At 69.0% G+C, this 55479-nt stretch carries 57 protein-coding genes, 1 tRNA gene, 2 pseudogenes and 1 riboswitch (1 of these 61 only partly in view); of the genes and pseudogenes, 19 read left to right on the forward strand and 41 right to left on the reverse strand.

The window, feature by feature from the left end; genetic code table 11:
* Nucleotides 1-179 precede the first annotated feature (179 nt).
* Nucleotides 180-689 (forward strand): hypothetical protein, encoded by a 510-nt coding sequence (locus ADL03_RS03305; RefSeq protein ID WP_053731871.1) that lies wholly within the window; start codon nucleotides 180-182, stop codon nucleotides 687-689.
* On the opposite strand, the gene ADL03_RS03310 is transcribed toward ADL03_RS03305, so the two are convergent.
* Nucleotides 686-2062, reverse strand: coding sequence for an FAD-binding oxidoreductase (locus ADL03_RS03310; protein ID WP_053731872.1), 1377 nt, complete (start codon nucleotides 2060-2062; stop codon nucleotides 686-688). The two genes, ADL03_RS03305 and ADL03_RS03310, sit on opposite strands and share 4 nt — an antisense overlap.
* Before the next feature lie 154 nt (nucleotides 2063-2216).
* Between ADL03_RS03310 and ADL03_RS03315 the strand changes: the two genes are divergently transcribed.
* Nucleotides 2217-2879 carry a DedA family protein gene (locus tag ADL03_RS03315; protein WP_053731873.1) on the forward strand — a complete coding sequence of 221 codons (663 nt, stop codon included), beginning with the start codon at nucleotides 2217-2219 and terminating at the stop codon, nucleotides 2877-2879.
* A gap of 4 nt (nucleotides 2880-2883) precedes the next feature.
* Here ADL03_RS03315 and ADL03_RS03320 read toward each other — a convergent pair whose 3' ends face one another.
* The 4 genes from ADL03_RS03320 to ADL03_RS03335 all read right to left on the reverse strand — a co-directional run bounded on the left by ADL03_RS03320 (nucleotide 2884) and on the right by ADL03_RS03335 (nucleotide 5613).
* Nucleotides 2884-3300 carry a peptidase inhibitor family I36 protein gene (locus ADL03_RS03320; RefSeq protein ID WP_063798448.1) on the reverse strand — a complete coding sequence of 139 codons (417 nt, stop codon included), beginning with the start codon at nucleotides 3298-3300 and terminating at the stop codon, nucleotides 2884-2886.
* 70 nt (nucleotides 3301-3370) lie between these two features.
* A complete protein-coding gene (locus tag ADL03_RS03325; RefSeq protein ID WP_082372848.1) occupies nucleotides 3371-4078 on the reverse strand; it encodes a MerR family transcriptional regulator in 708 nt (235 codons plus the stop codon).
* A 90-nt stretch (nucleotides 4079-4168) separates the two neighbouring features.
* The gene (locus tag ADL03_RS03330; RefSeq protein WP_082372849.1) at nucleotides 4169-4804 is read right to left on the reverse strand and encodes a nucleoside/nucleotide kinase family protein; all 636 of its coding nucleotides are present in this window, start codon (nucleotides 4802-4804) and stop codon (nucleotides 4169-4171) included.
* Nucleotides 4768-5613 (reverse strand): PfkB family carbohydrate kinase, encoded by an 846-nt coding sequence (locus tag ADL03_RS03335; RefSeq protein WP_053731875.1) that lies wholly within the window; start codon nucleotides 5611-5613, stop codon nucleotides 4768-4770. Before ADL03_RS03335 ends, ADL03_RS03330 begins: the two co-directional genes overlap by 37 nt.
* A gap of 33 nt (nucleotides 5614-5646) precedes the next feature.
* Between ADL03_RS03335 and ADL03_RS03340 the strand changes: the two genes are divergently transcribed.
* Together ADL03_RS03340 and ADL03_RS03345 are read left to right on the forward strand one after the other, a co-directional pair.
* Entirely contained in the window at nucleotides 5647-6621 is a 975-nt protein-coding gene (locus ADL03_RS03340) for a LacI family DNA-binding transcriptional regulator (RefSeq protein ID WP_053731876.1), read from the forward strand.
* A complete protein-coding gene (locus tag ADL03_RS03345) occupies nucleotides 6615-7349 on the forward strand; it encodes a sugar phosphate isomerase/epimerase (RefSeq protein WP_053731877.1) in 735 nt (244 codons plus the stop codon). Before ADL03_RS03340 ends, ADL03_RS03345 begins: the two co-directional genes overlap by 7 nt.
* Here the strand turns inward: ADL03_RS03345 and ADL03_RS03350 are convergent.
* From ADL03_RS03350 to pyrE, 4 genes are read right to left on the reverse strand one after another with little or no spacing between them, the layout of a single operon-like run.
* On the reverse strand, nucleotides 7331-8413 hold the full coding sequence (locus ADL03_RS03350) for a glycoside hydrolase family 76 protein (protein WP_157527904.1): 1083 nt from the start codon (nucleotides 8411-8413) through the stop codon (nucleotides 7331-7333). The genes ADL03_RS03345 and ADL03_RS03350 overlap by 19 nt on opposite strands.
* A 25-nt stretch (nucleotides 8414-8438) precedes the next feature.
* Nucleotides 8439-9107, reverse strand: coding sequence for an RNA methyltransferase (locus ADL03_RS03355; RefSeq protein ID WP_053731878.1), 669 nt, complete (start codon nucleotides 9105-9107; stop codon nucleotides 8439-8441).
* Between the two features lie 10 nt (nucleotides 9108-9117).
* Complete coding sequence (locus ADL03_RS03360) at nucleotides 9118-9486, reverse strand: DUF2784 domain-containing protein (RefSeq protein WP_053731879.1); 369 nt, start codon at nucleotides 9484-9486, stop codon at nucleotides 9118-9120.
* A 58-nt stretch (nucleotides 9487-9544) separates the two neighbouring features.
* Nucleotides 9545-10111: an orotate phosphoribosyltransferase gene (gene pyrE / locus ADL03_RS03365; protein WP_231641423.1), complete on the reverse strand. Its 567-nt coding sequence runs from the start codon at nucleotides 10109-10111 to the stop codon at nucleotides 9545-9547.
* Nucleotides 10112-10164: 53 nt separating this feature from the next.
* Between pyrE and ADL03_RS03370 the strand changes: the two genes are divergently transcribed.
* Nucleotides 10165-10740: a hypothetical protein gene (locus ADL03_RS03370; RefSeq protein WP_053731881.1), complete on the forward strand. Its 576-nt coding sequence runs from the start codon at nucleotides 10165-10167 to the stop codon at nucleotides 10738-10740.
* A 4-nt stretch (nucleotides 10741-10744) separates the two neighbouring features.
* Here ADL03_RS03370 and ADL03_RS03375 read toward each other — a convergent pair whose 3' ends face one another.
* The 6 genes from ADL03_RS03375 to ADL03_RS03400 all read right to left on the reverse strand — a co-directional run bounded on the left by ADL03_RS03375 (nucleotide 10745) and on the right by ADL03_RS03400 (nucleotide 15302).
* Nucleotides 10745-11194 carry a hypothetical protein gene (locus ADL03_RS03375; RefSeq protein ID WP_053731882.1) on the reverse strand — a complete coding sequence of 150 codons (450 nt, stop codon included), beginning with the start codon at nucleotides 11192-11194 and terminating at the stop codon, nucleotides 10745-10747.
* On the reverse strand, nucleotides 11191-12111 hold the full coding sequence (locus tag ADL03_RS03380; RefSeq protein ID WP_053731883.1) for a WXG100 family type VII secretion target: 921 nt from the start codon (nucleotides 12109-12111) through the stop codon (nucleotides 11191-11193). Before ADL03_RS03380 ends, ADL03_RS03375 begins: the two co-directional genes overlap by 4 nt.
* Nucleotides 12111-12461: a hypothetical protein gene (locus ADL03_RS03385; protein WP_053731884.1), complete on the reverse strand. Its 351-nt coding sequence runs from the start codon at nucleotides 12459-12461 to the stop codon at nucleotides 12111-12113. Before ADL03_RS03385 ends, ADL03_RS03380 begins: the two co-directional genes overlap by 1 nt.
* A 37-nt stretch (nucleotides 12462-12498) precedes the next feature.
* Complete coding sequence (locus ADL03_RS03390) at nucleotides 12499-13272, reverse strand: SDR family oxidoreductase (protein WP_053731885.1); 774 nt, start codon at nucleotides 13270-13272, stop codon at nucleotides 12499-12501.
* A 337-nt stretch (nucleotides 13273-13609) separates the two neighbouring features.
* Nucleotides 13610-14335, reverse strand: a complete 726-nt coding sequence (locus ADL03_RS03395) for a hypothetical protein (protein ID WP_197288047.1) — start codon at nucleotides 14333-14335, stop codon at nucleotides 13610-13612.
* A 133-nt stretch (nucleotides 14336-14468) separates the two neighbouring features.
* A complete protein-coding gene (locus ADL03_RS03400; RefSeq protein WP_053731886.1) occupies nucleotides 14469-15302 on the reverse strand; it encodes a helix-turn-helix transcriptional regulator in 834 nt (277 codons plus the stop codon).
* 113 nt (nucleotides 15303-15415) lie between these two features.
* On the opposite strand from ADL03_RS03400, the gene ADL03_RS03405 reads away from it, so the two are divergent.
* Nucleotides 15416-16468 (forward strand): aldo/keto reductase, encoded by a 1053-nt coding sequence (locus ADL03_RS03405; RefSeq protein WP_053731887.1) that lies wholly within the window; start codon nucleotides 15416-15418, stop codon nucleotides 16466-16468.
* A gap of 51 nt (nucleotides 16469-16519) precedes the next feature.
* Here the strand turns inward: ADL03_RS03405 and clpB are convergent, their stop codons facing one another.
* Complete coding sequence (clpB, locus tag ADL03_RS03410; protein ID WP_053731888.1) at nucleotides 16520-19105, reverse strand: ATP-dependent chaperone ClpB; 2586 nt, start codon at nucleotides 19103-19105, stop codon at nucleotides 16520-16522.
* A gap of 174 nt (nucleotides 19106-19279) precedes the next feature.
* On the opposite strand from clpB, the gene ADL03_RS03415 reads away from it, so the two are divergent.
* Entirely contained in the window at nucleotides 19280-19663 is a 384-nt protein-coding gene (locus ADL03_RS03415) for a VOC family protein (RefSeq protein ID WP_053731889.1), read from the forward strand.
* Here ADL03_RS03415 and ADL03_RS03420 read toward each other — a convergent pair.
* From ADL03_RS03420 to ADL03_RS03430, 3 genes are all read right to left on the reverse strand, one after another.
* Nucleotides 19561-21231 (reverse strand): MDR family MFS transporter, encoded by a 1671-nt coding sequence (locus ADL03_RS03420; RefSeq protein ID WP_053731890.1) that lies wholly within the window; start codon nucleotides 21229-21231, stop codon nucleotides 19561-19563. The two genes, ADL03_RS03415 and ADL03_RS03420, sit on opposite strands and share 103 nt — an antisense overlap.
* 187 nt (nucleotides 21232-21418) lie before the next feature.
* Nucleotides 21419-22636, reverse strand: coding sequence for a serine hydroxymethyltransferase (gene glyA, locus ADL03_RS03425; RefSeq protein WP_053731891.1), 1218 nt, complete (start codon nucleotides 22634-22636; stop codon nucleotides 21419-21421).
* A gap of 13 nt (nucleotides 22637-22649) precedes the next feature.
* Nucleotides 22650-22734: riboswitch (ZMP/ZTP riboswitch) on the reverse strand.
* A 6-nt stretch (nucleotides 22735-22740) separates the two neighbouring features.
* Complete coding sequence (locus tag ADL03_RS03430) at nucleotides 22741-23844, reverse strand: FAD-binding oxidoreductase (protein ID WP_053731892.1); 1104 nt, start codon at nucleotides 23842-23844, stop codon at nucleotides 22741-22743.
* A 390-nt stretch (nucleotides 23845-24234) separates the two neighbouring features.
* Between ADL03_RS03430 and ADL03_RS03435 the strand changes: the two genes are divergently transcribed.
* Nucleotides 24235-24771, forward strand: a complete 537-nt coding sequence (locus tag ADL03_RS03435) for a pyridoxamine 5'-phosphate oxidase family protein (protein ID WP_231641425.1) — start codon at nucleotides 24235-24237, stop codon at nucleotides 24769-24771.
* Between the two features lie 4 nt (nucleotides 24772-24775).
* Here the strand turns inward: ADL03_RS03435 and ADL03_RS03440 are convergent, their stop codons facing one another.
* A complete protein-coding gene (locus ADL03_RS03440; protein WP_053731894.1) occupies nucleotides 24776-25342 on the reverse strand; it encodes a TetR/AcrR family transcriptional regulator in 567 nt (188 codons plus the stop codon).
* Nucleotides 25343-25427: 85 nt separating this feature from the next.
* Between ADL03_RS03440 and ADL03_RS03445 the strand changes: the two genes are divergently transcribed.
* On the forward strand, nucleotides 25428-26324 hold the full coding sequence (locus tag ADL03_RS03445; RefSeq protein ID WP_053731895.1) for an SDR family oxidoreductase: 897 nt from the start codon (nucleotides 25428-25430) through the stop codon (nucleotides 26322-26324).
* 1 nt (nucleotide 26325) lies between these two features.
* On the opposite strand, the gene ADL03_RS03450 is transcribed toward ADL03_RS03445, so the two are convergent.
* From ADL03_RS03450 to ADL03_RS03485, 8 genes are all read right to left on the reverse strand, one after another.
* Nucleotides 26326-26754 carry a heat shock protein transcriptional repressor HspR gene (locus ADL03_RS03450; RefSeq protein ID WP_053731896.1) on the reverse strand — a complete coding sequence of 143 codons (429 nt, stop codon included), beginning with the start codon at nucleotides 26752-26754 and terminating at the stop codon, nucleotides 26326-26328.
* Between the two features lie 6 nt (nucleotides 26755-26760).
* Nucleotides 26761-27921: a molecular chaperone DnaJ gene (gene dnaJ / locus ADL03_RS03455; RefSeq protein WP_053731897.1), complete on the reverse strand. Its 1161-nt coding sequence runs from the start codon at nucleotides 27919-27921 to the stop codon at nucleotides 26761-26763.
* Between the two features lie 17 nt (nucleotides 27922-27938).
* Complete coding sequence (grpE, locus tag ADL03_RS03460) at nucleotides 27939-28574, reverse strand: nucleotide exchange factor GrpE (protein ID WP_053731898.1); 636 nt, start codon at nucleotides 28572-28574, stop codon at nucleotides 27939-27941.
* Nucleotides 28571-30448, reverse strand: coding sequence for a molecular chaperone DnaK (dnaK, locus tag ADL03_RS03465; RefSeq protein WP_053731899.1), 1878 nt, complete (start codon nucleotides 30446-30448; stop codon nucleotides 28571-28573). The genes grpE and dnaK overlap by 4 nt, the downstream gene beginning before the upstream one ends.
* A 187-nt stretch (nucleotides 30449-30635) precedes the next feature.
* Nucleotides 30636-31478: a DUF4097 family beta strand repeat-containing protein gene (locus ADL03_RS03470; RefSeq protein ID WP_157527907.1), complete on the reverse strand. Its 843-nt coding sequence runs from the start codon at nucleotides 31476-31478 to the stop codon at nucleotides 30636-30638.
* Nucleotides 31479-31561: 83 nt separating this feature from the next.
* On the reverse strand, nucleotides 31562-32116 hold the full coding sequence (locus ADL03_RS03475) for a hypothetical protein (RefSeq protein WP_053731901.1): 555 nt from the start codon (nucleotides 32114-32116) through the stop codon (nucleotides 31562-31564).
* A gap of 4 nt (nucleotides 32117-32120) precedes the next feature.
* Nucleotides 32121-32594 (reverse strand): TetR family transcriptional regulator, encoded by a 474-nt coding sequence (locus ADL03_RS03480; protein WP_231641428.1) that lies wholly within the window; start codon nucleotides 32592-32594, stop codon nucleotides 32121-32123.
* A 101-nt stretch (nucleotides 32595-32695) separates the two neighbouring features.
* Nucleotides 32696-33019 (reverse strand): multidrug efflux SMR transporter, encoded by a 324-nt coding sequence (locus ADL03_RS03485; RefSeq protein ID WP_053731902.1) that lies wholly within the window; start codon nucleotides 33017-33019, stop codon nucleotides 32696-32698.
* 144 nt (nucleotides 33020-33163) lie between these two features.
* On the opposite strand from ADL03_RS03485, the pseudogene ADL03_RS03490 reads away from it, so the two are divergent.
* Both ADL03_RS03490 and ADL03_RS03495 read left to right on the forward strand, forming a co-directional pair.
* Nucleotides 33164-35422 (forward strand): annotated as a pseudogene (locus ADL03_RS03490) ((Fe-S)-binding protein); the annotation flags it as partial.
* A gap of 46 nt (nucleotides 35423-35468) precedes the next feature.
* Entirely contained in the window at nucleotides 35469-36089 is a 621-nt protein-coding gene (locus tag ADL03_RS03495; RefSeq protein WP_197288048.1) for a Uma2 family endonuclease, read from the forward strand.
* Nucleotides 36090-36138: 49 nt separating this feature from the next.
* Here the strand turns inward: ADL03_RS03495 and ADL03_RS03500 are convergent, their stop codons facing one another.
* Entirely contained in the window at nucleotides 36139-36519 is a 381-nt protein-coding gene (locus tag ADL03_RS03500) for a phage holin family protein (protein WP_053731904.1), read from the reverse strand.
* Between the two features lie 215 nt (nucleotides 36520-36734).
* Nucleotides 36735-37286: a MarR family winged helix-turn-helix transcriptional regulator gene (locus ADL03_RS03505; protein WP_053731905.1), complete on the reverse strand. Its 552-nt coding sequence runs from the start codon at nucleotides 37284-37286 to the stop codon at nucleotides 36735-36737.
* Between the two features lie 277 nt (nucleotides 37287-37563).
* Between ADL03_RS03505 and ADL03_RS03510 the strand changes: the two genes are divergently transcribed.
* Nucleotides 37564-38553, forward strand: a complete 990-nt coding sequence (locus ADL03_RS03510; protein WP_053731906.1) for a cation diffusion facilitator family transporter — start codon at nucleotides 37564-37566, stop codon at nucleotides 38551-38553.
* On the opposite strand, the gene dcd is transcribed toward ADL03_RS03510, so the two are convergent.
* A complete protein-coding gene (gene dcd, locus ADL03_RS03515; protein WP_053731907.1) occupies nucleotides 38550-39131 on the reverse strand; it encodes a dCTP deaminase in 582 nt (193 codons plus the stop codon). The genes ADL03_RS03510 and dcd overlap by 4 nt on opposite strands.
* An 83-nt stretch (nucleotides 39132-39214) precedes the next feature.
* Between dcd and ADL03_RS03520 the strand changes: the two genes are divergently transcribed.
* Nucleotides 39215-39288 (forward strand) — tRNA-Gly (locus tag ADL03_RS03520).
* 72 nt (nucleotides 39289-39360) lie between these two features.
* Here ADL03_RS03520 and ADL03_RS03525 read toward each other — a convergent pair.
* A complete protein-coding gene (locus tag ADL03_RS03525; RefSeq protein WP_053731908.1) occupies nucleotides 39361-40014 on the reverse strand; it encodes an Eco29kI family restriction endonuclease in 654 nt (217 codons plus the stop codon).
* 34 nt (nucleotides 40015-40048) lie between these two features.
* The gene (locus ADL03_RS03530) at nucleotides 40049-40903 is read right to left on the reverse strand and encodes a GIY-YIG nuclease family protein (RefSeq protein WP_053731909.1); all 855 of its coding nucleotides are present in this window, start codon (nucleotides 40901-40903) and stop codon (nucleotides 40049-40051) included.
* A 115-nt stretch (nucleotides 40904-41018) separates the two neighbouring features.
* On the opposite strand from ADL03_RS03530, the gene ADL03_RS03535 reads away from it, so the two are divergent.
* Together ADL03_RS03535 and ADL03_RS49340 are read left to right on the forward strand one after the other, a co-directional pair.
* The gene (locus ADL03_RS03535) at nucleotides 41019-42371 is read left to right on the forward strand and encodes a DNA cytosine methyltransferase (protein ID WP_053731910.1); all 1353 of its coding nucleotides are present in this window, start codon (nucleotides 41019-41021) and stop codon (nucleotides 42369-42371) included.
* Nucleotides 42372-42802: 431 nt separating this feature from the next.
* The gene (locus tag ADL03_RS49340) at nucleotides 42803-43141 is read left to right on the forward strand and encodes a very short patch repair endonuclease (protein ID WP_369808924.1); all 339 of its coding nucleotides are present in this window, start codon (nucleotides 42803-42805) and stop codon (nucleotides 43139-43141) included.
* Between the two features lie 34 nt (nucleotides 43142-43175).
* On the opposite strand, the gene ADL03_RS03540 is transcribed toward ADL03_RS49340, so the two are convergent.
* Both ADL03_RS03540 and ADL03_RS03545 read right to left on the reverse strand, forming a co-directional pair.
* Complete coding sequence (locus ADL03_RS03540) at nucleotides 43176-43592, reverse strand: hypothetical protein (RefSeq protein WP_053731911.1); 417 nt, start codon at nucleotides 43590-43592, stop codon at nucleotides 43176-43178.
* A 132-nt stretch (nucleotides 43593-43724) separates the two neighbouring features.
* Entirely contained in the window at nucleotides 43725-45233 is a 1509-nt protein-coding gene (locus ADL03_RS03545; RefSeq protein WP_053731912.1) for a sodium:solute symporter family protein, read from the reverse strand.
* A gap of 243 nt (nucleotides 45234-45476) precedes the next feature.
* Between ADL03_RS03545 and ADL03_RS03550 the strand changes: the two genes are divergently transcribed.
* On the forward strand, nucleotides 45477-46118 hold the full coding sequence (locus ADL03_RS03550) for a response regulator transcription factor (RefSeq protein WP_053731997.1): 642 nt from the start codon (nucleotides 45477-45479) through the stop codon (nucleotides 46116-46118).
* Here ADL03_RS03550 and ADL03_RS03555 read toward each other — a convergent pair.
* A complete protein-coding gene (locus ADL03_RS03555; protein WP_053731913.1) occupies nucleotides 46077-46658 on the reverse strand; it encodes a TetR/AcrR family transcriptional regulator in 582 nt (193 codons plus the stop codon). The two genes, ADL03_RS03550 and ADL03_RS03555, sit on opposite strands and share 42 nt — an antisense overlap.
* An 83-nt stretch (nucleotides 46659-46741) precedes the next feature.
* Here ADL03_RS03555 and ADL03_RS03560 point away from each other — a divergent pair, with 83 nt between their 5' ends.
* The 3 genes from ADL03_RS03560 (at nucleotide 46742) to ADL03_RS03565 (ending at nucleotide 49765) form a co-directional block, all read left to right on the forward strand.
* The gene (locus ADL03_RS03560; RefSeq protein ID WP_231641432.1) at nucleotides 46742-47584 is read left to right on the forward strand and encodes an NAD(P)/FAD-dependent oxidoreductase; all 843 of its coding nucleotides are present in this window, start codon (nucleotides 46742-46744) and stop codon (nucleotides 47582-47584) included.
* Entirely contained in the window at nucleotides 47584-47778 is a 195-nt protein-coding gene (locus tag ADL03_RS49345) for a hypothetical protein (protein WP_231641434.1), read from the forward strand. Before ADL03_RS03560 ends, ADL03_RS49345 begins: the two co-directional genes overlap by 1 nt.
* 151 nt (nucleotides 47779-47929) lie before the next feature.
* Complete coding sequence (locus ADL03_RS03565) at nucleotides 47930-49765, forward strand: acyl-CoA dehydrogenase (protein WP_053731914.1); 1836 nt, start codon at nucleotides 47930-47932, stop codon at nucleotides 49763-49765.
* Between the two features lie 90 nt (nucleotides 49766-49855).
* Here ADL03_RS03565 and ADL03_RS03570 read toward each other — a convergent pair.
* The 5 genes and pseudogenes from ADL03_RS03570 to ADL03_RS03590 all read right to left on the reverse strand — a co-directional run.
* Nucleotides 49856-50881: pseudogene (locus ADL03_RS03570) on the reverse strand (Cmx/CmrA family chloramphenicol efflux MFS transporter); the annotation flags it as partial.
* A gap of 126 nt (nucleotides 50882-51007) precedes the next feature.
* The gene (locus tag ADL03_RS03575) at nucleotides 51008-51736 is read right to left on the reverse strand and encodes a DUF1206 domain-containing protein (RefSeq protein WP_053731915.1); all 729 of its coding nucleotides are present in this window, start codon (nucleotides 51734-51736) and stop codon (nucleotides 51008-51010) included.
* 113 nt (nucleotides 51737-51849) lie between these two features.
* Nucleotides 51850-53847 carry a VanW family protein gene (locus ADL03_RS03580; protein ID WP_197288050.1) on the reverse strand — a complete coding sequence of 666 codons (1998 nt, stop codon included), beginning with the start codon at nucleotides 53845-53847 and terminating at the stop codon, nucleotides 51850-51852.
* A gap of 80 nt (nucleotides 53848-53927) precedes the next feature.
* Nucleotides 53928-54248 carry a co-chaperone GroES gene (locus ADL03_RS03585; protein WP_231641436.1) on the reverse strand — a complete coding sequence of 107 codons (321 nt, stop codon included), beginning with the start codon at nucleotides 54246-54248 and terminating at the stop codon, nucleotides 53928-53930.
* 9 nt (nucleotides 54249-54257) lie between these two features.
* A protein-coding gene (locus tag ADL03_RS03590; RefSeq protein ID WP_231641443.1) for an NHL domain-containing thioredoxin family protein crosses the window boundary here: on the reverse strand, nucleotides 54258-55479 show its 3' portion. 599 nt of this gene lie beyond the right edge of the window; the window shows 1222 of its 1821 coding nt (coding positions 600-1821); its start codon lies beyond the right edge, outside the window — the gene reads right to left on this strand; its stop codon occupies nucleotides 54258-54260.

Below are 55479 nucleotides of genomic sequence, written 5' to 3' on the forward strand. Positions count from 1 at the left end.
TGCAACGCCTGCCACTGCTCATCAGTCAGCTCATGCCTGCGCACCACGGCACAAGATCAAAGCACGTCAGACGAACCAGCTTTGAGGACGGGCCCTAGCGCGGGTCTGCGCGAGCGACCGACGCCGGCGGCGACACCGACGTCGTCGAGTTCGCCTACGAGGGCGAGGCCACCGGCACGGTGCGGGCCGACCGGCCCGGCGGCACGGCGACGGTCGGCGTGATCGTGCCGGAGTCGTTCGAGGACAGGACACTCCGCGTGCGGTCGGTCGACCGGGCCGGGCAGGCCTCCGACGCCACGACGTTCCGGTTCCAGGTCCGGCCGACCGGCGTCCGCGTCTTCGCGCCGCCGGTGGACCGGGCCGACCTCGGGGAGACCTACCCGTTCTGGTTCACCTCGGACGGCTACCTCACCGAGGCGGGCACCAGCTACACGCCGACCCGCTCGTCGTGGCCGCTGGTCACCGGTGACCGCACCGAGATCCGCATCTCGCCGTCGTACGTGCGCGGTGTCGTCGAGTACCGCTACCGGGTCAACGGCTCGCCGGAGGTGCGGACGGTCGCCGCCGACGCCGGGGGCGGGGCGGTGCTGCGGATCGACTTCGGCGCCCACCCGCACCCGTCCGTGGAGGTGTGGGGCCGCACCGCGGACGGCATCGACACCGAGTCCACCACCCGCACCGTCGACTAGAGGCTGAACATCGAACCGGGGTTGAACAGGTTCTCCGGGTCCAGCGCGCGTTTGATCTCGCGGTGCACCCGGAGGCCGACCGGTCCGATCTCCTTCTCCAGCCACTCACGCTTGATCTTGCCGATGCCGTGCTCGCCGGTGACCGTGCCGCCGAGTGAGAGGCCGAGGGCGAGGATGTCGTCGAACGCCTTGCGCGCGCGGGCGAACTGCTCGGCGGAGGTGGGGTCGTAGACGATCGTGGGGTGCATGTTGCCGTCGCCGGCGTGGCCGACGACGGCGATTTTGAGGTCGGCGTCCAGGGAGATGGCCTCGCAGCCCTGGATGAGCTCGGCGATGCGGGTGCGGGGCACGCACACGTCGTCGGTGAGCCAGGAGCCGTAGAGCTCCAGGGCGGTCAGCACGGCGCGGCGCGCGGTGAGCAGGTCGCGGCCCTCGTTGACGTCGTGGGTCGAGTAGACGAGGTCGGCCTCCGCGCAGATCGTCTCGATCTGCTGGAGCTCCAGCCTGGCCTGGTCGCCGCCGGCGTCGGACTGGCAGATCAGCAGCGCCGCGCAGCCGGGGCCGGCGCCGAGCTCGGTGCGCAGGTACTGCTCGACGGCCTCGATCGAGGTGCGGTCCATGATCTCCATCAGCGACGGAACCAGGCCCTCGCGCACGATGCGGCTGACCGCGACACCGGCCGCGGCGGTGGTGCTGAACGCGGCGACCAGCGTGGCCGGGGTCTGTGGGAGCGGTTTCAACGCCAGCGTGGCCCGGGTGATCACGCCCAGGGTGCCCTCGGAGCCGATGAAGAGCTTGGTGAGGTCGTAGCCGGCGACGCCCTTCACCGTGCGGCGGCCGGTCCGCAGCACCTCGCCGTCGGCCAGCACCACCTCCAGGCCCAGCACGGAGTCGGTGGTCACGCCGTACTTCACGCAGCACAGGCCGCCGGCGTTGGTGGAGAGGTTGCCGCCGATCGTGCACCAGTCGTAGCTGCTCGGGTCCGGCGGGTAGAACAGGCCGTTCTTCTCCACGGCGCCGCGCAGGTCGAGGTTCACGACGCCGGGTTCGACCACGGCCAGGCGGTTGTCCGCGTCGATCTCGACGATCGCGTCCATCTTCGTGGTCACCAGGACGACGCAACCCTCGACGGCGTTCGCCGCACCGGACAGGCCGCTGCCGGCGCCGCGGGGCACAACGGGGACGCGGTGCTTCGCGCAGGCCCTGACCACGGCCTGGACCTGCTCGGTGGTCGACGGGAACACCACCGCCAGCGGGGTGCCGTACGGGGCGAGCGGCATCATGTCGCGCTGGTACCCGGCGGTGACATCGGCGTCCGTCAGCACGCCCGTGTCACCGAGTGCGGTGCGGAGTTCGGCGAGCAAGGTCTCCATACCCGCCACGCTAGCCGGGTTCGGCTGGTCCACCAGGGTGATCGGCAACGGGGGGAGTTCACGCGGTGACCGGGTGTGCTCAACCCAGATTTAGCCGACCTGTTCCACCGATGTCGCCCTTCCACCGGCACACCACGACGTAGGCTGGTTCACCGTGGCGCACGCTTTCGCCTCGTTGGAGACCGCAGGTCCGGTGGCCGTGTGGCTGATCGTGCTGACGTTCATCTTCTTCGAGTGCGCATTCATCTTCGGGTTGTTCCTGCCCGGTGACTCGCTGCTCTTCGCCGCCGGGGTCGTCCTCGCGCAGCACGGCAGCGAGTGGTCGGCATGGGCCCTGTCCGTCGTCGCGCTCGTCGTGGCGGTGGTCGGCAACCAGGTCGGGTACCACATCGGCAAGCACACCGGCACCCGCGTGCTGGCGCGCAAAGACGGCAAGGTGCTGAACCGGCAGAACCTGGAGAAGGCCCGCAGGTTCCTCGACGAACGCGGCTTCTGGGCCGTCGTGCTCGCGCGCTGGCTGCCGTGGGTCCGCACGCTGGCGCCGATGATCGCCGGCGCGGCCCGCATGGACGTGCGGCGGTTCACGCTGGCCACGACCATCGGCGCCATCGCGTGGGTGCCGACGCTGGTGCTCGCCGGCTACTACGGCGCCGGTGTCCTGGAAGCGTTCCCGTGGCTGGAAACGGCGGCGCTGGTGGTCAGCGTCGCGTTCTTCCTCGGTGGCACCGGGTGGGGCATCTGGCGCTACCGGCAGGAGATGCGCAAGCCGATCGACGAGTCGGCCGACGAGCTGGAGCCCTCCGCCTCGCAGCGCTGAGCGGTCAGATGAACTTGTGCGACGCGTTCTCGTAGTAGGTGTTGACGAGGTTGCGGCACGTGTTGGCCGGAACCGTGTCGTACGAGCCGCCGTAACCGCTGTTGAAGTAGACGCGGATGTCGCGGTCGAACGTGTTGCACGCCGACGCCGCGTTGTTCTTCACGCACTGGAGGTAACCGGCCGCGTTGGGCTTCTTGAACTCGTAGCAGGTCGGCTGCGAGTCGCCGTAGTTCGAGACGTTCCCGGTGAAGTCGGAGATCGACCCGGCGAAGGCGCTGAAGTGGTAAAGGCAGAACTCGTTGTCGTTGCACACGCCGTCGCGTCCGGCGGCGGAGGCGGCCGGGGTGGCGACGGCGATGGACACCGCGGCGAGCGCTCCCGCGACCACGCCTCGGGTGAGTTTCTTCGTGAAGTTCGTCATGGCACCGATGCTCGCGCCGTAGCAAGGCTCCAACCAGCGACAACCTGTACAGTTCACCTGCACAGTTGCGTCAAGCACCTCGCTGACCGTCCCGCAGTGCGAGCTCTTCGGCCAGTTCCACACAGCGCAGGCGGGCCGGCGAGAAGTCGTAGGGCATCTTGCCGATGGCTTCGAACACGCTCATGGAACCGGCCTCGTCCCCGCCCGTAGCGGGCTGCGCAGTGTCCCAGGCGTCGAAGAGGGCGTCGTCGTCCTCGTCCAGGCCGGACTCCTCGATGGCGGCCTGCAGGGCGCTTTCGAAGGCGTGCCGCTCGGCGGCCACGCGAGCCACCCGCGGGTCGTCGACGGCGACGCCGTCGTCGAGCGCCTCCTCGGCGGCGTCGACGCGGTCGGACTCCGCGCGCAGAGCGGGATGCGTGGCCAGGACGACGAAGCGGGCGGCCTGCACGGCCGCGCCGAGCGGGCCGAAGATCCGCTCGGTGACCAGCAGGCTGTCCAGGTCCGCCTGGCGCAGGGAGCCTTCCGGCAGGCCCCTGAGGCGTTCGGTGACGAGGTCGGAGAGCAGGCCCATCCGGCTGCCCTCGGTGCGCATCCGCTGCACGGCGGTCCGTTGCCGCCGCAGTTCCGCCTCCTGCTCGGCGAGGGTGTCCGCCACCCGCTCCAGGACGTCCGCGACGTCGTCCCCGCCGTCCGCACCGGCGGTGAAGGCGTCACGGATGTCGTCCGCCGCCGCGTCACCGATCTTGACCTGGCGGGGTGGCAGGAAGGACGAGCGCACCAGCGGGGACCTCTCCTCACGCGATCGGGACGTGGGTCCACTGGACCACATGCCGCCGCGGAAGGTGCAACCCCGCGCACGGGACCGGCGTCAGAGCACCTCCGTGATCAGCAGGTCGGCCGACCCCTTCGACGAGTTCACCATCAGCGCGTTGACGTGGTCGGTGCCGTGCAGCACCCGTTCGCGGGCCTCGGACAGCGTGCGCCCGTACCGCAGGTGGCGGTCGATCAGCCGCTGCACCCGCACGTCCTCGTCGATGAACAGGAACCACGCCTCGTCCAGGATGATCCGGACGCGCTTCCACTTGTCGTAGTTGAGGAGCAGGTAGTTGCCCTCGGTCACGACCAGCGGGACGTCCGGGTGCACCGGCACCGCGCACGCCACCGGTTCCTCGATCTCGCGGCGGAACTCCGGCGCGTAGATCATGTCCGGCCCGCACGCCTTGATCCGGCCGAGCAGGTCGACGTAGCCGGGGATGTCGAACGTGTCCGGCGCGCCCTTGCGCTCGACCAGCCGCAGCCGTTCCAGCTCGCTCTGCGCGAGGTGGAAGCCGTCCATCTCGACGAGCACGGCCTGCCCGTCGAGCGCCTCGACGAGCCTGCGCGCGAGTGTCGACTTGCCGGAGCCCGGCGCTCCTCCGATGCCGAGGATCTTGCGCTCACCCATGTCGGTGAGCGCTCGGGCCCGTTCTAGCAGCTCCTCGAACCTGACCTGCTGTCCTGCCACCGTGCCAGCCTCTCAACCCAGTCCCCGACCGCACCGACCCGGACGGCGGCGGCCTGCGACGCGAAGCCGATGGCCGCGACCGGGTCGGTTCCCGACGCCAGCGCGTAGGCGTACGCGCCGTGCCACACGTCACCGGCACCGTTCGTGTCCTTCACCCGCACCGCCGGCACGGCCACCTCGCCGGTCGAGCCGTTCCGCGACCAGGTCACCGGCGCGGGCCCGTTGGTGCGAATCACCAGCGGGACCCCGTACGAGTGCACCTCGGCAGCGGACCGCTCGAACCCCGAAGCGCAGGCGGCCACGTCGACCAGCGGCAACAGGTGATCGAGGACAGGTTTCCAGCTCCCGGCGTCGAGCACCACAGGCAATCCCAGAGCTTTCGCCGCACGTGCGACGGGGATCACCAGCCCGTCGTGGTGCCCGTCCAAGAGCACCACGTCCGCGGCGGCCAGAAGATCGGACAAATCAGGCGCCGTGACGGGCACGGAAGCGTTGCGTGAAACGACCGTGCGCTCCCCATCAGCGTCTCTGACGACGACCATGCTCACCGGTGTCGTTCCCTCGACCGCGACGACTTGGACCGGCTCCAAACTCGCTCGCACGAATTCACCCAGAGCGTCGGCGCCCAGGGCGGTGAGGAGTGACGAAGATCCACCCAATGCGGCGACGGCCCGTGCCGCGTTGGCCGCCGGACCGCCGGGCGCGAGGTGCGACCCGATCGACCTGACCTTCTCGCCGGGCGCCGGGAAGGCGTGCACCCGCTGGGTGACGTCGAGAGTTGTGAGGCCGACACACAGCACGGCTGCCATCAGGCCTTCCTCCAAACGGGTAAGGTCCCGGCCATGGTCACCATGCGGGATGTCGCGGCTCTCGCGGGGGTCTCCATCACCACGGTGTCACACGTGATCAACGAGACCAGACCGGTCGCCGGTGACACGCGTGAGCGCGTGCAGAAGGCGATCGACGAAACCGGGTACACGGGTGACGCCATCGCGCGGTCGCTGGTCATGGGCGGCACGAAGTCGCTGGGCCTCGCCGTGTCACTGGTCTCCCACCCCTACTTCGCCGAGCTGATCGCCGCCATCGAGTCGGAGGCGACGCGCAACGGCTACTCGCTCGTGCTGATCGACACCAGGGACACCCCGGAGTCGGAGCAGGCCGCGGTCAAGAAGCTCCGCTCACGGCGGGTCGACGGCCTGCTGCTCACGCCCTCGGCCGGCGCGGGCAGCCTGGTGCTGCCGGAACTCAAGAAGCTCGGCATCCCGACCGTGCTGGTGGACCGCCTCACCGTGGCCAACGACATCGACCAGGTCGGGCCGGAGAACGTGCAGGCCACCTCGGGCCTGGTCACGCACCTGGCCGAGCTGGGCCACCGGCGGATCGGCATCGTGTGCGGCAAGGCGGGCGTGGCGACGACCGAGGAGCGCATCCTCGGCTACCGCCTCGGCCTCGGCCGCGCGGGCCTGAAGTGGGACGAGGCGCTGGTCTCGCAGAGCGGCTGGCTCGCGCCGCTGCTCGACCAGGACGACCCGGCCACCGCCGTCGTCGCGGCCGACCACCTGGTCACGGTCGGCATGCTGCACGAGGCCCGCGCCCGCGGCCTCAAGCTCGGCACCGACCTCGCCGTCGTCGCCTACGACGAGGTGGAGTGGGCGACGTTGATCGAACCGCCGCTGACGACGCTGGCCCAGCCGGTCGAGGAGATCGGCCGGACCGCCGTGAAGCTGCTGCTGTCGCGCATCGCCGATCCCGTGCGGGCGGCGGAGACGATCCGGCTGGCACCGTCGCTGATGCACCGGCAGTCCTGCGGATGCTGATCCCCGGCGTCGTCTCGGTGACGTTCCGGCAGCTGCCGGTCGAGGAGATCGGCGCGCTGGCGTTGGACTGCGGCCTGCAGGCCGTGGAGTGGGGCGCCGACGTGCACGTGCCGCCCGGCGACTTCGCCGCGGCCAGGCGGGCGCTGGACACCGGTCTCAAGGTGGCGGCCTACGGGTCGTACTACCGCGCCGGCGTGACGGACCGCGCGGAGCTGGCGGCGGTGCTGGAGACGGCTGCCGAGCTGGACGCGCCGTACGTGCGGGTGTGGGCCGGAACCTCCGGTTCCGCCGAGTGCGCCGACCGGGGCGCGGTCGTCGAGGCGTTGCAGCACGCCGTCGAGCACGCCGACGCGATGGGCACGCGCATCGCGTTGGAGTACCACCGCAACACGCTCACCGACACGCTCGACTCGACCGTGCGGCTGCTGGACGAGGTCGACGGCGTGGTGCCGTACTGGCAGCCGAGTGGCGGGCAGGACGTGTTCTCGGCGGTGCACGAGGTCCGCACGCTGGAACCGGTGACAGCGCACGTCTTCTCGTGGGGCCCCGGCGGTTTCACCGACCGGCTGCCGCTGTCCGCGCGGCGCGACCTGTGGAAGCCGGTGCTCGGCGAGCTCGCGCGCGACGGCATCGAGCGCAACGCCCTGCTGGAGTTCGTGCGCGACGACTCGGTCGAGCAGTTCCGCGAGGACGCCAAGACGCTGGTGGGCTACGTCAGCGCGTTGTGACGTTCGAGCAGGGCCGCCGCCTCCAGGCACATCCAGCCGCCCAGCTGCACCGACAGGTCCCTGCCCTCCTCCTCGGTGGCCGTGACCGTCCACTCCGGACCGAACAACGGCCCGCTGACCGCCACCGTCCGGTTGACCCACACGGCCTCCGCGGACTCGACCACGAGCTGCCTGGCCAGCTCGGCGCTGTCGCGGTGCGCCGGGTCCAGCCTCGGGATCTCCAGCGCGGCCTGGGCGAGGTAGCGCACGAGGATCCCCGCGAACAGCCCGCCGTCACCACCACCCTGCCCCTTGACGACGCCGTCGGTGGAGAGGTCGTCGTACACGGCCGTGATGGTGCGTGCCGCCTTCTCGATCCACTTGGCCGGCTGGCCGTGCTTGGCCAGCTCCACGCACGCGCCGATGAGAACTCCTTGGCAGTACGTGTAGTGGTTCTTCTCGACGTCCCTGATCTCACCGTTGGCGTCCACGTGCAACCCGTCCCACGCGAGCCCGTCGGGACCGACCAGGTGGTCCTCCATCCAGTCCACTGTGGACCGCGCCTTGGCCAGGTCGGTGCCCTCGTTCTGGCGCGCGAGGAAGATCGCGGCGGGTCCGTTGGCCGGCACGTTCTTGAAGTCGTCGCCGCGCTTCCACCAGATCCCGCCACCGGCGTGGTCGGTCCACCCGTCCCGCAGCTGGTTCGCGATCTCCTCGATCGCCTTCGGCCGGCTGACGCCGATGTGGTGGGCGCGTTGCAACGCCAGCCCGAGCCACGCGACGTCGTCGTAGTAGTCGTTGGTCCAGCCACCGGCGTTGCGCACCCGGATGCCCCGCACCACGCGCACGATCGCCTGCTTGCGCGCCTCCAGCGGGTTGCGCTCGTACCCGTCGACCATGCAGTCGAGCAGGTGCGCCTGCCACCAGTAGTTGAACGGCGCGAAGAGCTTGTCCCTGAGCTTCGGCGGCCACCCGCAGGCACCCAGGCTGGTCCCCGGCACACCCCAGACCCTGCGCAGGTGCCTGGAATGCACCGCACGTTCCGCAACACCCGCCCGCGCGGCCAGCAGTTTCGCGATCACCACCTGGACATCGTGCGTGCTTGACCGATCAAGAAGCGCGGTGAACCACCCAGTGGTACAGCCCCATCGCCACCGACGTCGTCAGGTTGTAGCTGCTCACCCGGTCGCGCATGGGCAGCCGGACGATCCTGGTCGCCTTGGACCTGACCTCGTCGGACAGGCCGTGGCGCTCGGAACCGAAGGCCAGGACGGCGTCGTCGGGCACGGGTCCGGCCAGCGGGTCGCCGTCGGCGTCGAAGGCGATGAGTGGTCCGGCGAAGTCGAGCGTGGTGGCCCTGGCGACGGGGAGGGCGAAGTGCAGACCGGCCGAGCCCCGCAGCACGTTCGGGTGCCACGGGTCGACGTCGCCGGTGGACAGGACGCCGCCGGCGTCGAGACCGGCCGCGACCCGGATCGTGGCGCCGAAGTTGCCGAGGTTGCGCGGGTTGTCGAGCAGGACGAGCGGGGCGGCGCGGTCGAACGGCAGGTCGGGGCGTTGCGCGAACCCGGCGACACCGGTCGGGTGGGTGCGGCCGACGCGGTCGCGGAACTCGGCCTGGCTCACCTCGGTGGCGGCGGCGAAGGCCGCGAGGAGGTCCGGTGCGTGCGACTCGGCGAGCTCGACCGCGCCGGACCGGCTGGTGGTCAGCAGCGACGTGACGGTCCCGCCGAAGCGCAGGGCGTGTTTGACGGCGTGGAACCCTTCGAGCAGCAGCACGGGCCAGACGCTACTGAACGCTCACCCGCCGCGACGTCCTGGCACCCGCCACGAGCCCGATCCACGACACCACCACGACAGCCCCGAGCACCAGCTGCACCGCCACCGACGCGCTCTCCGGGTACCAGACCCCGTCGATGTAGTGGTCGATGAACCCGGTCTCCAGCACCGGCATCCCGGCGGCGGCCCGGAAGTGGTTCTCCCACGCCGTCAACGGGCACACGGTCGGCACGGCGAGGCTCAGCACCGCCCACGCGGCGAGCGCCAGGTGCGGGTAGAGCACCCAGCGCCAGCGCCACGCGAGGAAGCCGCCGGCCAGCAGGAACGCCAGCACGGCGAAGTGCAGCACCACCACGGCTTCCGCGAGGAACCTGGCCATTCGCACCACCCCGTCCTCCAGACTAGGACGGGGTAGCTCGAACGGCGCTCGACGAAACTCAGGCGAGACCGAGGTCATGCAGGTCGAGCAGGTACCGGTACCGCAGACCCTCCGCCTCGATGGCCTCGCGGGCGCCGGTGCCGCGGTCGACCACGGTGGCGACGCCCACGACCTCGGCACCGGCCTCGCGCAGCGCGCTGACCGCGGTCAGGACGGAGCCGCCGGTCGTGGACGTGTCCTCGACGGCGAGAACGCGCTGGCCGCGGACCTCGATGCCCTCGATCTGGCGCTGCATGCCGTGGGCCTTGGCGGCCTTGCGGACCACGAAGACGTCGAGCACGTCCCCGGCGACCGCGGCGGAGTGCATCATCGCGTAGGCGACGGGGTCGGCGCCGAGGGTGAGACCGCCGACGGCGACGAAGTCCCAGTCACTGGTCAGCTGCCGCAGCAGCTTGCCGATCAGAGGCGCTGCCGCGTGGTGCAGCGTGGCGCGGCGCAGGTCGACGTAGTAGTCGGCTTCCTTGCCGCTCGAAAGGGTCACCTTGCCGTGCACGACGGCCAATTCGCTCACCAGACGGGCGAGTTCCGACTTCGCGTTCGCGTCCAAGACCTGTTCAGTTCGCACAGGTCGCAAGCTTCGCACACGCGCCGGCGCGGCGCCGCATACCCTGCATCACCGTGAACCTGTTGAGCGCGGACTCGTTCGTCGTGGACCAGCCGTGGACACCGGTGCGGCTGATGCTGGGCTCGAAGTACTCCGTGGAGGCCTACGACGGGCACGACGTGCTGCTCGGGTCGGTCGGCGAGACGCGGCGGGGCTTCGTCACCGCGCGCCTGCGCAACATCAGCCTGTCCAGGTGGACGCCGTTCCGCCTGCACGCGGTCGGCCCGGACGGCCGGCCGCTGCTCGTGATCACGAAGTCGGCCGGCATCGGCACCCGGCCGACGAAGGTGGCGTGGCCCGACGGCCGGCCGGTCGGCTCGATCGTGCCGCAGCCGGGCCGCTACGCGCTGCTCGACGCGAACGGCACGCACCTCTGCCTGCTCGGCGACGTGCTGCACCTGCAGCTCGGGCGCATCGAGAGGCGCAACGGCAGGCGGGTGCGCCGGGACGTCGTCCGGATTCGTCCCGGCACCGCCGAACCCGTGCGGTCGCTCGCGGTCGCGGCCGCGGTGGCGTTCGACGTCGTGCGCGGGGTCGGCACGAACCACCTGAGCAGCGGCGACGTCATCCCGGACTTCCTGTCGAGCTAGCGGCTCACCAGGCGTCTCGCCGGAACACCGACGGGCCGTCCTCGTCGTCGTCACCGCGTGCGGGGCGGACCGGCGGGGCCGGCCGCGACGGGTTGCCCGCCTCGATGATGTCGTCGAGGTCCTGGCCCTCCTGGATGGCCGTGTAGGCGCGCCGGAGGTCGGGCACGCCGGTGGCGAGCGCCTTCTGCACGCCCTCGTCCATCACGCGGCCGGCGGCGACGTCCTGCCAGCTGAACTCACCGGAGTCGATGCGCTGCTGGAGCTCCTTGAACTCCTTGGGCGCCTTGCCGCTGCGGGCGTACCTCTCGATGGCGGCGAGGTCCTGCTCGGTCACCCCGCGCGACCGCGGCTGGAACTGGGCGGCCTCCCGCCCGGTCTTCTCCGCCGCGGCGGCCGTGGCGTCGAACTCGTCGACCAGCGCCTGCAACCGGGCCTGGTCGTAGGGGAACGTCACTGCTGTCCTCCGCCCTGCCCGCTCGCCGAGCCGCTGCCCGCCGCGTTCGACCCGCTCGCCGCCGGTGCGGGCGCGCTGCCGGTGTCGTACCGCCCGGTGGCCTTGCCGACGTCCTTGTTCAGCTTGTAGCCGTTGAGCGCGATGCTGAACGCACCGGACTTCGCGGCGGCCTTGCCGTCGTCGAACTTCTCCTTGCCGTCCTGGTAGTCGTCGACGACGTCGAGCAGGTCGCCGACGTCGCGGACGTCCTTGAGCTTCATCAGTGCGGTGCCCATGGCCTTGATGCCGTCGATCATGCCCTGGACGCCCTCGATCAGCGTCTGCACCGCGATGATGATCTTGCGGATGCGGTCGACGATCTGGATGCAGTCGTAGACGACCCACACGGCCTTGCCCCAGCCGACCACCGGGATCGGCGCGAGGATCACCGCCTCCATCAGCTTGCCGCACAGGTAGTCCAGCAGCGACAGCGCGAGGCCGGTCAGCTTGCGGCACGTGTTCGCCATCGACTTGAACCGGTCGCCGATGATCCGGGCGACCTGGGAGTCCGCCTCGATCGCGACGACCCACATGGTGTCCATGCGGCGCTCGAAGGCCTGGGCGGCGGAGCCGTTCCAGTGCGGGTTCAGCTGGTCCACACCCGCGTCGACGTTGTGCCGCACCGAGTCGAGCGCCTTCGCCACGTTGTCCCACGCCGTGGCGTTGGCGTCGATCTTCTCGAAGTCGCCGAGCAACGGGTTGATCAGCGACTCGACCAGGTTCTCGCCGGTGACCTTCTCGTAGATCCAGTTGACGCCCTGGATCTTCCAGCCGGCCTTCTCGACCAGCTCCTTCGTGGACTGCCTGCCGGGCCGGTCGTCGGCCGCCTTGTTCAGCGCGGCCGAGGGGTCCTCGACGTCCGCGTACGCCGTCGCCATCAGTTGCCCCCGACCTGCGGCGCCTGCTGGGCACCGGACAGCTTGTTCTGGACGCCCTCGAACAACTTCAGGCCGATGTTGTCGACCTTCTCGTAGTGCTCGGCGGTCTTCTTGAGCGCTTCGGAGTCCTTGAGCATCATCTTGGCGGCGAAGTCCAGCGTCTCCCCGTACAGGCTCGCGACACCGGTCACGACGGGGTGCAGCAACGTCAGCAGGCCGGTGAAGCCGCTGGTGTCACCGCCCTTGGAGATGGCGTGGTCCTTGATGGTCAGGAAGTGCTGGGCGTTGCGGTCCAGCAGCTCGCTGTACCCGCGCAGCTCCTCCGGCACGACGTGGAACTGTTCACTCACGACTGCTCCGACGCAGCGTTGCTCCGAACGGTTCCGGTCAGGTTCGCCCGCGCCCGCCGGCGAACCGGGAGGCCATCTTGCGGACGACCGCGCGGGGCAGCAGCTTGGTGAGACCGACGATCGCCTTGTACTGGGCGCCGGGGATCGACAGCAGCCTGCCGCGGCGCAGGTCGCGCAGCGCCTCGTGCACCAGGCGGTCGGCGTCGACGTAGAGCCAGCCCGGCGTCTTGGACATGTCGATGGCGGCGCGCCGGTGGAACTCGGTCCGCACGAAACCGGGGCACAGCGCCATGACCCGCACACCCGAGTGGCCGACGGCGAGCGACATGCCCTCGGAGAACGACGTCACCCACGCCTTGTCGGCGCTGTAGCTGGTGCCGCGGCCGGGCAGGAAGCTGGCCACACTGGACACGTTGATCACGTCACCCTTGCCGCGCGCCATCATGGCGGGGATCGCGGCCCTGCTCAGCCGCAGCACGGTGGCGACGTTGACGTCGAGCTGGGATTGGAGCTTCTCCACGTCGGCCGTGAAGAACTCGCCGGAGGTCGCGAAGCCCGCGTTGTTGACGAGCAGGTCCACAGCGGACTCGGCGAGGCGCGCCTCGACCTTGGCGCGGTCCGCGTCGTCGCTCAGGTCGGCGGGCAGGGTGTCGACGTGCACGCCGTGGCGGTCGTGCAGCTGCTTCGCGAGGTCTTCGAGCGCGGACGCGGTGCGCGCGACGAGCACGAGGTCATAGCCCTCGGCCGCGAGCCTGCGCGAGAAGGCGGCCCCGATCCCGACGGTAGCTCCGGTCACCAGTGCGGTTGGCATGGCACCGCACGCTAGTCGGAAAACCGCCGGGGTCGAAGCACGCGGGAGCTACGCTCCGTTCTTCGTCGGACGACGAAGAACCAGTAGGCGCAGCGCGAGGCCGGACACGACCAGGGCGACTCCGCCGAACACCATCCAACCGACCGAAGCGCCCGTGCTGGCCAGCGTCACCACGGACGCCGTACCGGCCACAGCCGCAGGTGGGACTACTTTCGCTCCGTACATCGTGGTTCCCTCCGAGGGGGTTCGGAACACGACGTCCTACGCACGGGGTATCTGGATAGGCCGCGAATGTTTTACACAGAGTGAAGTGTGACGTAGCTCACACCCATTCTGACTAAGTCTGCTTGCGCCCGAACGACGGACGGAAGACCTCGCCGCCCTCGTCTTCCTCATCGGCGGCCGGCTCGTCCTGTGCAGGGTCCGCGTCGAACGGGTCGATCACGTCCGCGAGCTCGCCGACGTCGCGCAGCAGCCGCTCCAGGCGTGCGGGCGAGGAGTTCGGCGGCGCGGAGGCCAGCACCCAGTCGTTCTCCAGCCAGACGACCGTGACGTCGCCACCGATCTCCTCGGCGGCGTCGATCAGGTCCGGCGTGATGAGCTTGCGGGCGGCGGGCACGTCCGTCACGAACGCGTACCGCGACCCGACGGGTCCGAGCAGGTCAGGCATCTTGTCGCGCTGGAACGGCACGGTCGAGAGCCACAGCTCGATCACCACCGACAACGCGCGCCGGCAGCGCACGCCGACCAGCACCGAGTTGACCTTGCCCCCGGTCTCGTGGTCGAGCACGTAGACCTGGCGCCGCCCGTCGGCGGTGAAGGTGGAACCCGCGACCACGTCCCGGGCGAGCCCGGTGCCGTAGTAGGCGATCGCACCCGCCTCCCACCTGGTCGGGAGCACGTGGTCCGTCTCCTCGAACTGCCAGCCGCGCAGGGCAGCCCAACGGCGCCGTTCACGATTACGCGCGGTTCGTTGCGCCCGGTCGGTCGCGAGCAGGGCGAAGCCCGCCACGCCCGCCACCGCGGCGACGGTGAACCAGACCCACGCCGGTATGCCACCCACAGCTGAAGCGTAGTGGGTCAACTGCCCGAAACGAAGATCACTTTCGCGCGTCGTGCGCCGGGCCCGCCGACCAGGCGTGGCCGAACGCCGTCCGACCGGCGGCTATACGCGTGATCGGCACCACCGGACGGCGTCATCGCGTGCACAACCGGTCCAGCGCCACCTGGCTCTCGTCGTCCGCGGCCCGGTGGACCACCAGCAGCTGACCGGGGTCCTGCACCGGCCGGAGCGTCTCGAACTCGACCGCGATCACTCCGGCTTCGGGGTGCCGAAGCAGCTTGTGCCCGCGGGCGTTGACCTTGACCTCGCGCGTGGCCCACAGCCGTGCGAACTCCTCGTCACCGGCGACGCACTCGGCGATGAGGCCGGACAGCACCCGGTCCCGGGGGTGTGCGGCCCAGGCGGCGCGCAGATGGGCGACCCCCTCCCGCACGACGCGCTCGCGGTCGACATAGCGCTCGCGCATCACCGGGTGCGTGAGGCACACCAGCATCGCGTTGCGCCGGGACGGCGGCAGGGCGCCGAAGTCCAGGAAGAGCCGCGTCATCTCGGTGTTCCACGCCAGGACGTCGTAGCGGTGGTTCATCAGCACGGCCGGGCGTGGGGAGAGGTCCGCGACCAGGCTGACCAGCGCGGGAGCCGCGGTGGCGACGGCCTCGTCGTCGGCCCCGGAGCGGTGGCGGGCCAGGCCGAGGAGGTAAGCGCGTTCGTCGGGGGCCAGGCGCAGCGCCCGTGCCAGCGCCTCCACCACGTCCGCCGAGGGCCGCAGCCCGCGGGCCTGCTCCAGCCGCACCACGTAGTCGACGCTGACCCCGGCCAGCTCGGCGACCTCCTCGCGGCGCAGGCCGGGGGTCCGCCGGGAGCGCCGTCGAGGCGGGAGGTCGAAGTCGCGCGGGTCGAGGCGTTCGCGCCGAGTCCGCAGGAACACGGCCAGCTCTTCTGTCACGTCCACGGCGCCGGTGACCACGGCTGGTCCAACCCCGTGGGTGGGACCGGTGTTCCCAGGAAGCCGCTTCCCTTATCCCCGGCTCCCCGCGCTCGCAGGCTGTGCCCGACGACCACGAGCACAGGAGGACCCGAATGCCGCTCACCCTCGACACCTACCGGCTGCTGGGCCGCTCGGGCCTGCGGGTCTCCCCGCTGGCCCTGGGCACCGCGACCTTCGGCAGCGAGCTGGGCTGGGGAGCCGGGCAGGACGACGCGCGCAGGCTGTTCGACCACTACGTCGGCAACGGCGGCAACTTCATCGACACCGCCGGCGCGTACGGCGGCTCCGAACGCCTGCTGGGCGAGTTCACCCGCGGCCACCGCGACAGCTTGGTGCTGGCGACGAAGTACGCGACGCAACGCCGGCCGGGCGACCCGAACTCCGGCGGCGCGCACCGCAAGAACCTGTTCGCGTCGGTGGAGCACAGCCTTCGGCAGCTGAACACCGACTACCTCGACCTGCTGTTCCTGCACGTGTGGGACTTCCGGACACCGGCGGAGGAGGTCCTGCGCGGCCTGGACGACCTGGTCCGCCACGGCAAGGTGCTGTACGTGGCGATCTCCAACGCACCGGCGTGGGAGGTCTCCCGCATGCAGGCGGTCGCCGACCTGCGCGGCTGGGCACCGCTCGTCGCGCTCCAGGCCGAACACAGCCTCATCAACCGCGGCGCCGAACGCGACCTGATCCCGATGGCAAGGGCGATGGGGCTGGGCGTCACGCCGTACTCACCGCTCGGCGGCGGGGTGCTGTCCGGCAAGTACACCCGCGCCGACCTGACCGGCGCCGGTCCCGCCGAGAGCACCCGCAGGAGCTTCAACGCCGCGCTCGGCATGGTCACCGAACGCACCCTCGCCATCGCCGACGTCGTCCGCGAGGTCGCCGCGGAGGTGGACCGCACGCCGGCGCAGGTCGCGCTGGCCTGGTCCCTGCACCAGCCCGGCGTGACGGCGCCCGTGATCGGCGCTCGCACGCCCGAGCAGCTGGCGGGCAACCTCGGCGCGCTGGAGGTCGAGCTGACCGCGGGTCAGCTGGCCCGGCTGGACGAGGTCAGCGCCATCGACCCGGGCCACCCGCACGACCTGCTGGCCGGCGACCACATCCGCGCGGTGACCTCCGGCGACCTGAAGATCCAGACCCGGCACTGAAACACGCGTGAGGGGGGGACCCGGACGGATCCCCCCTCACACAGCGGAAAATCAGACGCCGCGGCCCACGATCAGGCCGGACTGGTCGTCCAGCACGTCGACGCGCACCGCGTCACCGTCGCGCACCTCACCGGCCAGCAGCTCCTTGGCGAGCTGGTCGCCGATCGCCGACTGCACCAGCCGCCGCAGCGGCCTGGCCCCGTACACCGGGTCGAAACCGTTGAGCGCCAGCCAGTCGCGGGCGGCGGGCGTGACGTCCAGCGTCAGCCGCCGTGCCGCGAGCCGGTCGGCCAGCCGGGCGACCTGGATGTCCACGATGGACGTCAGCTCCTCGGTGGCCAGCGCGTGGAACACCACGATGTCGTCGAGGCGGTTCAGGAACTCCGGCTTGAAGTGCCGCTGCACCACCGACAGCACGGCGTCCTTGCGTTCGACCTCGGACAGCGACGGGTTCACGATGGTCTGCGAACCCAGGTTCGAGGTGAGCACCAGGATCGTGTTGCGGAAGTCCACGGTCCGGCCCTGGCCGTCGGTCAGCCGGCCGTCGTCGAGGACCTGCAGCAGCACGTCGAACACGTCCGGGTGCGCCTTCTCGACCTCGTCCAGCAGCACGACCGAGTACGGCCGGCGGCGGACGGACTCGGTGAGCTGGCCGCCCTGGTCGTAGCCGACGTAACCGGGAGGCGCACCGACCAGGCGGGCCACCGAGTGCTTCTCGGAGTACTCGCTCATGTCGATGCGGATCATCGCCCGCTCGTCGTCGAACAGGAACGACGCCAGCGCCTTCGCCAGCTCGGTCTTGCCGACACCGGTGGGGCCGAGGAACAGGAACGAGCCGGTCGGGCGGTCCGGGTCGGCGACGCCGGCGCGGGTGCGCCTGACCGCGTCCGACACGACGCGCACGGCCTCGGCCTGACCGACGACGCGGCGGCCGAGCTCGTCCTCCATCCGCAGCAGCTTCGCGGTCTCGCCTTCGAGCAGGCGGCCCGCGGGGATGCCGGTCCACGCGGAGACGACGTCGGCGACGTCGTCGGGGCCGACCTCCTCCTTGAGCATCGCGGAGTCCTGTGTGGACGCCGCCGCCGCGACCTCGAGCTCCTTCTCCAGCGCGGGGATCCGGCCGTAGCGCAGCTCGGCGGCCCGGCCGAGGTCGCCGTCGCGCTCGGCCCGTTCCGACTCGCCGCGCAACGACTCCAGCTGCTCCTTGAGGTCGCGGACCTTGTCGATGGAGCCCTTCTCGTTCTGCCACCTGGCGGTCAGCGCGGAGAGCTCCTCGCGCTTCTCGGCCAGCTCGGCGCGCAGCGCGGAGAGCCGTTCGAGCGAGGCCGCGTCGGACTCCTTGGCCAGCGCCATCTCCTCGATCTCGAGACGGCGGACGGCGCGTTCGACCGTGTCGATCTCGACCGGCCGGGAGTCGATCTCCATGCGCAGCCGGGACGCGGCCTCGTCGACGAGGTCGATGGCCTTGTCCGGCAGGAAGCGCGCGGTGATGTAGCGGTCGGACAGCGTGGCGGCGGCGACGAGGGCGGCGTCGGTGATGCGCACGCCGTGGTGCACCTCGTAGCGCTCCTTGAGCCCGCGCAGGATGCCGACGGTGTCCTCGACCGAGGGCTCGCCGACGAGCACCTGCTGGAAGCGGCGCTCCAGCGCGGCGTCCTTCTCGATGTGCTCGCGGTACTCGTCCAGCGTCGTGGCGCCGACCATGCGCAGCTCGCCGCGGGCCAGCATCGGCTTGATCATGTTCCCGGCGTCCATGGCGGACTCGCCGGTCGCGCCCGCGCCGACGATCGTGTGCAGCTCGTCGATGAACGTGATGACCTGGCCGGCCGAGTCGGTGATCTCCTTGAGGACGGCCTTGAGCCGCTCCTCGAACTCACCGCGGTACTTGGCGCCCGCGACCATCGAGCCGAGGTCCAGGGACACGACCCGCTTGCCGCGCAACGACTCCGGCACGTCACCGGCCACCACGCGCTGGGCCAGGCCCTCCACGATGGCGGTCTTGCCGACGCCGGGCTCGCCGATCAGCACCGGGTTGTTCTTGGTGCGCCGCGACAGCACCTGCACGACCCGGCGGATCTCGGCGTCACGGCCGATCACCGGGTCGAGCTCGCCCTTGCGCGCACGTTCGGTCAGGTCGACGCCGTACTTCTCCAGCGCCTTGTAGGTGCCCTCCGGATCGGGCGAGGTGACCCGCGCCGAGCCGCGCACCTTCGTGAACGCCTCGGACAGCGCCTCCGGCGTCGCGCCGTGCCGCCGCAGCAGGTCGGCCACCTGGCCGCCGTGCTGCGCGAGCCCGACGAGCAGGTGCTCGGTGGACACGTACTCGTCGCCCATCTCGGTGGCGAGCTCCTGGGCCCTGCCGAGCACCCGCACGGCGTCGCGCGAGAGCTGCGGGGCGGAGACCGTCGAGCCGGACGCGCTGGGCAGGGAACGGGAGAGCTGCTCCAGCTCCTTGCGCACCAGGGTCGGGTCGGCGCCCACCGCGGAGAGCAACGGGGCGGTCAACCCGTCCGTCTGCGCCAGCAGGGCGCCGAGCAGGTGCACCGACCCCGTGTCGGGGTTGCCGTTCAGAGTGGCTGCCTGCACAGCTGCGGAAACAGCCTGCTGGGTCTTCGTCGTCGGGTTGAAAGCGTCCATTCCTCCACCTCGTGGTCAGCCTCCAGCATGGACCATCATCCCGTACAACGGCAGAAAAGTTGAGTCTGTTCCACTCAACTAGGGGGTGAGTCCCGCGCCACACCGCCGCGCGGACAGCACCCCCGTGCCGAAAACAGGAACGCGGGAGGCTCGCGATGCACCAGGATCGGCGCCATGACCTCGATCATCCACACCATCACCGTCGACGCGCGCGACAGCTACGCGATCGCCTCGTGGTGGGGGCAGGTGCTCAACCTGCCCCTGCACCCCGACGACAACCCCGGTGACCCGGAGTCGCTGATCCAGCTGCCGAACGGCATGCGGTACCTGTTCATCACCGTGCCGGAGAACAAGGAGGTCAAGAACCGCCTGCACCTCGACCTGCAGCCGGCCGACTGCACCCGTGACGAGGAGGTCGAACGGCTGCTCGGGATCGGCGCGACGGTCTTCGACGATCAGCGCAGGCCGGACGGCACCGGCTGGGTCACGATGCGCGACCCCGAGGGCAACGAGTTCTGCGTGGAACGCAGCGCAGCGGAACGGGCCGCGACGTCCTGAGCACCGTCACTCGAAAGCACCAACAGCTTGTCCACACCGGGGCGTGGGTTGTCCACAATCCGCTGGTCAGTATCCACAGGTGAGGCAAGCTCAGTCGCGACCGTCTGTCCGCCAGAACCCGTTGGGGTGACATCCGCGGTGACGTCCACGGAGTCGCGCAGCGGCTGTTCCTTGATCAGCAGCACGGCGATGACCGTGAAGACCGCGAGCCCGGCGGCGATCAGGAACAGCTCGCCCATCGCGTCGCCGTAGGAGTCGCGCACGACCGGGGACAGGGAGCCGCGGTCGAGCTTCGTCGTGCTCACCTGGGCGGCCAGGACCGCTCCGAGCACCGACACGCCGGCCGTTCCTCCCAGTGACCGCAGGAACGTGGCCGTGGAGCTCGCCGCGCCCAGGTCGGCCATGCTCACGCCGTTCTGCACGGCGAGCACCAGGTTCTGCATGGTGAGCCCCACGCCCACGCCGACCAGCAGCAGGTAGGCGCCCATCAGCGTCAGGTTCGTGGTGTGGTCGATCGTGCCGAGCAACGCCAGCCCGATGACCAGCGAGAACGCTCCCCAGACCAGGTAGCTCTTCCAGCGGCCGCTCTTCGCGATCAGCTGCCCGCTGACCGTGGACGAGATGCTCAGGCCGAGCACCAGCGGGACGGTGAGCAGGCCTGCCTTCGTGGGCGAGAACCCGCGGGCGATCTGGAAGTACTGCCCCATGAACACCGACGCGCCGAACATCGCCGTGCCGACCGCGATGCCACCGAGCATCGCCAGCACGACCGTGCGGTTGCGGAACAGGTGCAGCGGGATGACCGGGGCCGACGCCCTGCGCTCCACGAAGTACGCACCGACCAGCGCGACCACCACGCCACCCACGAACAGGGCGCTCTCACCGGAGACCCAGGCGAAGTCCTTGCCGGCGAACGAGACCCACATGAGCAGCAGGCTCACGCCACCGGTGATCAGCGTGGCACCGAAGTAGTCGATCTTCACGTGCTGCCTCTTGGTCGGCAGGTGCAGCGTCTTGTGCAGCACGGCGAGGGCGACCAGGGCCAGCGGCACGCAGACGAAGAAGCACCAGCGCCAGCCGGGCCAGTCGACCAGGAACCCGCCGACCAGCGGACCGCCGACGGTGCCCGCCGAGATCACCATGCCGGTGTAGCCGCTGTAGCGGCCGCGTTCCCGCGGGCTGAGCAGCGCGCCGACCACGACCTGGCCGAGCGCCTGCACCCCGCCCATGCCCAGGCCCTGGACCACGCGGAACGCGATGAGCTGCTCCATGTTCTGGCTCAGGCCGGACAGCACGCTGCCGATCACGAACAGCACGATGCCGCCCTGCAGCAGCCGCTTCTTGTCGAACAGGTCGGAGAGCTTGCCCCACAGCGGCGTGCTGGCCGTGGAGGCGAGCAGCATCGCCGTGATGACCCACGTGTACTGGGTCTGCGTGCCCTTGAGCTCGGCCAGGATCGTCGGGAGAGCGTTCGAGACGATGGTGGAGCTGAGGATCGCGACGAGCAGCGCCACCCAGATGCCGGACAGCGCTTCGAGGATCTCCCGATGCGACGAGGGCCGGTTCAAGCACACCTCCAGAAAAATTAGTTGATGTCATACAACTATATCCGGAGATAGTTAGCTAGAACAACTTTCCCGAGCGTCTCGTGGATCACTCTCCCTTCGCTCCCCAGCCTCCTCGCAACGCCACGCGGGGAGCTTCCGCACGACCGAAGCGGACGCGGGGGTTCCCGCGTCCGCTCCCAGCCGGGCGTCAGAGGGAGGTGAGGAGGTCGGAGACCTCGGCGGCGATGCGGTCGAGGGCGGGGGCGTTGCCGGCAGCGGCGATCGCGCGGTCGATCCACTCTGCGACCAGCGGCATCTGGTCGGGGCGCAGGCCGCGCGTGGTGATGGCGGGCGTGCCGAGCCGGATGCCGGACGGGTCGAACGGCTTGCGCGGGTCGAACGGCACGGCGTTGTAGTTGAGCTCGATCCCGGCCTGGTCCAGCGCCCGCGCGGCCGGCTTGCCGCCGATGGCCTTGGACGTCAGGTCGATCAGGACCAGGTGGTTGTCGGTGCCGCCGGAGACCAGGTCGAACCCGCGTTCCAGCAGTGCGACCGCCAGCGCCTTGGCGTTGGCCACGACGGTGTGCGCGTACTCGCGGAACTCGGGCTGGGCGGCCTCGTGCAGCGCCACGGCGATCGCGGCGGTCGTGTGGTTGTGCGGCCCGCCCTGCAGGCCGGGGAACACCGCGCGGTCGACGGCCTTGGCGTGCTCGGCGTCGGTGAGGATCATGGCGCCACGTGGTCCGCGCAGCGTCTTGTGCGTGGTCGTGGTGATCACCGGCGCGTGGCCGACCGGCGACGGGTGCGCGCCACCCGCGACGAGACCCGCGATGTGCGCGATGTCGGCGACCAGGACGGCGCCGACCTCGGCGGCGATCGAGGCGAACCCCGGGAAGTCGATCGTGCGCGGGATCGCCGTGCCGCCGCAGAAGATCACCTTCGGGCGTTCGGCCAGCGCAAGGGAACGGACCTCGTCCAGGTCGACGACGCCGGTGTCCTTGCGCACGTCGTACTGCACCGCGTGGAACCACCTGCCGGTCGCGGACACGCTCCAGCCGTGGGTCAGGTGGCCGCCCATCGGCAGCGACATGCCCATCACCGTGTCGCCGGGCGACAGGAACGCCAGGTACACCGCGAGGTTCGCCGGTGCGCCGGACAGCGGCTGGACGTTCGCGTGGTCCACGCCGAACAGGGCGCGGGCCCGGTCGACGGCGAGCTGTTCGACCTGGTCGATGACCTGCTGGCCCTCGTAGTACCGCTTGCCGGGGTAGCCCTCGGAGTACTTGTTCGTGAGCACCGAGCCCGTTGCTTCGAGCACGGCCGCCGACACGTCGTTCTCCGACGCGATCATGCGCAGCTTGCTGGACTGGCGGGCGGACTCGGCCTGGATCAGTGCGGCGATCTCGGGATCGACGTCAGAGAGCATGGCGCTACTCCACGCCGGGCACCCAGGCGTTCGGTGCGCTCGGCCGTCGCTTCCCGGTGGTCGGTTCCACCCTCGGCACGCCAGTCGCTTCAGACGTGCCGAGCTTAGTCCAGCGTGAACGGGTCGTACTTGATCCGGTCCAGCGGCGTTCCGGCGACCAGCATGCGGGACACCGTCGACCTGATCATGGCCGGGCTGCCGCACACCAGGACGTCGCGGTCCTCCCACGCCCCGTAGCGGGTAACCACGTCGGCCAGGGTGCCCTGCTCGACACCGCGGACGCCGGGGTCCGACTCCAGCACCGGCACGACCGTGAGCCACGGGTTCGTGGTCGCGATGCGCTGCAGGTTGTCCAGGTCGTAGAGGTCCTCGCGGGTGCGGCCGCCGTAGAACACGTGCACGCGCGGGTTGTCGCCCCACTGCGCCATCTCGTCGATGATCGCGTGCATCGGCGCGATGCCCGTGCCGCCGGCCACCATCAGGATGTCCGACCCGGACGTGCGGTCGACCGAGAGACGTCCCATCGGCGGTCCGATCCGCCAGGTGTCACCGGCCTGCGTGTGGCCGACCACCGAGCGTGACACCCAGCCGCCGTCGACGGACCGGATGTGGAACTCGATGACGCCGTCCTCGCGCGGCGCGTTCGCCGGCGAGTAGTAGCGCCAGAGCCGCTTGCGCTGCGGCGTCTCGACGGACACGTACTGCCCGGCGCGGTAGTTGACCGGGTGGTCGGGCTGCAACCGCACGACCGCCAGGTCCCACGACACGCGCTGGTGCTCCAGCACCGTCGCGTGCCAGTACGCGGGGCCGTTGTCGGCGTCGGCCGCCTCCTGCATCGCACGGGCCATCAGCGTGTACGCCTCGGCCCAGGCCATCTCGACCTTCGGCGTCCAGGCGGCACCGGCGAACTTCTTCACCGCGGACAGCAGTGCGGTCCCGACCGCCTCGTAGTGGACGTTGATCACACCGAACTTGCGGTGGTCACGGCCCAGCTGGCGGAGGAACGGGATGAGGTCATCCGGGCGGTCGACCATCTGCACCACGTGCACGAGGGCCCGCAGCAGACGGCTGCGTTGCACCTCCATGTTCGCGGGGAACATCTCGCGTGTGGCGGGCGAGAGCGAGAAGAGCATCCCGTAGAAGAACTTCGCCACTTCTTCGGAATGCGGTTCCACCACCGCGAAGCTCTCCCGGATCATCCGCACCATCGCGGTGACGCCAGGCGGGGGCTCTCGGTGTGGCGGGGTAGGGATGGGGCTCAGCACAGCGTTCGCAGTCATGGTCCGCGCGCAGTCTCCACGTTCTGATCGGCGCCGGCAAGGCGCGGTAGTCCTCGTCAAGCATCCGTCCCCCGACAGGGTGGACAGTAACCCCTGATCGGGCTGTCTGACTCCTTGATGCCACCTTCGAGCGAAGCACGGTTACGGTACGCAACTACTTGTTACCGCAACAGTGTGAAACTGAGGGGCCTTCTGTACCGAGTTGCGCGCTTGCGTGCAACGGTGTGGCACGTGTCCCTGCCTGACTTGACTGCGACCTCCTCCCCCAACCGGGTCGGTGTACCCGGCTCACGTGGCGAACACTTCCTCCAATGTGCCTTGGAGACCGCGGATCGCGCCACACGCTTCTACTCGGACCAGGTGCTGGACCACCTCAACCCCGCGATGGCCGAGTTCGTCGGCCGGATGGAGATGGCGTTCATCTCGACCTCTGATGCCGACGGGGAGTGCGACTCGACCCTGCGGGCCGGGCCCGCGGGGTTCATCCAGGTGATCGACTCCCGGACCGTCGTGTACCCCGAGTACCGCGGCAACGGCGTGATGGCCTCGCTCGGCAACATCATGGAGAACCCGCACGTCGGAATGCTGATGGTGGACTTCACCGAGGACCTGATCGGCCTGCACGTCAACGGCCGGGCCCGCATCGCGCCCCGCGACGAGTTCCCCACCGAGGACCGCAAGGTGGAGCGCTGGGTCGTCGTGCAGGTGCAGGAGGCCTACATCCACTGCCGCAAGCACATCCCCCGCATGGTGCCGGTGGACCGCATCCGCGACTGGGGCACCGACGACGTGAAGCGCAAGGGCGGCGACTACTTCGGCGCGAAGGCCGCCAAGGAGGCCTCGCAGGAGTCGTGAGCGGCTAGCCGAGGGTCGCGGCCGCCGTCCGCACCTCGTCCACGGACCGCCGGGCGATGGGCGCCCAGTCCCCGGCGGTCTCCAGCCACGTGACGTACGCGCGCTCGAACGCCAGCACGCCGAGCTCGGCGGCGACCGCTGCCGCCAGCTCGGGCACGCCACGCCGTTCGAGCGCGTCCTTCATCGCCACGGCGAACCCGGCCATCTTCAGCGCCGACCGCTCGCGCAGTTCCAGGTTGCCCTCGACCACCGCCTGCCGCTGCGGGCCGTGCGCCCGCTGCTCGTCGGTGAACCAGGTGCCGACCGCGACCAGCGCCGCCTCGACCGCCGTCAGCGGCCCCGCGTCCCCGGATGCGCCGGCGATCCCGCCCACCAGCACGTCGGCCAGCTCGTCCTGACCACCGAACAGCACCTCGCGCTTGTCGCGGAAGTGCCGGAAGAACGTGCTCTTCGTGAGCCCGGCGCGCTCGGCGATCTGCGCGACGGCGGTGTTGTCGTACCCCTGCTCGCTGAACAGGTCGAGTGCGGCGCGCACCAACCGATCCCGCGCGTCCGGCTCCCATCGACCCATGCCGCCATCCTAAGTGATGCGACTTGGTCTCATCACTCTGCTACGGTTGATGAGACCAAGTCCCATCACTTGTTGGAGAACTGCGATGAAGATTTTCGTCACGGGCGCCAGCGGTCACGTCGGCTCGGCGCTGGTCCCCGAACTGCTGCGGGCCGGGCACGAGGTCGTCGGCCTGGCCCGGTCCGACGCGTCAGCGGCCAAGCTCGAAGCACAGGGCGCCGGGGTCCGGCGTGGTGACCTGGACGACCTGGACGGGCTGCGCAAGGGCGCGGCCGAGGCGGACGCGGTGATCCACCTGGCGTTCAAGCACGAGGAGATGTTCGCCGGCGACTACGCGGGTGCCGCCGGAGCCGACCTGGCGGTGGTCGAGGCGTTCCTCGACGAGCTCTCCGGCACCGGCAAGGCCCTGATCGGCACCGGCGGCACGCTGTCGTACGCCGGCCTGGGCCGCACGGCGACGGAGGAGGAGCGGGTCGCCGACAGCGACACCCGCGGTGCCGCGCGGAACGCGATCATCGACGCGACCGGCGTGCGGGGTTCGGTGGTCGTGCTGCCGCCCACGGTGCACAGCGCGCTCGACACGGCCGGTTTCATCCCGATCCTGGTCAGGACCGCGCGGGAGAAGGGCGTGTCCGGCTACCCCGGTGACGGCACGAACCGCTGGTCCGCGGCGCACACCCTGGACGCGGCACGGCTGTACCGGCTGGCAGCGGAGAAGGCACCCGCGGGCTCCGTGCTGCACGCGGTGGCCGAGGAGGCCGTGCCGATGCGCGCCATCGCCGAGGCGATCGGGCGCAAGATGGGCCTGCCGGTCGAGAGCATTCCCGCGGAACGTGCGCAGGAGCACTTCGGGCCGTTGGCGTTCATGGTGTCGCGGGACGCACCGACGTCCAGCGCGCGCACGAGGGCGCTGCTGGGGTGGGAACCGCGGGAACCCGGCCTCCTGGCGGACCTGGAGGCCGGGTTCTACTTCGAGCGGTGAGCTACTTGCGCGGCTTGGGCTTCCACACCACGAGCGCCGTCTCCTGCCGCACGGGCACGAGGTCCCTGCGGTAGGAGGCGTGCACGGCGGCGGCCGCCGAGTCGGCGGCCGCCAGGGCCTGGGCCAGCTCCTGGGTGAGCTCGTTGACACGTGAGCGCAGCGCGTCGACCTGGTGCTCCAGGTCGATGATCCGCTTGATGCCGGCGAGGTTCACGCCCTCCTCCTGGGAGAGGCGCTGGACCTCGCGCAGCAGCACGATGTCGCGCATCGAGTAGCGGCGGCCGCCGCCGGAGGTGCGGCCCGGCGACACGAGGCCCATCCGGTCGTAGGACCGCAGGGTCTGCGCGTGCAGGCCGGAGAGCTGTGCCGCCACCGAGATGACGAAGAACGGCGTGTCCTCGTCGGTCCCTGGTGGGAACGGGAAACTCACCGGAACTCACCGCCCTTCCAGCAGCGCGTTGAGATCACCTCGCGGGTCGTGGTCCTTGGTCACGTCCGCGTAGCCCTCCAGGGCCGTGCGAGCCTCGGAGGACAGGTTGTTCGGCACGGCGACCTCCAGGGTGATCAGCAGATCGCCCTGGGTGCCGTCCTTGCGGGTGATGCCCTTGCCGCGGGCCCGCAGCACGCGCCCGGAGGCGGTGCCGGCCGGCACCTTCAAGGTCACCTTGCCGTCCAGCGTCGGGACGGTCAACGTCGTGCCCAGTGCCAGTTCGGGGAACGTCATCGGCGCGGTCAGCGTCAGGTCGTTGCCCTGGCGGCCGAACACGCTGTGCGGGTTGACGTGCACGCGGACGAACAGGTCGCCCGACGGCCCGCCGTTGCGGCCCGGTTCACCCTGGCCGGCGAGGCGTATCCGCTGGCCGTCGTCGACCCCTGCCGGGATCCGGACGGTCAGCGTGCGGGTGCGGGTGCTGACGCCGTCGCCGCCGCACTCGGGGCACGGGTCGTCGATGATCCGGCCGGTGCCGCGGCAGTCGCGGCACGGCTCGCTGAACGCGAACGCGCCCTGCGACCGCGTGACCAGGCCGGAACCCGAACAGGTCGCGCAGGTGTGCGGCGTCGTGCCCGGCTTGGCGCCCGAGCCGCCGCAGGTCGTGCACGCGGCGGGCGAGGACAGCCGCAGCGGCACCTGCGCGCCCCTGACCGCCTCGGTGAAGTCGAGCCGGACGTCGGTCTCGACGTCCTCACCGCGACGGGGACGCGTGGCCGAGGCCGCACCTCCGCCGCCGCGCCGGTTGAACAGGCCGCCGAGCAGGTCGCCCAGGCCACCGCCACCGGTGCCCTGCGCGGCACGGCCGAACAGGTCGTTGACGTCGAAGCCGCCGGCACCGCCGAAGCCGCCGGGGAAGCCCCCTCCGCCCGCGAACAGGCGACGAGCCTCGTCGTACTGCTTGCGCTTCGCCGCGTCGGACAGCACGCCGTACGCCTCGGAGACCGACTTGAAGCGGGCCTCCGCCTGGGCGTCGCCAGGGTTCGCGTCGGGGTGCAGCTCGCGGGCGAGCTTGCGGTACGACTTCTTGATCTCGTCCGCCGAGGCGTCGGAGGAGACGCCCAGTTCGCGGTAGAAGTCCTTCTCGATCCAGTCCCTAGCACTCACCGGACGTCTCCCTCCCTTCAGCTCTCTTCAGCGGGTGGTGCGGCACTGGCCGGCTCGTGGTCGGTCACCGCGACGAGCGCGGGCCGCACGAGCTTCTCGCCGAACCGGTAGCCGCGGCGCAGCACCGCGGTGACGGTCGGACCCTCGACGTCCGGGGACGTGCTGTGCTGCACGGCCTCGTGCACCGACGGGTCGAACGCCTCGCCCTCGTGCGCGAACGGCTCCAGGCCGGTCTTCTGCAACGTGGACACGAGCTTGTCCGCCACCGCCTTGAACGCGCCGGTCAGGTCGCCGTGAGCGGCGGCCCGTTCGACGTCGTCCAGCAGCGGGAGGAGCTCGGCGGCCACGGACGCCTTCGCGTTGTTGATCACCGCTTCCCGGTCGCGTTCCACCCGCTTGCGGTAGTTCGCGTACTCGGCGGTGAGCCGCTGCAGGTCCGCGGTGCGCTCGTCGAGCTGGGCCTTCAGCTCGGCGGCGGCGTCGTCCACGACCTCCGCGACGACCACTTCCTCGTCCTGCGCCGGAGCAGCGTCCTCCTCCGCCGGAGCGGCCGGCGCGCGGACCTCACCCGTTTCCGGGTCGATCCGGCGCCGGTCGTTCACGACGACGTGAGGCTGCTCCTCCTCAGGAGCCGCGTGCCTCGGTTCGGTCACTTCTTCTCGTCCTCGTCCACGATCTCGGCGTCGACGACGTCGTCCTGGCCGGCCTTGGCCTGCCCGGCACCGGCGGCACCGGCAGCGCCCGCGGCACCCGCACCGGGGGCCTCGGCACCCGCGGCGCCCGGCGCGTTGGCGTAGATCGCCTGGCCGATGGCCTGCGACTCGGTCGCGAGCTTCTCCACCGCGGCCTTGATGGCGTTGATGTCGGTGCCCTTGAGCGCCTCGTTCGCCTCGGCGACGGCGGCGTTGACCTTGTCCTTGATCTCGGCGGGGAGCTTGTCGTCGTTCTCCTTGACGACCTTCTCCGTCTGGTAGACGAGCGTCTCGGCCTGGTTGCGGACCTCGACCTCCTCGCGGCGGCGCTTGTCCTCCTCCGCGTGGGCCTCGGCGTCCTTGACCATGCGGTCGATGTCGTCCTTCGGCAGCGCGGAGCCACCGGTGATCGTCATCGACTGCTCCTTGCCGGTGCCGAGGTCCTTCGCCGACACGTGGACGATGCCGTTCGCGTCGATGTCGAAGGTGACCTCGATCTGCGGCACGCCGCGCGGGGCCGGGGGCAGGCCGGTCAGCTCGAACATGCCGAGCTTCTTGTTCTGCGACGCGATCTCGCGCTCGCCCTGGAAGACCTGGATCTGCACGGACGGCTGGTTGTCGTCCGCCGTCGTGAAGGTCTCGGACCGCTTCGTCGGGATCGTGGTGTTGCGCTCGATCAGCTTGGTCATGATGCCGCCCTTGGTCTCGATGCCGAGGGACAGCGGGGTGACGTCGAGCAGCAGGACGTCCTTTACCTCACCCTTGAGGACACCGGCCTGCAGGGCGGCGCCGACGGCGACGACCTCGTCCGGGTTCACGCCCTTGTTGGGCTCGCGGCCGCCGGTCAGCTCCTTGACGAGCTCCGCGACGGCGGGCATGCGGGTCGAGCCACCGACGAGCACGACGTGGTCGATGTCGCCGACGGAGACGCCGGCGTCCTTGATCACGTTGTTGAACGGCGCGCGGGTGCGCTCGAGCAGGTCGGACGTGATGCGCTGGAACTCGGCGCGCGACAGCGTCTCGTCCAGGAACAGCGGGTTCTTGTCCGCGTCCACCGTGATGTACGGCAGGTTGATCGACGCCTGCGACGAGCTGGACAGCTCGATCTTGGCCTTCTCCGCAGCCTCACGGATGCGCTGGAGGGCCATCTTGTCCTTGGTCAGGTCGATGCCGTTGGCCTGCTTGAACCGGTCCACCAGCCAGTCGACGACGCGCTGGTCCCAGTCGTCGCCACCCAGGTGGTTGTCACCGGAGGTCGCACGGACCTCGACCACGCCGTCGCCCAGCTCCAGCAGCGAGACGTCGAACGTGCCGCCACCGAGGTCGAAGACCAGGATGGTCTGTTCCTTCTCGCCCTTGTCGAGGCCGTAGGCCAGAGCGGCCGAGGTCGGCTCGTTGACGATGCGGAGCACGTTGAGGCCCGCGATCTGGCCGGCCTCCTTGGTGGCCTGCCGCTGGGCGTCCTCGAAGTAGGCCGGGACGGTGATGACGGCGTCGGTGATCTCCTCGCCCAGGTACGCCTCGGCGTCGCGCTTGAGCTTCATCAGCACGCGCGCGCTGATCTCCTGCGAGGTGTACTTCTTGCCGTCGATCTCGTCGGTCTGCCAGGTCGTGCCGATGTGGCGCTTGACCGAGCGGATGGTGCGGTCCACGTTCGTGACGGCCTGGTTCTTCGCGGGCTGACCCACGAGGACCTCGCCGTTCTTGGCGAACGCGACGATGGACGGGGTCGTCCTCGAGCCCTCCGAGTTGGCGATGACCGTCGGCTCACCGCCCTCGAGAACGGCGACGACGGAGTTGGTCGTCCCCAAGTCGATGCCGACTGCACGCGCCATTGGAGTTCCTTCCGCTAGTACTTGTTGAGCGTTGCTGGCTCAAGTTTGCCACTTGCTCAACCTTGAGCCTACCCGACTCAAGCTTTCTGACTGGCACAACGGCTGGGAAGCTCCGGTTGTTCCCTCACAACGCACCGAGGGCCACCCCTTGTGGAGTGGCCCTCGACACAGTCCCCCTCGCGCGGACTCAGGCGCCGATCACGGTGAGGTCCCCCGACCCCGTGGTCAGCTTGAGCTCCAGCGCCGCGTTCGGGTCGGTCGGCACGTTGATCACGCGCTCCCCGCTGCCCGACGTCCCGCTGACCTTGTACGGGCCTCCCGGCAGCCGCACCTTCACGTCGCCGGAACCGGAGTCCACCCGCACCGACCGCGCCGCGACCAGCGCCAGCTCGACCCGGCCGGAGTCGGCGATCGCGGTCACGTCGTCGCCCAGCGAGGTGCCGTCGATGTCCCCGGAACCGGTGTCGACCAGGACCTTGCCCTTGACCGCGTCCAGCTGGATGCGGCCGGAGCCCAGGTCGGCCGTGACACCGCCGCCGACCCTGGTGGCCTCGAAGTCGCCGGACCCGGCCTTCACCTTGACGTCCCCCGCGATGTCGCGGGTGACGACCCGGCCGGACCCGGTCTTGAACTCGACGGACGCCAGGCCCTCGAAGATCGAGTCACCCGATCCGATGTCACCGACCACGGAGATGCCGGCGGACGGGACCAGGACCTCGTAGTTGATCGAGCACTCCCTGCCGCACCCGTCCAGCACGAGCGTGCTGCCCTCGACGCGGTGCGCGACGCCCGACGGCTTGTTGTCCTTCTCGTGCTCGACCCTGCGGTGGATCTTCGTCTCGGTCAGCCCCTGCTGGTACCGGACCGTCACGTCACCGGCGTCGTTGTCGCTGCGCACGCGCACCGACGTGAACTTCTCCGCGACCACGTGGTCGTCGGAGAACTCGTACTTCATGATGCGAATGCCACAGCCCGTCAGCGCCGTGAGCACCGCCCCCGCAAGCAGCGCCGCCAGCGCCGTCCTCATCATGGGCACAAAACTAGAGGTCGCGGGGGACCGGCTACACGGCAGTCAGCCCCCGGAGACGGGGTGGGGTTCTCCCTACCCGTCCCTCAGACGAGGTCTTCGAGGACCGCGCGCAACGCCGGCGCGGTGCGGGCGGGGTCGCCCAGGAACCGCGACGAGGCCAGGACGTGCGCGGGCGCGATCCGTTCCCACAGCAGGCCCTCGACCGGCACCTCGGCGATGTGCAGCTCCACGCTCTGCGCCCACCGGCCGATCCGCGACTCGACGCCGCGCAGCACGTCGCCGATCGGCAGGGCGGCCGGGCTCTGCGCCCGGTGCAGCCGCTCGATGCCGGGCTTGAGCGCCAGCACCGCCGCCCGGCAGGCCGGCCGGGTCAGCAACGCCTCGGCGTCCTCGGGAACGGTCGGCTCGACGCCGCGCGTGCACGCGTCCAGCGCGTCGGCCCACCAGCCCGGCCACTCGGCGGTCACGGCGGCGCGGTCGACGCCGGCGGGCACCCGCACCGGCAACGGTGGCTCCAGCCCCGGCACGTGCGGTTCGACGTCCACCGACAACGCCAGGCCGTCGCGCACGTAGAGCGTGGTCAGCAGCCCGAGGCTGACCCCGTGGCTGATGCCGGACACCTCTCGCGCGAACCTCATGCCGTCATTCTCCCCGCGCGGCGGGCGTGGAACCGTCGCGGCCGCGGATCAAGAAGGACACGATCGGCTCCAGCTCGTCCTCGTCCGGGGCGGCGTCGGCGATCAGGCCCTGGATCAGCAGGCCGTCGACGGCGGCGAGGAACGCCCGGAACGCCACCGGGTCCCGCGGCCGCACCGCGTCCACGGCGAGGTCGAGCCACCTGCGCGCGGCGGGCCGCAGCTCGGGGCGGCGGCCGGCCAGCAGGTACAGCTCGTACTCGGCGAGCGTGCGGCCGCGGTTCTCGCCCACCGCCCGTGCGAGGCCGGCCGCGACCTCCCGCGCGGTGCCGCCGCCGGCGACGATGGCAAGCATGTCGCCGCACAGCTCTTCGGCCACCCACATCAGCGTGGCGATCAACAGGTCGTCGAGCGTCGCGAAGTAGTACGTCGGCGCCGTCGCCGGCACACCGGCCTCACGCGCCACGCTGCGATGGGTCACTCCGCCGACGCCCTCGCGTTCGATGACCCGCAGCGTGGCCTCGACGATGGCGCGCCGCTTCTTCTCGCCGCGCGCCTTGCGCCCGTCGACCGCTGCCGAGGTCAGTGCGCCCTCCCGAGCTCCAGGGTCACCACTCCGCCGATGATCATGGCCAGCCCGACGACCATCGTGGGGTTGAGCGTCTCGCCGAGGAACTTCCAGCCGATGACCGCCACGGCCGCCACGCCGATGGCCGACCACACGGCGTACGCGACGCCCACGGGCATACCCGACTTCAACGCGCGCGAGAGCGCCGTGAAGGCGATCGCGTAACCGACGACAACGACCACTGACGGCCACGGCCGGGTGAACCCCTCGGACAGCTTCAGGGAGACGGTGGCGGCGATCTCCGCGACGATCGCCGCGGCGAGGTACAGGTACAGCACGGCGGCCTCCGGACGCTTCGCAGAACTACCTGAACGAGTGTTCCACAAGTTTTTGATCAATTTCCGGATACTTGACCGGTACGTGACGAGACACCGGCCACGTCCAAGTGGTTACTCAGGAGTAACCTGGCCTAGACTCCCGCCATGACCCTCCAGCTGGTTCTCGGACTCGTCGCCGTAGCGGTGAGCGTCGTCGCCTGGGGCGTGTTCGTCGCTGGCGTCTGGAAGATGATCAAGATCATCCGGCTCGGCCAGCCGGACGCGACCCGCAACGGCCCGTTCTGGCCGCGGCTCAGGACGATGGTCGTCGAGTTCGTCGCGCACACCAGGATGGCCAAGTTCCGGTCCGTCGCCCCGTGGCACTGGATGGTGATGTGGGGCTTCCTCATCGGCTCCGCGGTGCTGTTCGAGGCCTACGGTGAGGTCTTCGACCCGCACTTCCACTGGCCCGTCATCGGCACGTGGTCGCTGTGGCTGCTGCTGGTCGAGCTGCTCGGCCTGGGCACCGTCGTCGGTGGTGTCGCACTGGCGATCATCCGCCAGCGCAACCACCCGCGCCGTGCCGACCGCCTCTCGCGCTTCGCGGGCTCCAGCTTCAAGTCCGCGTACTTCGTCGAGGCCGTCGTCATCATCGAGGGCATCGGCATCCTGCTGGTCAAGGCGTTCAAGCAGTCGAGCGGCCTCGAGACGGCCCCGCTGTGGACGTCGTTCGTGACCCAGCCGCTCGCGCACGTCCTGCCGGCCGCACCGATCTGGGTGTCGGTGATGGCGCTGGTCAAGCTGCTGAGCGGCATGATCTGGCTGGTCGTCGTCGGCAGGAACCTGACGATGGGCGTCGCCTGGCACCGGTTCTCGGCGTTCTTCAACATCTACTTCAAGCGCGAGGACGACGGCGGCGTCGCACTGGGCGCCCTGAAGCCGATGATGTCCGGCGGCAAGGTCCTGGACCTCGAAGAGGCCGACCCGGACAAGGACGTGTTCGGAGTCGGCAAGGTCGAGGACTTCAGCTGGAAGGGCTGGCTCGACTTCTCCACCTGCACCGAATGCGGCCGCTGCCAGTCGCAGTGCCCCGCGTGGAACACCGGCAAGCCGTTGTCCCCCAAGATGGTGATCACGCAGCTGCGCGACCACGCGTTCGCCAAGGCGCCGTACCTGCTCGCCGGCGGCTCGCGCGACATGGCCGGCGACGAGGTCGGTCTCACCGAGGACAAGTACGAGGACTACAAGAAGCGCCTCGAGTCGATCGACGTGCTGGCGATGGCCGAGTCGGAGCGCCCTCTGGTCGGCGGTCCCGCCGAGCTCGGCGTCATCGACCCCGAGGTGCTGTGGTCGTGCACGACCTGTGGCGCGTGCGTCGAGCAGTGCCCGGTCGACATCGAGCACGTCGACCACATCGTCGACATGCGCCGCTACCAGGTGCTGATCGAGTCGAACTTCCCGACCGAGCTCGGCGGGATGTTCAAGAACCTGGAGAACAAGGGCAACCCGTGGGGCCAGAACGCCAAGGACCGCCTGAGCTGGACCGAGGGCCTCGACTTCGAGGTGCCGGTGTTCGACGGCGAGCTTGGCGACACCGAGTACCTGTTCTGGGTCGGCTGCGCCGGTGCGTTCGAGGACCGCGCGAAGAAGACCACCCGCGCCGTGGCGGAGCTGCTGCACACCGCGGGCGTCTCCTACACCGTGCTGGGCCCGGAGGAGACCTGCACCGGTGACCCGGCCCGCCGCGCCGGCAACGAGTTCCTCTTCCAGATGCTCGCGCAGCAGAACGTCGAGGTCCTCAACACCGTCTTCGAGGACCGCCCGGCCGGCCAGCGCAAGATCGTCGTGACGTGTGCGCACTGCTTCAACACGCTCGCGAACGAGTACCCGCAGGTCGGTGGCACCTACGAGGTCGTGCACCACACGCAGCTGCTCAACAAGCTGGTCCGCGAACGCCGCCTGGTGCCGGTCGCGCCGGTCACCGAGGACGTGACCTACCACGACCCGTGCTACCTGGGCCGCCACAACAAGGTCTACGAGGCCCCGCGCGAGCTCATCGGCGCGTCCGGCGCGAAGCTGCGCGAGATGCCGCGGCACGAAGAGCGCTCGATGTGCTGTGGCGCCGGTGGCGCGCGCATGTGGATGGAAGAGCGGATCGGCAAGCGCATCAACCTCGACCGCGTGGACGAGGCACTGGGCACCGCGCCGTCGAAGATCGCGACCGGCTGCCCGTTCTGCCGCGTGATGCTGACCGACGGCGTGACCGCCCGGCAGTCCGACGGCCAGGCCGGCGCGCACGTCGAGGTCGTGGACGTGGCGCAGATGCTGCTGGAGTCGGTGAAGCGCGGCACGGAGAGGCAGGACATCCCGACCGACGAGGCCCCGACCGGCACGCCGCTGCCGGACGAGGACAAGTCGAAGATCTGATCCCAAACGACCGCTGGACCTGGTAGCCGGTACCCTCCGGGATGTGGAGGTGGAGCAGATGAGCGCAGACGCCATGCCGTTGCCGTTCGACCCTTTGGTTGACCTGCACGGCATCTGGACGACCGAGCTGGCTGAGCTCTACCTCCCCATCCCGGGCGCCCCACGGGTGAAGTACGAATGCTTGGACGGTTACCTGGTAATGAGCCCGTACGAGGGGAGCCCGAACGGCTTCGGCATGCTCCGGCTGGCGCTGCTCATCGACGAACAAGCGATGAGAGCCGGCAATCGGATCTACCCGACGGTGAATGTCGAGTTCAGTCCGCAGCGCTGGATCCAGCCTGACCTGACCGTGCTGAAACAGCCGATCGAAGACCTCACCTGGATCCCCGCTGACCTCGTGCTGATGCCGGTCGAGTTCGTCTCGGCCTCCAGCCGTCGGCGCGATCGCATCAACAAGCCGGCCGAATGTGCTCAAGCCGGTATCCCGTACTTCATGCGTGTGGAGTTCTCGAAGCCACAGGCGGTGAAGGTCGAGCTTCTCGAACTCGCCGGCGACGGGTACAAGCCACTCGCGACCGCGCTCTCCGGTCAGAGGTTCGAAACCGACGTGCCGTTCCCGATGAGCTTCGATCCGGCCCAGTTGCTGGAAGCCTGGTACACGTAGCCGAAAGGCCCTCGGTCCGTTGTGGACCGAGGGCCTTTTTCGTTACCGGTCAGTCGTTGTCGGTGACCTTGTCGTACACGACGTTGAGCAGCCACCCGGTCAGCGCGACGATGATCGCGCCCCAGAACGCGGGCCAGAACCCGTCGACGCGGAACGGCAGGTCCAGCTGCTCGGCCAGCCAGCCGGTGAGCATGAACAGCAGCGCGTTCACGACCAGCCCGATCAGGCCGAGCGTGAGCAGGTAGAACAGGCAGCCGAAGAACTTCACGAGCGGCTTCACGACGGCGTTCACCAGGCCGAAGATCACCGCGACGCCGACGAGCGTGAGGATCCGCGACCCGGTGCTGCCTTCACCGAGGTCGATTCCGGGCAGAGCCGTCGAGACCCAGACCGCCACGGCTGTCAGCAGCACATACACCAAGATGCCCATGCCGCAGACTAACCGCGACGGTCCTCAGTGGTCAGGAACGACGGCGGCGCGCCACCAGGAACACACCCGCACCGGCGACGAGCAGCGCAGCGCCGAGCGGCGTGGCGACGGCCGTTCCATGTTCCGGTCACTCGGACAGCGGATAACCACCCATGTCGCACCCCTCCCTCTCGCACTGATTCAGTACGATATCGGATAGTACGAACTCGTATCAATCATTCCTTGGTGTCGAGCGCCAGCGTCGTGCGCCTGCGGGCCGGTCCCAGCTCCCCCGCGAAGACCTCCATGACCTGCTTCAACAGCTCCCTGAGGTGCTCAAGGTCCCGGCCGGGCAGCGACGTGAACAGCTCCCGCTCCCGTTCCGCCTGACCGGCGACGATCCGCAGGAAGATCTCGCGGCCCGCGTCCGTCAGCGTCGCCGGCAACGACCGGCGGTCGCTCGGGTCGAGCTCACGGCTGACCAGACCGGCCTTCTCCAGGCGGTCGAGGCGGCTGGTGATCGTGGTGGCCGGGCTCAGCGTGCCGTTCGCGAGCTGCTTGGGCGTCAGCCGGTGTGGCGGCCCGATCCAGAACAACCGGGCGAGGATCTCGTAGTCGGCGCGGTTGAGCCCGTGCGGCGCGGCGATCTCGGTCGCGAGGAAGTCGAGGTACTTGCTGATCTGGTGCACCCGGTCGACGACACCCTCGACCACCGGGTCGATCGCCGGAACCACGGCCCTCCACGACTCGACCTCGGTGTCGGTGTGGTCCGCACCTCGCTTGCCCATCCCACGATGGTAGTTGCGCGCTCAACGCAGAACCGCCCGCGTCCTCTCGCTGGACGCGGGCGGTTCGACTTACCCCCTGGTGATCAGCGTCCCCCCGGAGCAGATCCCGTCCCTAAGACACCACGGACCCCACCGATGTTGCCCTGTTCCGTGAATCTCACTCGAATGCAGTAACGCCCGGCTCTCCTGGCGGTGCCGGGCGGCGAGGACCACCGAGCCGTGGTTCCGGCCGGTCAGCAGCCGGTGGACCGGCCGCCGTGGGCCTAAGCTGATCTCCATGAGCGACAAGCCAGAGGGCGACAAGCCAGAGGGCTCCGGCGAAAGCACGCTGACAGTCGTACTCGCCCTGCTCGTGAACCTGGCGATCGCCATCACCAAAGCCATCGCGGGCGTTCTGACCGGCTCCGCGGCAATCCTCTCGGAGGCCGCGCACTCGGTGGCCGACACGTTCACCGAGGCCCTGCTGCTCACCGCCCTGCGCCGCTCCGACCGCCCCGCCGACCGCCGTCACCCGTTCGGCTACGGCAAGGAGCGCTACTTCTGGTCGCTGCTGGCCGCCGTCTCGATCTTCGCCTCCGGCGCGATGTTCGCGTTCTACGAGGGTTTCCGCACCGTCTTCGGCGAGCCGCAGGAGCAGACCCGGCCGCTGGTCGGCTACATCGTGCTGGCGCTGGCGTTCCTGCTGGAGTCCGTGTCGTGGACGCAGGCGTTCCGCCAGGTCCGCTCCCAGTCCGGCGAGCACGGCAAGGGCTTCTGGGCGTTCCTGCGCGAGTCCGACGACCCGACCGTGAAGACGGTGTTCCTGGAGGACTCGGCCGCACTCATCGGCCTCGTCCTGGCGTTCTCCGGCCTCGGCCTGCACCAGCTGACCGGCTCGTCGCTGTGGGACGGCCTCGCGTCACTGGCGATCGGCGTCCTGCTCGCACTGGTCGCGTACATCCTGGCCCGCACCAACCGCGGCCTGCTGATCGGCCGCCAGGCGGACCCGTTGGTGGTCAAGGCGATCTGGCGGCAGCTGGCCGAGGTGCCCGAGGTCGACGCCGTGGTCGACGTGCTCACCATGCTGATCGGCACCGACCGCGTCCTGCTGTGCGCCCGCCTCGACTTCGACGACGAGCTGACCGCGTTCCAACTGGAGAACGCCTGCGTCCGCATCTCCGCAGAACTGCGCGAGTCGTTCACCGACCTGGACGAGATCTTCCTCGAACCCGTCCCGCGCTCCGACCCCGAACTGCGCCGCCGCGTGCTGGACCGCTACGGCTTCTAGCGCCGCGTGTCCGTCCGGTGGAAGTTCAGGTAGGCCCGGCTCGGCGTCGGCCCGCGCTGCCCCTGGTACCGGCTGCCCGCCTGCGCCGAACCGTAGGGGTGCTCCGCCGGGCTCGACAGCTTGAACAGGCACAGCTGCCCGATCTTCATGCCGGGGTGCAACGTGATCGGCAGGTTCGCCACGTTCGACAGCTCCAGCGTGATGTGCCCGCTGAAGCCGGGGTCGATGAACCCGGCCGTGGAGTGCGTGAGCAACCCGAGCCGCCCGAGGCTGGACTTGCCTTCGAGCCGGCCCGCCAGGTCGTCCGGCAACGTCACCAGCTCGTAGGTGCTGCCGAGCACGAACTCGCCGGGGTGCAGCACGAACTGCTCGCCCTCCGGCGTCTCCACCAGGCTCGTCAGGTCGTCCTGCTGCTGCGACGGGTCGATGTGGGTGTACTTCGTGTTGTTGAAGACCCGGAAGAACCGGTCAAGCCGCACGTCGATGCTGCTCGGTTGGAGCATCTCGACGTCGAAGGGGTCGAGTTGGAGACGGCCGGACTCGACCTCTTTGCGCAGATCCTGGTCACTCAGCAGCACCTGGGCAGGGTAACGGTTCGTCGGGGAGGACAGTGGCACAGGGCGTTGCCGGGCTGTGTATGATCGGCTGCGAGCTTGCTCATGCGGGTGTAGTTCATTGGTAGAACGACAGCTTCCCAAGCTGTAGAGGCGGGTTCGATTCCCGTCACCCGCTCCACGGCAGGGTCCCAGGTCACACCACCTGGGACCCTGTCGTTACTGGCGTGGAGCGTCCTGAATCACCGGCACGCTAGAACTGGTCGAAGTCCAAGTACCTGTCATCGCCCGCCGGGTGCGGCCACGGTAGATAGTCGTAGTCAGCGACCTGATGCTCGATGTGAACCGCCGCCGCCTCGATCAGCTTGTGCGCATCGTGGACCACACCACCATGACTGCGGCTGCGCCCATCGTGAACCGTGTCCCAGGGGCTCTTCGCGCTCTTCCGGGTTGCTGGGCCCTGTTCGTTGCTTCCGAAGCCCTTCAGCTTGCCGTTCCAGACAGGTGCGTATCCGACGCGCATACCGTTCTCACCCAGGTTGGCGTGAACCTCGGGGAGCAGCAAAGCCCTGAACCTGAACTCCGCGATTGGCAGACCGCTCTCCATGATAGAGCGGCGGTGCTTTCTCAACCGACTGTGCAGCGGAAAGCGCTCACTAACCCGCTTGCCAGTCGCGCTATGCCTGGACGCTTGTCCAACGTAGACTGGGATCTGGATCGCTGCCAGCGGCCGATAAAGCGACACGCTTTTGCCTCGGTAGTAAATGGCGTACAAACCCGAGCCTTCGAACCTTGGAATATCGTGAATCATCCCGACCAACGGTTGCCGCTCAAAGTGCTCACAGATGGTATGGGATATCTGCTCGGTCGACAGCGGGTCGAAAGAAAAAGGGGTGTAGCCAGACATGAAATCCTGTTTCGGTTGTCGAGAAGTGAGATCGCTATTCAGAACCGAAGAGGCCTTCCTGGACCGAATCCTCCTCTTCAACCATCTCCTCAGGCGAGACCTCCGGCACAGCGTCCACCACGTCGCCAGATCGGTAGTACCGCCAAGCACTCCCATACTTGGACGGCGCGTCACCATACATAATGACGTAACCCATCAGTGCAGAGACCTGCCAAGACTCCGGAACCGCCCTGGAAAGCAAGCGGAATGCGATATCAGCGGACAGCGGACCTTGCGGAATCCTGAGAACGGTCGAATGCGATTTCGGCGGCTCGACATACCGAAAATTGTAGGGCAACCCAGACTTCAGCCTCTTCAAGAAATTACTCAGAGTAACTTCGCCCGCACTCAGTCCAGTGACCGGTAGATCCAGGTTGATTGGATACGTCAGGTCGAAGTGATTCTTCTTCAAAATCGTCGTGTCACGCTGACGGCCGGGATCTTTATTGCCGAACCCGTTGTTGTTCCACGGAATACCACCGCTGTCCTTGTAGCGCTTGATAAGAAGCTTTTCAGGAGCCAGGGCCGAAAAGTCCTCTGCGACATATAGGCAAGAAAAGGACATCTCAGTGATATCAATGTGTCGCCGTCCCCTGAGCTTGCGCAGATGGTTGGCGAGCCGACCCCGCAACGAGTTGTCCGCCTTACCGACGTACACGAACTCTCCGCCCAGATACAGCTGGTACACGCCGGGTCGCTCCTCGACCGCCGCCAGACACTCCTCTGTCAACGGCGCGTGATCCAAACCTTTGAGCGCTTCAGCCAGCTGATCACCGAGCGCCTTCGTGATGCTCAGCCGGAAGGTGTCGTGGTACGCACCACGGCCCTCCAACGGCGCCCCCAACTTCATGCGAGTTCCCCCTCCGAGAGTTGATCTCCATTCAGCCTATGGCGTTACTCACTAGAGGTCGACACATTCGAGTGAGACACTTTCGCGATCATAGATTCCGCGGTACGATTTCGCTATGGTTGACCAGGCCGAACAAGCATCCGAAGCGCGCACGAGCGTTGAGCTGTTCGCGGGTGGAGGTGGTCTTGCCATGGCGGTTCACCAGGCTGGCTTTCGTCCACTCCTGTTCAACGAGTTCAACAAGCGCGCTTGCGAAACGCTCGTCGCCAGCGCCCAGAAGACCCTCGGTGTCGATGGCCTTGAGCGCTGCGAGGAGACGAAACCACAGCCCCCGGAAGTCGGGCAGCCCGCCCCTCTGTATCCGGGCGATGTTCGTGATCTCGACCTGACCGCGCTTCAGGGCAAGGTGGACGTACTCGCGGGCGGCCCCCCCTGCCAACCGTTCAGCGCCGGGGGTGTCGCCAAGGGCGACGAGGACAAGCGGAACATGTTCCCAGCCGTCTTCAAAGCGGTCCGAGAGATGCGACCGAAGGCGGTGATCTGCGAGAACGTCCGAGGGTTGCTGAGGCCGTCGTTCGCCGAGTACTTCCAGTACATCCAGAACGAACTGCGCCTACCGTTCGAGAAGCGCGATGATGAGGTTCGATGGCAGGACCACAACGCGCACCTGACCCGCATCCTCAGCCAACTCTCGGAAGAGGATCAAGACCCAGACCACTACAAGGTCGTCATGGTGCCCGTCAACGCAGCGAACTACGGCGTGCCACAGATTCGCAACCGTGTCGTCATCGTCGCCTTCCGCGCCGACCTAGGCGTGGACATCAGGGCCTTCGAGAAGGAGGTCAAGACCGAAAGGTTCTCCGAGGCGGCGTTGCTGCGGTCGATGCGAGATGATGACGGGGCGTACTGGCAGCGGCATTCCGACGTGCCAGATCATGTGCGTCGAAAGGTCCAAGCGCGGATCCCGAAGTTGATCAAGGAGGACGACTGTCGACCGTGGCGCACCCTGCGTGACGCCATCAAGGGATACGGAACTGATGTCAAGCTTCCTGCGCTTCCACACGTCGACATGGAGCGGCTGGAGGAGAAGTTCGACTTCGGCAAGGAAATCGACGTCGCCGACCACATAGGGTGGCCAGGTGCTCGTATCTACAAGGGCCACACTCCGAACGAACTTGATCGCCCCGCTAAGACCGTCAAAGCCGGCGTCCACGGTGTACCAGGCGGTGAGTCGGTGATGCTCGTCGATGAACGCTTCGCGGACTCTTCGTCTGACGATGGGTGGACCTATCGTCATCGATACATGACTGTCCGCGAGACCGCCCGTGTGATGACTTTTCCCGATGAGTGGCTCGGATCGGGGCCACGCGGCGAGCAAATGCGCCAGCTGGGTAATGCTGTTCCTGTTGTTCTTGGCGAGTTCTTCGCCAACGCCGTTGCCGACGCATTGAAAGCCACAGGGCACTAACGATCATGTCTCCAGGCAGTGCGACTCACAGGTGGAAGGACGAGCTTCCTCCTGAACGCGCGTACAAACGCCGTGCAGGCGCCGCATCACCAGCGCTGGAACAAGACCGAGCCGCCCAAGGCCGAAACCGCCGGAGTGTCGACCTGGGCGATGGTCGTCGCGCACGAGGCTCGATCAGCTTGCGCCTATACCGCCGAACACGACGCATTCGGGCCTACCTTCGCTGGTCACAGGACGGGAAGACACAGGAAAAATACGTCTGTGAAGTCGAGTTCACATCACGTGGGCAAAACCTTGCAGAGGCATGGCGACAAGCTCGCGAGAAGGGATTTCTCGCAGAGGACGGATTGCCTCCAGGGTCTAGGGCGTCGTCTACGGAGGTCCGAGCCTCAATGCAAGGCAACCGAAGCAAGGACACAGGCCCGGAGATAATGCTTCGAAGGCTACTTCATCAACGCGGTTTGCGATACCGAGTAGACGCACGACCGATCGCAGAGGTACGTCGCCGAGCCGATGTTGTCTTCGCCAGTGAGCGTGTCGCGATTTTTGTAGACGGTTGTTACTGGCATGGCTGCCCAGAGCACTATCGACCAGCGGTGAAAAACGCGGAATTCTGGCACGAAAAAATCAACGGCAATCGAGCCAGAGACGCCGACACGAACAGAAAACTTGTCGCGGCAGGCTGGTCTGTCATACGGGTGTGGGAACACGAAGACCTGACGCAAGCCGCAGCGCTGATCGATGAAGTCGTCCGAACCGCTCGTCGCTGATCTTCACCCTACCGACCTGAGCGGCGAGGAACGCCTAGTCGACCGGTAGGCCCCACGGGCGGCGGTCCAGCTCCACCCAGCCGCCACCGCGGGCCAGCGCCGCCCGCACCCCGGCGACGTGGTCCGCGAACGACGCCAGGTCGGCGTGCAACAACTCGGCCCGCTCCACGTCCAACGGGTGGAAGTCGTCGTGCCACAGGTCGACCGGGAACGACGCCACGAACGTCAGCGACTCCAGCAGCTGCAGCAAGGCGGCGGAGGGCTGGGAGGACTCCGCCAGGTACGAGCGGCGGATGGTGTCGCAGGCCGCGAGCAGGTCGCGGACCTGGCGGATGGCGTCCGCGGGTGTGCCGTCCCACGACGGGTCGGGGTACACGCGGTCCACGAGCTCCAGCCAGAGCCGCCAACCCGAAGCCAGTTCCGCGTCATCTGCCGGACGCCACGCACCCATGACATCCACTGTGCATGCGGACAAAGCGGGAGTCTCGTGACGATGACGCACGACACGGCAACCAACGGGTGATGTGTGCGTCTCACGCTCGCTGCGGCGCACCCGCCAGGGGGTGCGCCGCAGCGGAGGCGGTCAGGCCTTGACGGGCTCGGCCGCGCGCTCGTCGGAGTTGAGCGAGTCGAGCAGGACGTCACGTTCGGTGGAGGGCTCCTTCTTCAGGAACCCGATCGTCAGGTACAGCACCAGGGAGAGCATCAGGGGCCACGAGACGAGCACGCCCTTGGTGACCCACGCGGCCTTGCTCATCTGCTCGACGTAGAGGAACGCCCACATGCCGAGGCCGCCGACGACCGAGGCGACGGCCGCCGTCGAGCCGATCCTGCGGAACCACGGGAGCAGGCCGAGCATCAGCGGGATCGCGATCGGGCCCATCGTGGCGGCGACCAGGTCGACCACCACCTTGAGCACGAAGCCCTGGCCGCCGGAGGCGATGGCGATGATCATGCTGAGGCCGATGAAGGCGAACGTCGTGACCCTGGCCAGCACCAGCTGGTTGTCGGCAGAGAACGTCTTCACCTTCTTCCAGATGTGCGGCAGCATGTCGCGGTTGATCACGGCGGCGATGACGTTGGCGTCCGACGACACCATGGCCATCGTGTGCGAGAAGAAACCGGCCAGGATCAGTCCGATCATGCCGGCGGGCAACATCTGCTTGCCCATCTCGATGTAGGCGTTCTCCGCCTGGGCGCCTTCGAGGCCGGGCACGATCAGCGGTGCGGCCCACATCGGGAAGAACAGCACGAGCGGCCAGACGAGCCACAGCGCGGACGAGAGCAGTGCGGAGCGCTTGGCGGCGAAACCGGACGGCGCGGCCATGTAGCGCTGCGCCAGGTTCCACATGCCGCCGTTGTACTCCAGCGTCTTGATCAGGAAGAGCGCCATGAGGAACGTCGACGTGTACGGGCCGGCGAGCGGGTCGCTGTGGCTCTCCGGGAGCCTGTCCCAGATCGTCACGGGGAAGTCCCACCCGAGGGTGCCGGCGACGGCGACGAACATCGCGAAGCCCGCGGCCGCCTGGATGACGAACTGGCCGAAGTCGGTGAGCGCGTCGGCCCACAGGCCGCCGAGCACCGAGTAGACCATCGTCACCAGGCCGATGATGATGATGCCCCAGGTGATCGGGACGCCTGCGAAGCCGCGGAGCAGGATCGCGACGGCCGCCCACTTCGCGGCGATGTCGACCACCTTGAGCAGCGCGCCCGCGTAGGCCATGACCTGCTGGGTGGGCACGTTGTAGCGCTTGGCCAGGTACTCGAGCGGCGACTTGACGTCGTGCTTGGACCGCAGCCTGTTCCACCGCGGTGCGAACAGGAAGGCGCCGATGCCGACACCGATGCCGATCGTCAGCGACCACCACACGTAGACGGTGAGGCCGAGCCGGTACGCCTCGGAGGCGAAGGCCACGAACATGACCGCGCTGTAGCCCGACATGTGGTGGGAGATGCCGGACAACCACCACGGCATCTTGCCGCCTGCCGTGAAGAAGTCGGCGATGTTCTGGACCCGCCCGCGCGACCAGAGCCCGATCGCGACCATCACGAAGAAATAGCCGACAACCACGATCCAATCGAGGGTGCCCATGTGACCTCCTTGCGTGCACACACGTGTGCCCGCGAGAGCACCAGGCCTCATGGCGGCGGGAACCTGGCACATCCGCACGGGATATGTGACGTAGGTCTTACGAGACTGTTGCCACTGCGCGGAAGACCTTGGCCCGTCTTGAATCACATTCGTGATCCTTGTTCATACACATGAACAAGCTTTTCCGCGTCACGCGTCCGAGCGAACGACGTCACTCCTCTGGAAGCACGAACGGAGGTGTTGATGCTCCCGCCGAACCGGCCTGCTCCCGGCGTCGCGCTGATCGACCCCGTACCGCTCTACCGCGAGGGCCTGTCGTCACTCGTCCGGCGCACGCCCGGTCTGCGCTGGCTCGGGTCGACGGGTCAGCTGCACGCCGCCGTTCGCATGCACGAGCACCTGCGCCCGGACGTGCTGCTGGTCGACTCGATGCTGGACCCGGCGGGGCAGCTGGCCAGGGCGCTCGTCGAACGCGACCAGGACCTGGCCGTGATCGGGCTGGTCAGGGACGTCCACACGTACGCCAACTACGTCACGACCGCGCTGGAGGCGGGCGTTCGTGGCGTGGTGCCGCGGTCGGCGGAGCCGGAGCAGATCGTGCGGGTGATCGCGGAGACGGTGCGGTCGCGCGGGTTCGTGCACCCCGACCTCCGCGGCAAGGAGGGGCCGGGGCTGACCCGGCGCGAGTACGAGGTGCTGACGCTCATCGCGGAGGGCATGGAGAACCAGCAGGTCGCCGACGCGCTCATCCTGTCCGTGGAGACCGTGCGGACCCACGTGAAGGGCATCCTCCGCAAGCTGAGCGCGCGCGACCGGACGCACGCGGTGTCGCTCGCCTATCGGTCAGGACTGCTCCTGCTGAGCCCGCCAGCCGTCTTCGAGTAACCCGAACAGTTCCGCCGCCGCCCGTTCGCGATTCGGCCGGCCGAAGATCACGTCACGGGCCTCCAGCGCGAACCGCGCCAGGCCCGCACACCTGATGTCGTCCTCGGGCGCACCGATGTCGGCCGCGATGGCGTGTGCCAGCGCCGTCTCGTGCCGCGTCCACATCCCGCGCTCGTACGCGCGCAACGCGGGCGTCGAGCTCACCAGCCGCGCGAAGTCGGCGAACAACGGGTGGTCGGCGTGGCCCCCGGCCCCATGGACGAAGTGGTCCCGCAGCGCCTGCGGGATCGACTGGCCCGCCGGACGGTCCCGAACGGCGCCGATCAGCTCGGACTCCTGCTGCTCGTCCTCGTCGAACAGCAGCGCCTCCTTGCTCGGGAAGTGCTTGAACAGCGTCGTCACCGACACGTCCGCGCGGTCGGCGATCTCCTTCACGCCCACGTCGTCGAACCCGCGCGCCAGGAACAGCTCCAGCGCCGCGTCGGCGATCGACTGGCGGGTCTGCAGCTTCTTGCGCTCACGGCGGCCGAGCTCGGTCACACCGCACACCCTACCCTGAAGGTTGTGCTACTTCAAAAGTGTAGTGATTGCGCTTTTTTAGTCGATACGCTTTCATCGAACCCATGACAACGCCACGCATCGCCATCGCGGGAGCCGGCCTCGGCGGCCTCACCTGCGCCCGTGTCCTCCAGTCGCACGGCTTCACCGACGTCACCGTCTTCGAGCGCGAGAGCTCCCCGGACGCCCGCCAGCAGGGCGGCACCATCGACCTGCACGCCGGCAGCGGCCAGGAGGCGATCCGCGCCGCGGGCCTCTACGACGAGTGGCGTGCGCTCGCCCGCTTCGAGGGCCAGGAGCAGCGCAAGGTCGACCACGCCACGGCCGCGTTGGTCGAGCTCGAACCGGCGGAGGGCGACTTCCGGCCGGAGATCGACCGCGGCCAGCTCCGCGGCCTTCTGCTCGGCTCGCTCGCTCCGGGCACCGTCGCGTGGGGCCGTGGCATCGCCTCGGCGGCACCGGGCGAGGTCACCTTCCTCGACGGCTCGACCGCCGCGTTCGACCTGGTCATCGGCGCGGACGGCGCCTGGTCACGGGTGCGCGGGGCCGTTTCGACGGCGGTGCCCGAGTACACCGGCGTGCTGTTCGTCGAGGTGCGGCACGACGGCGACGAGGAGCTGCTCGCCCTCACCGGCCAGGGCACGATGGTCGCGGACGACGACGAAGGCCTGATGCTGTGGCGCAGCGCAACAGCGGCGACCACATCCGCGCGTACGCGTGCCTGCGCGCGGACGAGAATTGGAAGCCGTCCAACGCTGAGCTGCTCGACCTCTACGCCGGCTGGCACCCGTCGCTGCGGGCGTTCCTCGCCGGCGAGCTGGTCCACCGGCCCCTGCACGCGCTGCCCGTGCCGCACAGCTGGGACCCCACGCCGGGCGTCACGCTGCTCGGTGACGCCGCCCACCTGATGCCCCCGCTGGGTGTCGGCGCGAACCTCGCGATGCAGGACGCCGCCGAACTGGCGCTCGCCATCACCCAGGAGGGGGTCGACGAGGGCGTGCGGGCGTACGAATCCGTCATGCTGCCGCGCGCGATCGAGTTCGCGGAAGACACGAAGGCGGGACTTCTCGACATGGTTCCCGCACGCCCGGTACGCGTCTGACCGGCGCTCATGTCCGGTTCAGGCCGCTGGGAGGACTGTCTGGTTCGCCACCAGTGGGTGGTCGCCCTTGCCGGGGTTACTGTCGAGTAATACCCTGTTGTTACCGGTCAGTAGGCGACCCCGCCGCGACCCTGAGGAGTGAGCTGACGAGATGGGCCACTACAAGAGCAACGTCCGGGATCTCGAATTCAACCTGTTCGAGGTCTTCAACGTGCAGGACCACCTCGGCAAGGGGCCGTTCGAGCAGTCCGACGAGGACACCGCGCGCGGCGTTCTGGCCGAGATGAAGACGCTGGCGGAGGGACCCCTCGCGGAGTCGTTCGCCGACGCCGACCGCAACCCGCCGAAGTTCGACCCGGCGACGCACTCGGCGACCCTGCCGGAGTCGCTGAAGAAGTCGTACCAGGCCGTGTGGGACGGCGAGTGGTACCGCATGTTCCTGCCGGAGGAGCTGGGCGGCTTCGGCACCCCGCCCTCGGTCGCGTGGGCCGCGTCCGAGCTGATCCTGGGCGCCAACCCGCCGATCTACATGTACCTGGCGGGCCCGAGCTTCGCGACGGTCGTCTACAACAACGGCACCGAGCGCGACAAGCAGTGGGCGCAGATCATGATCGACCGCGGCTGGGGCGCCACGATGGTGCTGACCGAGCCGGACGCCGGTTCCGACGTCGGCGCCGGCCGCACCAAGGCGATCAAGCAGGACGACGGCACCTGGCACATCGAGGGCGTGAAGCGCTTCATCACGTCCGCTGACCAGGACCTGACCGAGAACATCATGCACCTGGTGCTGGCGCGCCCCGAGGGTGAGGGCGTCGAGCCCAGGCCCGGCACCAAGGGCCTGTCGCTGTTCCTCGTGCCGAAGTTCCACTTCGACCCGCAGACCGGTGAGCTGGGCGAACGCAACGGCGCCTTCGTGACCAACGTCGAGCACAAGATGGGCATCAAGGCGTCCACCACGTGCGAGCTGACCTTCGGCCAGCACGGCGTCCCGGCCAGGGGCTGGCTGCTGGGCGAGGTGCACGACGGCATCGCGCAGATGTTCGACGTCATCGAGTACGCCCGCATGATGGTCGGCACCAAGGCCATCGCGACGCTGTCGACCGGTTACCTGAACGCGCTGTCCTACGCCAAGGAGCGCGTCCAGTCCGCCGACCTCACGCGGATGACGGACAAGACCGCCCCGCGCGTCACCATCACGAACCACCCGGACGTGCGCCGCAGCCTCATGCTGCAGAAGGCCTACGCCGAGGGCCTGCGCGCCGTGTACCTGTACACCGCGACGTTCCAGGACAAGGTGATGCTCGGCGGCGAGGACGCGGAGCTGGCCACCAAGGTCAACGACCTGCTGCTGCCGATCGTCAAGGGCGTCGGTTCCGAGCGCGCCTACGAGCAGCTCGCGCAGTCGCTGCAGACCCTGGGCGGTTCGGGCTTCCTGCAGGAGTACCCGATCGAGCAGTACATCCGCGACTCGAAGATCGACTCGCTGTACGAGGGCACCACGGCCATCCAGTCGCTGGACTTCTTCTTCCGGAAGATCATCCGCGACAAGGGCCAGGCGCTCGGCTTCATCAACGGTGAGATCCAGAAGTTCCTCGACAACGAGGGCGGCAACGGCCGTCTCAAGGAGGAGCGGGCGCTGCTCAAGCAGGGTCTCGAGGACCTGCAGGGCATGCTCGGCGCGCTGGTCGGCTTCCTGACCTCGTCGCAGGAGGACGTCCGCAACCTCTACAAGGTGGGCCAGAACTCGGTCCGCCTGCTGATGACCGCGGGTGACGTGCTCGTCGGCTGGCTGCTGCTGCGCCAGGCCGAGGTCGCGCTGGAGAAGCTCGGCGGCGCCCCGTCGGCCAAGGACAAGGCGTTCTACGAGGGCAAGGTCGCCGTCGCGTCGTTCTTCGCGAAGAACGTGCTGCCGGAGCTGACCGCCCGCCGCAAGATCACCGAGTCGACCGACAACTCGCTGATGGACATCGACGAGAGCGCCTTCTAGGACGCGGCTCGACCGCGGGTCCCGCACCTCCTGCCCGAGGCGCGGGACCCGTTTTCGTTGTACGGGACGAAGTTCTCCTCAGAGGGAGAACACGAGCGGTCCGACGGCGGCACCGACGTTGAGCGCGGCGGTGGCGTAGGAACCGGCCATCGTGGGCGCGCCCGTCGCGTGGTGCAGCACCCGCGCGATCAGCGTGCTGCCGACCGCGAAGGACAGCGCGCCGAGCACGAAGACCATGGGCAGCAACAGGACCGGCTCACCGCCGAGCACGTCGAGACTCCACCAGCCGAGAGGCACCAGCGGGCCACCGACCGCGATCACCCGACGTGGTGCGGTGTCGGCCAACCGGCCGCCGACCGCGACACCGGCAAACGCACCGGCACCGAACAGCACCAGCGCGACCGGCACCCACCACTCGCTCAGCCCCGCGACGCCGGTGACGACCGGTGCGAGGAACGTGAAGTGCCCGAACGTCACCGCGTTCACCACCACCGCGAGCACGATCACCAGCACCAGCCGCGGTTTGCGCAGTTCGGCCAGCTCGGGCCGCAACGCGGCGGCGGACCGTTCCCGCCGCGCCGGAACCCCCGTGAGCACACCGGCCGCCGCCGGTACGCAGAGCACCGCGATGGCGAGGAACGTCGCGCGCCAGCCGAAAGCGGTACCGAGCAGCGCTCCACCCGGCACGCCGGCGATGGTGGCCACTGTCGTGCCGGACAGCAGCACGGCGAGCGCACGACCGCGTTTGTGCGGCGGTGCCAGCGAGCTCGCCGTCGTGAGCGCCACGGCGAGGAACCCGGCGTTCGCCAGCGCGGCGACCACCCTGGTCCCCAGCAGCAACGCGAAGTCGTCGGTGAGCGCACCGGCCACGTGTGCCGCCAGGAAGACCACGACGAACGTGAACAGGCTGGAGCGCGGCGGCCAGCGCCGGGCCAGCGCCGCCATCAGGGGCGCGCCGACCACCATGCCGGCGGCGAACGCCGAGGTGAGCAGACCGGCCGTTCCGACCGGCACGCCGAGGTCGGCGGCGATGGCGGGCAGCAGGCCCGCGAGCATGAACTCGGAGGTGCCCATGGCGAACACGGCCAGGGCGAGCAGGTACAGCGAAAAGGGCATGGGAAGACTCCGGAAGCGGGAGGGTGTCGGGGCTGACGGTCAGACCGCAGCCCCGGCCCTGTCTGCTTCCGGAGTCGACATGTGCAGCACGCTAGCGCGAGCGCCGCGTGCCGCGCACCTCCGTTTTCACTCCTTCAGAGCGCGTGCGGCGACGAAGCAGTAGACGCCGAACGCCGCGATGCCGATCGCGACCGCCGTCAGCAGGAACATGCCGAAGGGCTGTGCCGCCAACGTGTGCAGCGCCTTGTCCATGCCACCGGACTGCTCCGGGTCGGCGTTGACCGCGGCGAGTCCGACGAGGACACCGATGACGCCGTACGCGACGCCCTTGCCGATCCAGCCGACCCGGCCGACGGGCTCGACCCACGACGGCGCGCGGCTCATGTCGAGGTCCTTCTCGAAGGACTTCTTGATGCCCTTGTAGGCGATCACGCCTGCGGTGACCAGGACGCCGATGGCGATCGCGCCGACGATCAGCTGGCCGCCGGGCCACGAGAGCACCTGCGCGGTGAGCTCCTGCTGCTGTTGCGTGGAGTCACTCGTCGCGCCGCTCGTCGCGTACTTGAACGCGGCGAGGGCGATACCGCTCGCGGTGACGGCACGTGCCGCGGACCCGACCCGCTTGGAGATCCGCTTGCGCTTCTTCGTCACGTACGTGTACCCGACGAAGGCCAGCAGCAGCTGCCAGACCGCGAAGAAGATCAGGCCGATGCCGACCGTCCACAGCAGCCAGGCACCGTTCTCGGCGAGCTCGGTCAGCGCGCCCTTCGAGTCCGTCCGTTCGGCGTCCCCGCCGAACGCGACCTGGAGCGCGAGCCACGCGATGAGCACGTGCACCGCTCCGTACACAACCATCCCCACGCGCCCCAGAGTCTGGACGACGGGGTGTCTTCGCGCCTCGTTCGCAACAGTGGCCACGAACGGGTGACTACCCGTTCGTGGCCACTACAAATCCCGGCACAGTCCGGTCAGCCCCCGGCGGGAGGCGCCGCCTCGCAGATGATCTTGAACTGCGGGTCGTAGCGGACCGTCCGCGACTCGCTGCGCGTCTGGCCGCTGCGGCGGTCCTTGATCGTGCGGGTGTCCGTCACGGAGAAGCCGGGGGCGCCGTTGCTCGGCGTGCACTCGGCCTTGCTGATCTTCTTCTCCTGCGGCTGGGTCGGGGCGAACTCACCACTGGTCGAGCCGGTGACGTCGTAGTTCTTGGTGCCCCACAGCACGATCTTGATCGTGGACGGGGTCCAGATCGTCTGGATGGCGACGCCCGTGTCGTCCGGGTTCGTGAACGCGATGTCGATCAGGCTGTTGCCCGCGCCGTCCATGAACACGGTGGCCTCGCGGCCCTTCGGGTACCGCGTGATCCAGTAGCTGTGCTCCCGGTGGCCCGCGTCCTTCATGCCCGCGTAGTAGGACGCGTTGTAGAGCGTGGTCGCGAACTGCGAGATGCCGCCGCCGACCGCCTTGCCGGGGATGCCGTTCTCGATGATGCCGGCCTCGACGTAGCCCTGCGCGGTGCCGCGGGGGCCGGTGTACTTGTTGAGGCTGAACGTCTCCTTGGGCTTCACGATCGCGCCGTTGACCTTCTCGGCCACGACCCGGATGTTGACGCCCGACGCGGCGGCGAAGCCACCGGTCTGGAACTCGCCGATGACCTCCTTGATGCCCATCTTGTTCGCCTGCTCGGTGGTGACCTTCGCGGGCGTGTGCTTGTACTCGAACTTCAGCTCACGGGCGTCGGTCTTCTTGAGCGTGTCGAAGTACGGCTGGAGGTTCTTGTCCCAGTCGACGTCGAGCCCGTCGACGGACGGCTTCACGGTCGGCCGGCCGCCCTCGAACACGATCTGGGCGTCCTTGCCCTCCTTGACCGTCTCCTTCAGCGGCGGCGCGGCGACCTCGACGAGCTTGTCCTTGTTCACGCCGACGTTGAGCGCGCCGCCGTCGCCGGGTGCGAAGGACAGGGTGGCGGCGATCTGCTCGGGCGTGAGGTTCGCGTCCTTGCCCTCGCCCATGATCTTGACCGGGGCGGAGACGGCGGTCTTGACGACGTCGTTGAGCGCCTTCTCGACGCCCTCCTTGGTCGTCTTGACCGGGGTGAAGTCCATCGGGACGTTGACCGCGCCACCGGTGGCCCAGTTGGTGACGACCGTGCGTGCAGCGTCTTCCGCGCGCATCTTCTGGCCGTCGTGCGGCTCGACCGCGACCGGGTTGGCGCCCTCGAACCTGATCGTGCCCTCGATGGGCTCGTGGTCGAGCTTCGCGCGCATCGCTTCGAGCGCACCGGCCACCTTGGCGTCGTCCGCCTTCGTCGCCACGCCGACCTCGCGGCTGGTGAAGAAGGACGTCACGCGGGTGATCGGGCTGAGCGGCTGGCTGCCCGCGCGGTCGATCGTGGCGTTCCAGTCGAGCTCCAGGCCCGCCGCCTTGGGGTCGAGCTCGCCGGTGACGTCGCCCGCCTTGAGGGCGACCGGCTTGCTCAGCCGCGGGCCGATCTCGTCGCGCAGCTTCTTCTCGGCCTCGGAGTGGCTCATGCCACCGACGTCGACGCCCGCGACGGTGACGCCGCGGGGCACGTTGCCGCTGGAGACCAGCATGTCGAGGCCGTAGAGCAGACCGAAGGCGCCGACCACGGCCGCGGCCACGATCAACGCCTTCTTCTTCGTGTTCTTCGGCTCCGGCTCGTCCTCACCCGGTTCGATCATCACGGGTCCGTGGACGCCGGAGTCCTCCGGCAGCGGCTGGGGCGGTGCCACCGGCCGCATGTACTCGGTGGCGTCCTCTCCGGCGGGGAAGCCGACACCGGGCACGGCGGCCGTGACGGTGGGCTGCTCGGTGTCCGGTTCCTCCGAGGGCCAGGCCTCGGTGGACGCGTTCACGTTCACGGGCGCGATCCTGGTGGTCTCCTCGGAGGCGGTGCCTCTCGGGTTGACCGGCGGCATCGCTCTCGTCTTGTCAGCGTCGTACGGCACAGCTCTCCCCGTTGCCCTGTCTTCCCACTGCGGCGGCGTACACGTGTGCAGCTATCAGGCCAAAACCACGAACCGGCGGCTCACAGGTACAGACCGGTCCCGTGCTCGGTGAGCTCGCTGGCGACAGCGTGCAGGTCACGTTCCCTGATCACGAGGTACGTGTTGCCCTGCACCTCGACCTCGAGCTGGTCTTCCGGGTTGAACAACACCCGGTCACCCACCTTCACGTGTCGCACGCTGGTACCGACCCCGAACACGCTGCCCCACGCCAACCGCTTGGCCATCTGGGCCGTGGCGGGGATCACGATGCCACCACTGGACCGCCGCTCGCCGTCCTCCGGCGAGATGCGCACCATGACGCGGTCGTACAGCATCTGGATCTCGAGCTTGACATCAGGCACCCGCAGAGTCTACGTGGCCTGCGGAGGTGCCTCGTCCATGCCGCCCATCAGCAGCGGAAGACGGGTGGGTGCATCGGCAACCACTCGAACGGGAACGCCCCAGTCCTGCCTGGTCAGGCGGCAGACCGGGTGTTCGTCGGCAGGATCGTCACTGCAACTGGCCGCCTGCGCTACTACGTGCAGGACGCCGTTCGTGACCTGATCGTTGATCCGCAACGCCCGTACCAGTTCGGTGCCGACCCCCGCGCCCTCCAGGATCAGCTCCGGCGGCGAGCTGGTGATCTCCAGTCGGGTGGACGGCCCGTACCGCTCGTCCAGCTTCGTCCCGGTCGGCGGCGTGAAGACGACGGCGAGCTCGAACGCGCCGGCCGCGATGTCGGTGCTCGGCCGCTTCACCTCGTGCGCGGCACCGTCGATCCGGACGGCCTCCTTGGTGAACCGCTCGAGCCGGTGCGCCGCGCTCGCCACCACGACCAGCTCGCCGTCGACGAGCAGCGTGTCGCTGGGCTCGGCGATGTCGGTGGCGATGGTGCTGACCGTCCTGGTCTGCGGGTCGTAGCGCCGGATCGCGTTGTTGTAGGTGTCCGAGATGGCCACCGAGTGGTCGGGCAGGACCGTGACGCCGAGCGGGTGCTGCAGCAACGCCTCCTCGGCATCGCCGTCGCGGTGACCGAACGCGAACAGCCCCTTGCCGATCTCCGTGTGCACCTCGCCGTGTTCGAGGTAGCGCAGCGCCGACGTCTCGGAGTCGACCATCCACAACCGGTCGCCGTCGGCGGCCAGGCCACTGGTCTGCGCGAAGAACGCACCCTCCGCCGGGCCGTCGTTGATGCCCTCGACGGTGGTGCCCGCGAGCCGCTTGACCGTGCCGGCCACGGGGTCGAAGAAGCCGAGCGTGTGGTTGCCGGCCATGGCGATGGCCACGCCACCGTTCCACCACGCCACGTCCCACGGGCTGGTGAGGTCGATCTTGTCGGCCGGCCCGTCGGTCTCGCCGTCCCGCCACTGCTCACCGGTGCCCGCGAGGGTGGTGACCTCACCGGTCTCCAGGTTGAGGCCGCGCAGCAGGTGGTTGACCGTGTCCGCGACGACGACGTCGTAGCCGAGCGTCGCGGGGACCAGCGCCAGCCCGGCGGGCTCGGAGAACGTGGGGTCCGTGCCGTCCCGGCGGCCGCGCTCACCGGTGCCGATGCGGCGGATGACGGTCTCGCCGTCCGCTTCGAGCTCGACG

The sequence above is a fragment of the Nocardia sp. NRRL S-836 genome, assembly GCF_001279525.1.
Classification (GTDB): Bacteria; Actinomycetota; Actinomycetes; order Mycobacteriales; family Pseudonocardiaceae; genus Lentzea.

Excerpts from the sequence above, each read along its gene's own strand:
- ADL03_RS03310 (WP_053731872.1), bottom strand. The coding sequence starts at position 2,062 with ATGGAGACCTTGCTCGCCGAACTCCGCACCGCACTCGGTGACACGGGC.
- ADL03_RS03505 (WP_053731905.1), bottom strand. The coding sequence starts at position 37,286 with ATGGGCAAGCGAGGTGCGGACCACACCGACACCGAGGTCGAGTCGTGG.
- ADL03_RS03405 (WP_053731887.1), top strand. The coding sequence starts at position 15,416 with ATGCCGCTCACCCTCGACACCTACCGGCTGCTGGGCCGCTCGGGCCTG.
- ADL03_RS03475 (WP_053731901.1), bottom strand. The coding sequence starts at position 32,116 with ATGAGGTTCGCGCGAGAGGTGTCCGGCATCAGCCACGGGGTCAGCCTC.
- ADL03_RS49340 (WP_369808924.1), top strand. The coding sequence starts at position 42,803 with ATGCTTCGAAGGCTACTTCATCAACGCGGTTTGCGATACCGAGTAGAC.
- ADL03_RS03575 (WP_053731915.1), bottom strand. The coding sequence starts at position 51,736 with ATGGTTGTGTACGGAGCGGTGCACGTGCTCATCGCGTGGCTCGCGCTC.
- ADL03_RS03540 (WP_053731911.1), bottom strand. The coding sequence starts at position 43,592 with ATGGGTGCGTGGCGTCCGGCAGATGACGCGGAACTGGCTTCGGGTTGG.
- ADL03_RS03335 (WP_053731875.1), bottom strand. The coding sequence starts at position 5,613 with ATGGCAGCCGTGCTGTGTGTCGGCCTCACAACTCTCGACGTCACCCAG.
- ADL03_RS03470 (WP_157527907.1), bottom strand. The coding sequence starts at position 31,478 with ATGATGAGGACGGCGCTGGCGGCGCTGCTTGCGGGGGCGGTGCTCACG.
- ADL03_RS03500 (WP_053731904.1), bottom strand. The coding sequence starts at position 36,519 with ATGGGCATCTTGGTGTATGTGCTGCTGACAGCCGTGGCGGTCTGGGTC.
- ADL03_RS03320 (WP_063798448.1), bottom strand. The coding sequence starts at position 3,300 with ATGACGAACTTCACGAAGAAACTCACCCGAGGCGTGGTCGCGGGAGCG.
- ADL03_RS03440 (WP_053731894.1), bottom strand. The coding sequence starts at position 25,342 with ATGGGTCGATGGGAGCCGGACGCGCGGGATCGGTTGGTGCGCGCCGCA.
- dnaK (WP_053731899.1), bottom strand. The coding sequence starts at position 30,448 with ATGGCGCGTGCAGTCGGCATCGACTTGGGGACGACCAACTCCGTCGTC.
- clpB (WP_053731888.1), bottom strand. The coding sequence starts at position 19,105 with ATGGACGCTTTCAACCCGACGACGAAGACCCAGCAGGCTGTTTCCGCA.
- ADL03_RS03525 (WP_053731908.1), bottom strand. The coding sequence starts at position 40,014 with ATGTCTGGCTACACCCCTTTTTCTTTCGACCCGCTGTCGACCGAGCAG.
- ADL03_RS03445 (WP_053731895.1), top strand. The coding sequence starts at position 25,428 with ATGAAGATTTTCGTCACGGGCGCCAGCGGTCACGTCGGCTCGGCGCTG.
- ADL03_RS03360 (WP_053731879.1), bottom strand. The coding sequence starts at position 9,486 with ATGGCCAGGTTCCTCGCGGAAGCCGTGGTGGTGCTGCACTTCGCCGTG.
- ADL03_RS03345 (WP_053731877.1), top strand. The coding sequence starts at position 6,615 with ATGCTGATCCCCGGCGTCGTCTCGGTGACGTTCCGGCAGCTGCCGGTC.
- ADL03_RS03380 (WP_053731883.1), bottom strand. The coding sequence starts at position 12,111 with ATGGCGACGGCGTACGCGGACGTCGAGGACCCCTCGGCCGCGCTGAAC.
- ADL03_RS03535 (WP_053731910.1), top strand. The coding sequence starts at position 41,019 with ATGGTTGACCAGGCCGAACAAGCATCCGAAGCGCGCACGAGCGTTGAG.
- ADL03_RS49345 (WP_231641434.1), top strand. The coding sequence starts at position 47,584 with ATGCCCCCGCTGGGTGTCGGCGCGAACCTCGCGATGCAGGACGCCGCC.
- ADL03_RS03340 (WP_053731876.1), top strand. The coding sequence starts at position 5,647 with ATGGTCACCATGCGGGATGTCGCGGCTCTCGCGGGGGTCTCCATCACC.
- glyA (WP_053731891.1), bottom strand. The coding sequence starts at position 22,636 with ATGCTCTCTGACGTCGATCCCGAGATCGCCGCACTGATCCAGGCCGAG.
- ADL03_RS03430 (WP_053731892.1), bottom strand. The coding sequence starts at position 23,844 with ATGGTGCGGATGATCCGGGAGAGCTTCGCGGTGGTGGAACCGCATTCC.
- ADL03_RS03390 (WP_053731885.1), bottom strand. The coding sequence starts at position 13,272 with ATGCCAACCGCACTGGTGACCGGAGCTACCGTCGGGATCGGGGCCGCC.
- ADL03_RS03545 (WP_053731912.1), bottom strand. The coding sequence starts at position 45,233 with ATGGGCACCCTCGATTGGATCGTGGTTGTCGGCTATTTCTTCGTGATG.
- ADL03_RS03565 (WP_053731914.1), top strand. The coding sequence starts at position 47,930 with ATGGGCCACTACAAGAGCAACGTCCGGGATCTCGAATTCAACCTGTTC.
- ADL03_RS03415 (WP_053731889.1), top strand. The coding sequence starts at position 19,280 with ATGACCTCGATCATCCACACCATCACCGTCGACGCGCGCGACAGCTAC.
- ADL03_RS03560 (WP_231641432.1), top strand. The coding sequence starts at position 46,742 with ATGACAACGCCACGCATCGCCATCGCGGGAGCCGGCCTCGGCGGCCTC.
- ADL03_RS03530 (WP_053731909.1), bottom strand. The coding sequence starts at position 40,903 with ATGAAGTTGGGGGCGCCGTTGGAGGGCCGTGGTGCGTACCACGACACC.
- ADL03_RS03510 (WP_053731906.1), top strand. The coding sequence starts at position 37,564 with ATGAGCGACAAGCCAGAGGGCGACAAGCCAGAGGGCTCCGGCGAAAGC.
- ADL03_RS03550 (WP_053731997.1), top strand. The coding sequence starts at position 45,477 with ATGCTCCCGCCGAACCGGCCTGCTCCCGGCGTCGCGCTGATCGACCCC.